This is a genomic window from Mesorhizobium sp. P2_E6 (genome assembly GCF_056403835.1).
In genome coordinates, this window is the sequence record NZ_JBFUEQ010000021.1 from 1 (window position 1) to 50,502 (window position 50,502).

The 50,502-nt window shown below is 63.0% G+C and carries 43 protein-coding genes; 25 read left to right on the top strand and 18 right to left on the bottom strand.

Annotated elements, in window-relative coordinates; all coding sequences use genetic code 11:
- The 4 genes from AC1D08_RS32305 to AC1D08_RS32320 form a co-directional block, all read left to right on the top strand.
- A partial coding sequence (locus AC1D08_RS32305) for a cobalamin-dependent protein (RefSeq protein ID WP_477425046.1) occupies window positions 1–321 on the top strand: 321 nt, incomplete at its 5' end.
- A 99-nt stretch (window positions 322–420) separates the two neighbouring features.
- On the top strand, window positions 421–1,530 hold the full coding sequence (locus AC1D08_RS32310) for a mandelate racemase/muconate lactonizing enzyme family protein (protein WP_457152003.1): 1,110 nt from the start codon (window positions 421–423) through the stop codon (window positions 1,528–1,530).
- A 197-nt stretch (window positions 1,531–1,727) separates the two neighbouring features.
- A complete protein-coding gene (locus AC1D08_RS32315; RefSeq protein WP_457152002.1) occupies window positions 1,728–2,207 on the top strand; it encodes a DUF3828 domain-containing protein in 480 nt (159 codons plus the stop codon).
- A 5-nt stretch (window positions 2,208–2,212) separates the two neighbouring features.
- Window positions 2,213–2,821: a hypothetical protein gene (locus tag AC1D08_RS32320; RefSeq protein ID WP_457152001.1), complete on the top strand. Its 609-nt coding sequence runs from the start codon at window positions 2,213–2,215 to the stop codon at window positions 2,819–2,821.
- A 110-nt stretch (window positions 2,822–2,931) separates the two neighbouring features.
- Here AC1D08_RS32320 and queF read toward each other — a convergent pair whose 3' ends face one another.
- Entirely contained in the window at window positions 2,932–3,393 is a 462-nt protein-coding gene (gene queF / locus AC1D08_RS32325) for a preQ(1) synthase (protein WP_095086672.1), read from the bottom strand.
- A gap of 238 nt (window positions 3,394–3,631) precedes the next feature.
- Window positions 3,632–4,039, bottom strand: coding sequence for a hypothetical protein (locus AC1D08_RS32330; protein WP_095085906.1), 408 nt, complete (start codon window positions 4,037–4,039; stop codon window positions 3,632–3,634).
- Between the two features lie 117 nt (window positions 4,040–4,156).
- On the opposite strand from AC1D08_RS32330, the gene AC1D08_RS32335 reads away from it, so the two are divergent.
- Window positions 4,157–4,585 (top strand): MarR family winged helix-turn-helix transcriptional regulator, encoded by a 429-nt coding sequence (locus AC1D08_RS32335; protein WP_457151999.1) that lies wholly within the window; start codon window positions 4,157–4,159, stop codon window positions 4,583–4,585.
- Between the two features lie 7 nt (window positions 4,586–4,592).
- Here AC1D08_RS32335 and AC1D08_RS32340 read toward each other — a convergent pair whose 3' ends face one another.
- Window positions 4,593–5,333 carry a polysaccharide deacetylase family protein gene (locus AC1D08_RS32340; protein WP_457151998.1) on the bottom strand — a complete coding sequence of 247 codons (741 nt, stop codon included), beginning with the start codon at window positions 5,331–5,333 and terminating at the stop codon, window positions 4,593–4,595.
- A 170-nt stretch (window positions 5,334–5,503) separates the two neighbouring features.
- The gene (locus AC1D08_RS32345; RefSeq protein WP_477398236.1) at window positions 5,504–7,573 is read right to left on the bottom strand and encodes a putative bifunctional diguanylate cyclase/phosphodiesterase; all 2,070 of its coding nucleotides are present in this window, start codon (window positions 7,571–7,573) and stop codon (window positions 5,504–5,506) included.
- Window positions 7,574–7,883: 310 nt separating this feature from the next.
- Between AC1D08_RS32345 and AC1D08_RS32350 the strand changes: the two genes are divergently transcribed.
- On the top strand, window positions 7,884–9,071 hold the full coding sequence (locus tag AC1D08_RS32350; RefSeq protein ID WP_457151996.1) for a glycine C-acetyltransferase: 1,188 nt from the start codon (window positions 7,884–7,886) through the stop codon (window positions 9,069–9,071).
- A 52-nt stretch (window positions 9,072–9,123) separates the two neighbouring features.
- Window positions 9,124–10,158 (top strand): L-threonine 3-dehydrogenase, encoded by a 1,035-nt coding sequence (gene tdh, locus AC1D08_RS32355; RefSeq protein ID WP_040584004.1) that lies wholly within the window; start codon window positions 9,124–9,126, stop codon window positions 10,156–10,158.
- 205 nt (window positions 10,159–10,363) lie between these two features.
- Here tdh and AC1D08_RS32360 read toward each other — a convergent pair whose 3' ends face one another.
- Window positions 10,364–10,813: a MarR family winged helix-turn-helix transcriptional regulator gene (locus AC1D08_RS32360; RefSeq protein ID WP_457151995.1), complete on the bottom strand. Its 450-nt coding sequence runs from the start codon at window positions 10,811–10,813 to the stop codon at window positions 10,364–10,366.
- 90 nt (window positions 10,814–10,903) lie between these two features.
- Here AC1D08_RS32360 and hmgA point away from each other — a divergent pair, with 90 nt between their 5' ends.
- The 5 genes from hmgA to AC1D08_RS32385 all read left to right on the top strand — a co-directional run bounded on the left by hmgA (window position 10,904) and on the right by AC1D08_RS32385 (window position 15,296).
- On the top strand, window positions 10,904–12,217 hold the full coding sequence (hmgA, locus tag AC1D08_RS32365; RefSeq protein ID WP_457151994.1) for a homogentisate 1,2-dioxygenase: 1,314 nt from the start codon (window positions 10,904–10,906) through the stop codon (window positions 12,215–12,217).
- Window positions 12,214–13,083, top strand: coding sequence for an MBL fold metallo-hydrolase (locus AC1D08_RS32370; RefSeq protein WP_457151993.1), 870 nt, complete (start codon window positions 12,214–12,216; stop codon window positions 13,081–13,083). The genes hmgA and AC1D08_RS32370 overlap by 4 nt, the downstream gene beginning before the upstream one ends.
- A 91-nt stretch (window positions 13,084–13,174) precedes the next feature.
- Window positions 13,175–14,188, top strand: a complete 1,014-nt coding sequence (locus AC1D08_RS32375; protein WP_477425049.1) for a fumarylacetoacetate hydrolase family protein — start codon at window positions 13,175–13,177, stop codon at window positions 14,186–14,188.
- Window positions 14,189–14,463: 275 nt separating this feature from the next.
- A complete protein-coding gene (locus AC1D08_RS32380; protein WP_457154146.1) occupies window positions 14,464–14,757 on the top strand; it encodes a hypothetical protein in 294 nt (97 codons plus the stop codon).
- A complete protein-coding gene (locus tag AC1D08_RS32385; RefSeq protein ID WP_457154147.1) occupies window positions 14,754–15,296 on the top strand; it encodes a DinB family protein in 543 nt (180 codons plus the stop codon). The genes AC1D08_RS32380 and AC1D08_RS32385 overlap by 4 nt, the downstream gene beginning before the upstream one ends.
- 52 nt (window positions 15,297–15,348) lie before the next feature.
- Here AC1D08_RS32385 and hppD read toward each other — a convergent pair whose 3' ends face one another.
- Window positions 15,349–16,461, bottom strand: coding sequence for a 4-hydroxyphenylpyruvate dioxygenase (hppD, locus tag AC1D08_RS32390; RefSeq protein WP_477425051.1), 1,113 nt, complete (start codon window positions 16,459–16,461; stop codon window positions 15,349–15,351).
- Window positions 16,462–16,598: 137 nt separating this feature from the next.
- Between hppD and AC1D08_RS32395 the strand changes: the two genes are divergently transcribed.
- On the top strand, window positions 16,599–17,066 hold the full coding sequence (locus AC1D08_RS32395) for an Lrp/AsnC family transcriptional regulator (RefSeq protein WP_095085868.1): 468 nt from the start codon (window positions 16,599–16,601) through the stop codon (window positions 17,064–17,066).
- A 13-nt stretch (window positions 17,067–17,079) separates the two neighbouring features.
- On the opposite strand, the gene AC1D08_RS32400 is transcribed toward AC1D08_RS32395, so the two are convergent.
- From AC1D08_RS32400 to aztA, 6 genes are all read right to left on the bottom strand, one after another.
- Window positions 17,080–17,418 carry a protein tyrosine phosphatase family protein gene (locus AC1D08_RS32400; protein WP_457154149.1) on the bottom strand — a complete coding sequence of 113 codons (339 nt, stop codon included), beginning with the start codon at window positions 17,416–17,418 and terminating at the stop codon, window positions 17,080–17,082.
- Window positions 17,419–17,486: 68 nt separating this feature from the next.
- Window positions 17,487–17,924 carry a DUF6691 family protein gene (locus AC1D08_RS32405; protein WP_457154150.1) on the bottom strand — a complete coding sequence of 146 codons (438 nt, stop codon included), beginning with the start codon at window positions 17,922–17,924 and terminating at the stop codon, window positions 17,487–17,489.
- A 3-nt stretch (window positions 17,925–17,927) separates the two neighbouring features.
- Window positions 17,928–18,350, bottom strand: a complete 423-nt coding sequence (locus AC1D08_RS32410) for a YeeE/YedE family protein (protein ID WP_457154151.1) — start codon at window positions 18,348–18,350, stop codon at window positions 17,928–17,930.
- Between the two features lie 153 nt (window positions 18,351–18,503).
- Window positions 18,504–19,445: a zinc ABC transporter substrate-binding protein AztC gene (gene aztC / locus AC1D08_RS32415; protein ID WP_477419058.1), complete on the bottom strand. Its 942-nt coding sequence runs from the start codon at window positions 19,443–19,445 to the stop codon at window positions 18,504–18,506.
- Between the two features lie 27 nt (window positions 19,446–19,472).
- A complete protein-coding gene (gene aztB / locus AC1D08_RS32420; RefSeq protein ID WP_095085859.1) occupies window positions 19,473–20,348 on the bottom strand; it encodes a zinc ABC transporter permease AztB in 876 nt (291 codons plus the stop codon).
- Window positions 20,348–21,166, bottom strand: coding sequence for a zinc ABC transporter ATP-binding protein AztA (aztA, locus tag AC1D08_RS32425; RefSeq protein WP_477425053.1), 819 nt, complete (start codon window positions 21,164–21,166; stop codon window positions 20,348–20,350). The genes aztB and aztA overlap by 1 nt, the downstream gene beginning before the upstream one ends.
- 248 nt (window positions 21,167–21,414) lie before the next feature.
- Here aztA and AC1D08_RS32430 point away from each other — a divergent pair, with 248 nt between their 5' ends.
- Window positions 21,415–21,759: a RidA family protein gene (locus AC1D08_RS32430; RefSeq protein ID WP_095085854.1), complete on the top strand. Its 345-nt coding sequence runs from the start codon at window positions 21,415–21,417 to the stop codon at window positions 21,757–21,759.
- A gap of 178 nt (window positions 21,760–21,937) precedes the next feature.
- Here AC1D08_RS32430 and hutC read toward each other — a convergent pair whose 3' ends face one another.
- Together hutC and AC1D08_RS32440 are read right to left on the bottom strand one after the other, a co-directional pair.
- Window positions 21,938–22,678, bottom strand: a complete 741-nt coding sequence (hutC, locus tag AC1D08_RS32435) for a histidine utilization repressor (protein ID WP_457152810.1) — start codon at window positions 22,676–22,678, stop codon at window positions 21,938–21,940.
- Window positions 22,675–24,027 carry a formimidoylglutamate deiminase gene (locus tag AC1D08_RS32440; RefSeq protein WP_457152811.1) on the bottom strand — a complete coding sequence of 451 codons (1,353 nt, stop codon included), beginning with the start codon at window positions 24,025–24,027 and terminating at the stop codon, window positions 22,675–22,677. Before AC1D08_RS32440 ends, hutC begins: the two co-directional genes overlap by 4 nt.
- A gap of 98 nt (window positions 24,028–24,125) precedes the next feature.
- Between AC1D08_RS32440 and hutI the strand changes: the two genes are divergently transcribed.
- From hutI to AC1D08_RS32485, 9 genes are all read left to right on the top strand, one after another.
- A complete protein-coding gene (gene hutI / locus AC1D08_RS32445; protein ID WP_457152812.1) occupies window positions 24,126–25,361 on the top strand; it encodes an imidazolonepropionase in 1,236 nt (411 codons plus the stop codon).
- Window positions 25,358–26,896 carry a histidine ammonia-lyase gene (gene hutH, locus AC1D08_RS32450; RefSeq protein ID WP_457152813.1) on the top strand — a complete coding sequence of 513 codons (1,539 nt, stop codon included), beginning with the start codon at window positions 25,358–25,360 and terminating at the stop codon, window positions 26,894–26,896. Before hutI ends, hutH begins: the two co-directional genes overlap by 4 nt.
- 1 nt (window position 26,897) lies before the next feature.
- Complete coding sequence (hutG, locus tag AC1D08_RS32455; protein ID WP_477228894.1) at window positions 26,898–27,710, top strand: N-formylglutamate deformylase; 813 nt, start codon at window positions 26,898–26,900, stop codon at window positions 27,708–27,710.
- A gap of 23 nt (window positions 27,711–27,733) precedes the next feature.
- The gene (locus tag AC1D08_RS32460; RefSeq protein ID WP_095085839.1) at window positions 27,734–28,108 is read left to right on the top strand and encodes a hypothetical protein; all 375 of its coding nucleotides are present in this window, start codon (window positions 27,734–27,736) and stop codon (window positions 28,106–28,108) included.
- Window positions 28,105–29,778, top strand: coding sequence for a urocanate hydratase (hutU, locus tag AC1D08_RS32465; protein ID WP_457152815.1), 1,674 nt, complete (start codon window positions 28,105–28,107; stop codon window positions 29,776–29,778). Before AC1D08_RS32460 ends, hutU begins: the two co-directional genes overlap by 4 nt.
- Before the next feature lie 11 nt (window positions 29,779–29,789).
- A complete protein-coding gene (locus tag AC1D08_RS32470; protein WP_457152816.1) occupies window positions 29,790–30,377 on the top strand; it encodes a HutD/Ves family protein in 588 nt (195 codons plus the stop codon).
- 267 nt (window positions 30,378–30,644) lie between these two features.
- Window positions 30,645–39,227 (top strand): glycoside hydrolase family 94 protein, encoded by an 8,583-nt coding sequence (locus AC1D08_RS32475; RefSeq protein ID WP_477425056.1) that lies wholly within the window; start codon window positions 30,645–30,647, stop codon window positions 39,225–39,227.
- Window positions 39,228–39,740: 513 nt separating this feature from the next.
- A complete protein-coding gene (locus AC1D08_RS32480; RefSeq protein ID WP_095085827.1) occupies window positions 39,741–41,522 on the top strand; it encodes a glucan ABC transporter ATP-binding protein/ permease in 1,782 nt (593 codons plus the stop codon).
- Window positions 41,523–41,675: 153 nt separating this feature from the next.
- A complete protein-coding gene (locus AC1D08_RS32485) occupies window positions 41,676–42,428 on the top strand; it encodes a heme ABC transporter permease (RefSeq protein WP_457153745.1) in 753 nt (250 codons plus the stop codon).
- A 57-nt stretch (window positions 42,429–42,485) separates the two neighbouring features.
- Here the strand turns inward: AC1D08_RS32485 and AC1D08_RS32490 are convergent, their stop codons facing one another.
- Window positions 42,486–43,544: a D-TA family PLP-dependent enzyme gene (locus tag AC1D08_RS32490; RefSeq protein WP_457153746.1), complete on the bottom strand. Its 1,059-nt coding sequence runs from the start codon at window positions 43,542–43,544 to the stop codon at window positions 42,486–42,488.
- 189 nt (window positions 43,545–43,733) lie between these two features.
- Between AC1D08_RS32490 and AC1D08_RS32495 the strand changes: the two genes are divergently transcribed.
- Window positions 43,734–44,420, top strand: coding sequence for a D-lyxose/D-mannose family sugar isomerase (locus tag AC1D08_RS32495; protein ID WP_095086666.1), 687 nt, complete (start codon window positions 43,734–43,736; stop codon window positions 44,418–44,420).
- A 9-nt stretch (window positions 44,421–44,429) separates the two neighbouring features.
- Here the strand turns inward: AC1D08_RS32495 and AC1D08_RS32500 are convergent, their stop codons facing one another.
- Together AC1D08_RS32500 and AC1D08_RS32505 are read right to left on the bottom strand one after the other, a co-directional pair.
- The gene (locus tag AC1D08_RS32500) at window positions 44,430–46,115 is read right to left on the bottom strand and encodes a hypothetical protein (protein WP_457153747.1); all 1,686 of its coding nucleotides are present in this window, start codon (window positions 46,113–46,115) and stop codon (window positions 44,430–44,432) included.
- Window positions 46,116–46,190: 75 nt separating this feature from the next.
- Entirely contained in the window at window positions 46,191–46,661 is a 471-nt protein-coding gene (locus AC1D08_RS32505; protein WP_457153748.1) for a nucleoside deaminase, read from the bottom strand.
- Window positions 46,662–47,157: 496 nt separating this feature from the next.
- Here AC1D08_RS32505 and AC1D08_RS32510 point away from each other — a divergent pair, with 496 nt between their 5' ends.
- On the top strand, window positions 47,158–48,942 hold the full coding sequence (locus tag AC1D08_RS32510) for a B12-binding domain-containing radical SAM protein (RefSeq protein WP_477228899.1): 1,785 nt from the start codon (window positions 47,158–47,160) through the stop codon (window positions 48,940–48,942).
- Between the two features lie 500 nt (window positions 48,943–49,442).
- On the opposite strand, the gene AC1D08_RS32515 is transcribed toward AC1D08_RS32510, so the two are convergent.
- Entirely contained in the window at window positions 49,443–49,973 is a 531-nt protein-coding gene (locus AC1D08_RS32515; RefSeq protein ID WP_477228900.1) for a BA14K family protein, read from the bottom strand.
- Window positions 49,974–50,502: the final 529 nt, after the last annotated feature.

The following is a 50,502-nucleotide window of genomic DNA, read 5'->3' on the forward strand; positions in this document are numbered from 1 at the left end:
GCTTCGACGTCATGCTTCGACGTCATCGACCTCGGCATCAACAATGCGGTCGAAAAATATCTCGACGCGATCGAGCAGCACCAGCCCGACATCATCGGCATGTCGGCACTGCTGACCACGACCATGCCCTACATGAAGGTCGTCATCGACACGATGAAGGAAAAGGGCATCCGCGACGATTATGTCGTGCTGGTCGGCGGTGCGCCGCTGAACGAGGAATTCGGCAAAGCCGTCGGCGCCGACGCCTATTGCCGCGACGCCGCAGTGGCGGTCGAGACCGCCAAGGACTTCATGAAGCGCAAGCACAACGTGCGGACTTGAGCACAACAGTTCGATCCATGTTTGTGACCGAGAACGCCGCCATGCACCCGGATGGCAAGATGGCCTGAATCGCTTGGCACGAAGGGGGCTGAGGTCCGTATGCGCATCGAGTCGATCAAAGTCTATCAGGTCCTTCTGCCTGTCAAAGGCGGCGCCTACCGGATGGCTAGCGATACCGTGCAGAATCTGGATAGCACACTCGTTGAAGTGACCACCGAAGACGGACTGTCAGGCTGGGGTGAGACGTGCCCGGTCGGCCCTGTTTATCAGCCCCAACATGCCCTGGGTGCGAGAGCGGCAATTGCCGAAATAGCGCCTGGACTCATTGGTGAGGACACTGCGTCCATGCGCCGCCTCGCGAAAAGAATGGACGAGCGGTTGAACGGTCACAACTATGCCAAGGCGGCCTTGGACATAGCCCTCCTCGACCTCGCCGGCCTGCGGCTGGGTGTTCCGGTTTCAACACTTCTGGGCGGGGCGCTCACCGATCGTGTACCGTCTTACTACTCGACTATTGTCGGTGCACCGGACGAGACGGCGCGTATTGCCGTCGACAAGGTCAAGGCCGGATACCCACGACTTCAGATCAAGATAGGCGGACAGGATCTCGAGCAAGACGTCGCCACCGTGCACAAGGTATGGGAAGTGGTTGGCTTCAAGGCCCGGATAGCCGTCGACGCCAATCGTGGCCTCACCGCCGCGGCGGCGTTGCACATCGATCGGCTTTGCCAGGCAATCCCGTTCGTGTTCGAACAGCCTTGCAACACAATGGAGGAAGTCGCGAGTCTCAAGGGACGCGTGACCCATCCGGTCTACCTTGATGAGAATACCGAGGATTTGAATGCCGTCCTGCGGGCAGTTTCTTCAGGTATCGCGGACGGATTCGGATTGAAGGTCACCCGCCTTGGTGGCCTTACCAAGATGGTCACGGTCCGCGACCTGTGTGCGATACGATCGCTCCCGCACAGCTGCGACGATGCCTGGGGTGGGGACGTCATCGCCGCGGCCTGCGTGCACCTCGCCGCTACCGTCGAGCCGAGCCGTTTTGAGGGCGCCTGGATCGCGCAGGAATACATCGAAGGGCATACCGACCCGGTAAACCCCGTCGTCATCGAAAACGGGCATATACGCGTCCCGCAGATGCCAGGGCTCGGTGTCAAGCCTGAGCGCTCCCGGCTCAAAGCGCCTGTCGCGACTTTCGGAGGCTGAGGATCCTCTGATGTTCGCGGCGATTGTATCTGCCAGTATCGTCGGCAGCTAACCGCGGAAGTGCTTTTGCGAACCTCCGGAATGTCTCGCGGGGCGCCTGGGGGCTGGCGCTCCAGGACTTCATCAGCCGCAAAAAAGTCGATATGCAGGATGTGTGGTATTGATAGCGTCAAGCCATCAAAAGCCGGAGATCCTGCATGCGACTGACAGTGCTCGTTGCCGCCCTTTCGATAGCCTTGCCCGCGGCTGCCTTCGCCGGACCAGCGTCCGATGCGGTGAAGTTCTTCTATGTGCCGGCGGTCAAATTCGAGGCTGACGAGCAATACCGGGATCGGTTTACCGAGCCGGTGACGAACTTGTTCAACCTGAACGACCAGGCAACGAAAAAGAACCCTGACGAGGTCGCCTGCATCGATTTCGATCCCGGTCTGGACGCGCAGGACTTCGATCAGAAGACTGTCTCGAAAACGCTGAAACTGTCCGAGAAGCTGGATGGTGACACCGCCGAGGTTACAGCGTCCTTCAGCCTCTTTGCGGAAGGCGATGACTCCAAGCGTGACATGGTCTGGTCGCTCAAGAAGATCGAGGGCAAGTGGAAGATATCGGACATTGCCTCCAAGACCAGCGACTGGAAGCTCAGCGCGCTGGAATGCGTGGCCGGCCAGACGCCGGAGTGAAGGCGATGGTCCGTCGCCGGATCCTGGCACTGTCGGCCATGTGCCTGCTGGCAGCGGGTCCGAGCGGCGCCGCCGCGCAAGGGCTGTTCGGTGCGCCGCCGGCAAACGCGCCGGCTGACAGCGCCCCGGGCGACAGCGGGGCGCCAGCTGCAAATGCGCCCGGCGGTGCGGTGGAACCCGCAACGCCACCAGTGGCATGGCCGCCCAGCGAGCCCGCCGCACCCATCCAGCCGGGATCGCCGACGGCGGTGGTGCGGCCATTTTACGATCAGGTCGGGCTCGAACTCGATCCGGCGCAGCGCAGCCATTTCATCGATCCGGCGAAAACCGTTCTCGACAAGAGCGACGCCTTGCGCAAATCCGGACAGGGCGAATGCCTCGACCCCAACATGGCGCTCGACAACGCGAACTATGACAAAGCCGAGATCGACAAGAGCCTGAAGACGCTGGAAGCGATCAATGGCGACAAGGCCAAGGTCATTGTCGCCTTCGTTGTCGCCGGCAACCCGCACCGGCTGGAATGGAAGTTCAGCAAGGTCGACGGCGACTGGAAGATATCGGACCTGTTGTCGGTGACCGGCGAATGGGCGCTCAGCCAATATCAGTGCGAATGAGAGGGAGACCAAAAGCGCGTTGTTGAAACGGATTCAGGCGACGCGCTTTAAGTCTTTGTTCCTATATATGCCGTTGCCTCAAAACCGGCGTCAATTTTGGGTGACATGCATCAGCCGCGCCCGCGATAGGGCGCCACTCCGGTATCCGGCAACCAGGCGCCTTCCGGCGGCGCGCCGGTCTGCCAGAACACGTCGATCGGAATGCCGCCGCGCGGGAACCAGTAGCCGCCGATGCGCAGCCACAGCGGCTTGGTTGCCGCCACGATGCGGCGGCCGATCATGACGGTGCATTCTTCATGGAAGGCGCCGTGGTTGCGAAATGAGGTCATGAACAGTTTCAGCGACTTCGATTCCACCAGCAGCGCATCGGGGGCGTAGTCGATGACGATATGGGCGAAGTCCGGCTGGCCGGTGACCGGGCACAGCGAGGTGAATTCCGGGCAGGTGAAGCGCACGATTGCGGGCGGGCCGTCGCCGCGCGTAAACGGCACGGTCTCCAGCACCGCCTGATCGGGGCTCTGGGGGGTCTCGACGTGTGCGCCGAGCTGGGTAAGGTTCTTGGTGACGGTCATGGGCAGCATTCCTTCGAATTTGCCGCTCATTAGCACCGGACCGAAAAGCGCGCAGCGGTTTTCGGACGAATCCGATCATTAAATAGGATCTGAACCATCGGACCGAAAAGTGCCCCGGCATCGTTGGTGGCGCGCGGTCGGCCCTGCGTACGAGAGCCCGTGTACGTCGGTCAGGCCGCGCGCCCGCACGTCATCGGCTTGTCGCCAGACAACGTACGATTCTGTGAGTTGCTGCGTCTCAGACCATTCTGGCGACGGCCATGCAGAGCACGGTGACGACCAGCAGCCGCGCGGCGATGCGCTCGCCCGTCGCCATTCTGGCGCGCAGTTGCGTTTCGGTTTCCGCATTTGCGCCGGCAAGCCGCCGGCTGGGCGCCCTGACCATGGCGCCGAGCACGCCCGCGGCGGCGAAAGCGGTCAGGATGCCAAGCGCCAGCACCATTTCCATCGAGCCGAAATAGGCGCCGTGGAAGAAATACCAGAGCAGCGCTCCGGTCAGGAAAACCATGCCGGCCGCACCCATTTGCGGCTGGATGAAGCGCTCGGCACGGATATCGGGATCGCGCGCCAGCGTGATCGTCGTGCCTGCCCAGAATACGCCCGCCATGACGTGAAGGCCGATAACGACGATGTAGACGTACTGCATGACCGGATTCTCCTGTTTCGTGCGTCAATATGATATAGTTAGATATCTAACGGTTAGGTGTCAATGTATAAACCACGGCCAGTTCCATCGGCCTTTCCCTTGTTCTAGTGTCTTGTGATGACGCCCTTTGAACGCCCGCCAGTCGGCATGAATCTCGGCCGTACCGCCAAGCTGGTTGCCCAGGCTTTTGACGCTGCCCTGGTCGAGGCTGGCGGCACGCTGCCTGTCTGGCTCACGCTGCTTTCGGTCAAATCAAGCAAGCTTGCCAACCAGCGCGAGCTTGCCGGCATGATCGGCATCCAGGGCGCGACGCTGACACACCATCTCAACGCGATGGAGACGCAGGGCCTGCTGACGCGCCGCCGCGATCCCGTCAACCGCCGGGTTCACCTGGTCGAACTGACCGATGCCGGAGAAGCTTTGTTCGAGACCTTGCGCAAGGCAGCTCTTGTTTTCGACAAGCGGCTGCGGGTGGGTCTTTCCGACGAGCGCTTGGCTGAGTTCGCACAGGTGCTGGCGGCCTTGCGGGCCAATGTGGAAAGCTAGGGCAGGCTCAGTCGTCGTAGCTCTGGATTGCGCCAAAGGTGTAGTGGCGCAGCTTCAGTGCGGTGATCAGGTTGGTCAGTTTGGTCTTGCCGTCGAAACTGTCCTGGAACATCTCGTCATGCATCAGCAGGATCAGCTTGTGCGGCTTCACGAAGCGGCCGTAGCCGAACAGGTGATCGATCTCGCTGACCAGATGGTCGACGCTCTGCACCGGCTCGCCGCTGTCCTTGTGCACCCATTCATGGTCCCAGCCGTAGAGATAAAAGCCTGAGGCCGCGACAAACTCATAGTCGGGCTCCTCGCGGCCCTCCTGGGCCAGGCCAAGCGAAGTGTCGTTCTTCGACATCGAGGGCAGCCTGAACACGTCGCGCCCCGGCAGCCGGGCGTGCACCACCGGCTTGAGGCCGAGCACCGCGTTTGCCCGCATCATGTCGGCGACGACGCCTTCGGTGTCGGCGTAGTAATGCTGGTAGCGGTTGTTGGCGTGGCTGTAGCTGTGGTTGCCGAGCGTAACCAGCGGAAGCTGTTTGGCGCGCTGGACGAGCGCCCTGTTGGCGGTGCTTGCTTGCGCATGCATGCCGACCATGAACATGGTCGCCGGAACCTGTTCGGCTTCCAGCACGTCGAGGATGTTGCTGGTGCCGTTCAGCGGGCCATCGTCAAAGGTGAGATAGATTGTGCGATCCGCCCCATGGGCGGGGAACGCAAAAATCAACAGTGCCGCCAGGACAATCCGAAACGGTGTCATCACCCGCACTATCAGGTTGCGATGACGACAGGCCGCCATGTCCACAACGGCTTGTCAAGGCGGGCGGTGCATGTCGCCCAAAGGTGCGCAGCGGTTCTGGGGCAACGACATGGAGAAAACGGAGAGACAAATCGCGTCGGATGTCTCCGCTCGAGCGCGACGCGCTTTGCCTACGCCAGGCTTCCCTGCAGCACCGTCAGCCTGGCCTTCTTCGGCATGCGGGCCGTCAGCCATTCCAGCGCCTTATCCTGCGGCATCGGGAAGGCGATGGAATAGCCCTGCACCTGATCGCAGCCGATTGCCATCAGCGAATCGAGCTCGGCCTCGGTTTCAGCGCCTTCGGCAACGATCGAGATGCCAAGGCCACGCGCCAGCTCGGTGATGGCACGCACGATCTTCGAGTTGTCGCCATTCTCATGGATGTTCTGAACGAAGCGGCGGTCGATCTTCAGCCGGTCGATCTCGTTGGGGTTTACGTGGCTGAGCGAGGCATAGCCGGTGCCGAAATCATCGAGTTCGAGATGGACGCCGGCTGCCCTGATATGGCGCAGCTTGGCGGCGATGCCGGTCTTCTCGTCGTCGAGAATGACGGACTCGACGATTTCCAGCGACAGTTTCTGCGGCGGCAGCCCAGCCTTCTCCAGCGTCTCGAACAGGAACGCATCGAAGTCGTGCTCGCGCAGTTCGGTGCCTGAAACATTGACGGCAAGCCGCCCAAAGGCAATGCCGGCGCGGTTCCATTCGGCGGCTTCGTTGATCGCCTTCGAGATGACGATGCGGCCGATCTCCGGCATGAAGCCGCATTTCTCGGCGACCGGAATGAATTCGCCGGGCGAGATCATGCCGCGCTCGGCATGGTTCCAGCGCACCAGCGCCTCGATGCCGCTGATCGTGCCGTCGGTCAACGAGACCTGCGGCTGGAAATAGACCTGGAACGCCCGGTCCGCGATGGCGATCTTGATGTCGTGCTCGAGCTGCTTGCGATAGTCGAGCTCGCGGCGCAACTCTTCGGAGAAGAACGAGAAGTTGCTGCCTCCCAGCTTCTTGGCGGAGTAGAGTGCCAGGTCGGCGTGGACCAGCAGGTCCTGCGCATTGTCGGCGTCGACCGGGTAGACGGCGATGCCGGCGCTGGCGCCCGGAAGAATGGTCGTGCCCTGGAAGATGATCGGCTCGTTGATGTGGGCCAGGATACGCCGCGCCAGCATGTTGATGTCTTCGGTGCCGCCGGCGCCGCCGAGGATCATGACGAACTCGTCGCCGCCCAGGCGTACGCACAGGTCCGATGCCCGGCAGGAATCGCGCATGCGCTGCGCCGTGACGACCAGCACATAGTCGCCGGCGGCGTGGCCGAGCGTATCGTTGATCTGCTTGAACCGGTCGAGGTCGAGCTGGACGACGGCAAGCCGCTCACGACGCCGTTGCGAGCCCTTGATCAGCGTATCGAAATGATCGGTCAGGAACGTGCGGTTGTGCAGGCCGGTGAGGCCGTCATGCACCGCGATGAAGGCCATGGAATTGCGCGCGTCGATCAGCTCATGCGTCTTGCGCAGGATGGCGTTCGACATCGGCCGGAAGATGAAGAGCGCCACCAGCACGATCACCCCGAGGGTGGCGTAGAACAGCGTGCGGTGAAGCGCGAGCAGCTTCTCGGCGCGCTCGTCGGCATCGGCGCTGATGCGCTGGCCAAGCGCTGCGTAGCCCGACAAGGTCGCGTTGGCGACAGAGGCATCGAGATTGACGCGCTCGCCGCTGCCCTTGTAGCCGTCACTGGCGCCCGTCAGCTGGGATTCAAAGGATGAAATCAGCCGCTTGCCATTGGCGACGAGGCCTACCGAGAAATAATCGAGATGGAACGGCTTGGCGAACAGCACGCTCTCGGTCGATTTCGGGTCCAAACGGGCAGGCGACATCGGGTCGGCATTGGTCTGCTCGAGCAGCAGATCGTAGTTCGTCTCGAACTCCGCCGTCGCCTGCTTGAGAGCGCTGACCAGTGCCGGCTGCTTGTCACGCGAACCGGAACTCGTTGCGCCGGCAAGGAAGACGATGCGCTGCGACAGCGTCTTTTGCGTGCTGACGATGTCGAGCAAGGTGTTGTTGTGCTGCTGGGTGGCCATCATCTGCTGCAGCAGGATGAAGGAGGCTATCACCATGGCGGCGATGATCAGCAGGGCCAGCCAGTAGCCAGCCTTGATCAGCAGTATGAGCTTGCCTGAAACGGTTTGCACCGGCTGCTGCGACATGTTGTGGGGCGGCCCTCTCGCCAACGGATTCTTGTTGCGAGGACCATTGGCTTGCAAACGTTAACAGGTCTGGAAATCGACAGCCGGACGGCGAGGGGGAAACGCTTAAAGATCGCGAAATGGTTATCGGCTGGTTTCGTGCTGTGTCGGCATTTGAGAGGTCGTCGGCCAGCACTGTTGTCGTGACGTCGCTTCCGCGGCCGCATGACGATGCATATCGGGGCCGCCTGCCCACCGATCCGGTCGTTTTTGCGATGGATTTTTCGCGCGGGCCGGACGACAGTCGGCCCACATCAAACGAGGCCCGATCATGACCGCAGCATTTCTCTCTCACATCGACAGCGAACTCGCGGGGCTCAAGTCGGCCGGCCTCTATAAATCCGAGCGGGTGATCTCTTCGACCCAGTCGGCGCAGATCGAGGTCGGCGGCCAGAAGGTGCTTAATTTCTGCGCCAATAACTATCTCGGCCTCGCCGATAGCGCCGACCTGCGTGCGGCGGCCAGCCAGGCGCTCGACCGCTATGGCTACGGCATGGCCTCGGTGCGCTTCATCTGCGGCACGCAGGAGGAACACAAGCAGCTCGAGGCGACGATTTCATCCTTCCTCGGCCTGGAGGACACCATCCTCTACGGCTCCTGCTTCGACGCCAATGGCGGCCTGTTCGAGACACTCCTCGGCGAGAACGATGCGATCATTTCCGATGCGCTGAACCACGCCTCGATCATCGACGGCGTGCGGCTGTCGAAGGCAAAACGCTTCCGCTACGCCAACAACGACATGGCCGACCTCGAAGCGCGGCTGAAGGAGGCGAAGGATTGCCGCTTCCGGCTGATCGCCACCGACGGTGTGTTTTCCATGGATGGCATCATCGCCAATCTAAGGGGTGTCTGCGACCTCGCCGACAAATACGATGCCATGGTGATGGTCGATGACAGCCATGCGGTCGGCTTCGTCGGCCAGAATGGCCACGGCTCGGCCGAGCATTGCGGCGTCGAGGGCAGGGTCGACATCATCACCGGCACGCTCGGCAAGGCGCTCGGCGGTGCATCCGGCGGTTACACATCGGGCAAAAGCCAAGTGGTCGACTGGCTGCGCCAGCGCTCGCGGCCCTATCTCTTCTCCAACACGCTGATGCCGGCGATCGCCGGCGCCTCGATCAAGGTGTTCGACCTGATCCGCAATGGCGACGCCTTGCGCGAACGCCTATATGCGAATGCGGCACGGTTCAGGTCGCAGATGGGCAAACTGGGCTTCACGCTGGCCGGGGCCGATCATCCAATCATTCCGGTGATGCTGGGCGACGCGACGCTGGCGCAGGAGATGGCGGCGCGCATGCTGAAGCGTGGCATCTATGTCATCGGCTTTTCCTTCCCGGTGGTGCCGAAGGGCCAGGCACGCATTCGCACGCAGATGTCGGCGGCGCACTCCAGTGCCGACATCGACCGCGCGGTCGAGGCGTTCGGCGCCGTCGGGCGCGAACTCGGGGTGATTTCCTGAAAGGCCGAAGTCGCAAAGCGATTCCGGAACAAGAGATTCAAGGGATAAAAGCATGTCGAACATGATGAAGGCGCTGGTGAAGGCCAAGGCCGAGCCGGGCATCTGGATGGAAGAGGTGCCGGTGCCGGAGATCGGCCCCAACGACGTGCTGATCAAGGTCAGGAAGACGGCGATCTGCGGCACCGACGTCCACATCTACAATTGGGACCAGTGGGCGCAAAAGACCGTGCCGGTGCCGATGGTGACGGGCCATGAATTCGTCGGCACGGTTGCCGATTTCGGCGCCGCGGTCACCGAATACAAGGTCGGCCAGCGCGTGTCGGGCGAAGGCCACATCGTCTGCGGCCACTGCCGCAACTGCCGGGCGGGCAGGGGACATCTGTGCCGCAACACGCTCGGCGTCGGCGTCAACCGCCCCGGCGCCTTCGGCGAGTATCTGGCGATCCCGCAGCACAACGTCGTGCCGATCCCCGACGACGTGCCAGACGAGATCGCCGCGATTTTCGATCCGCTCGGCAATGCGGTCCATACCGCCCTGTCCTTCGATCTGGTCGGGGAGGATGTGCTGGTCACCGGGGCCGGGCCGATCGGCATCATGGGCGCGCTGGTGGCGCAATGTGTCGGCGCGCGAAAGGTGGTCATCACCGACATCAACCCGGTGCGGCTGGCGCTGGCGAAAAAGCTCGGCGTGCAGCATGTCGTCGACGCCTCGAAGGAAAAGCTGCGCGACGTCATGCCGGTGCTCGGCATGACCGAGGGTTTCGACGTCGGTCTCGAAATGTCGGGGGCGGCGCCGGCCTTCCGCGACATGATCGACACGATGAACAATGGCGGCAAGATCGCCATTTTAGGCATTGCGCCCACCGGCTTCGAGATCGACTGGAACAAGGTCATCTTCAAGATGCTGCATCTCAAGGGCATCTACGGCCGCGAAATGTTCGAGACCTGGTACAAGATGATCGCGCTGGTGCAGGGCCCGCTCGATGTTTCCGGGTTGATCACGCACCGCATCGGCATCGACGACTTCCAGACCGGCTTCGATGCAATGCGCAGCGGCAGTTCCGGCAAGGTGGTGATGGACTGGTAGGCAACTAGAAAAGTCGGCGGGGCAGTACCCCCCTCTGGCCTGCCGGCCATCTCCCCCGCAAGGAGGGAGATCGGATGTCGCGGATGCCTTCGCCAACTACCTGCGCTGTAGGGATCGGCGGAGCGCCGAAGCTGCCAATCTCCCCCCTTGCGGGGGAGATGTCCGGCAGGACGGGGGGGGTGGGAAGGATCACCACTGAACGGCGTCATTGCTTTTCCACGGGTCTGTACAGCGCCACCTCCAGCGCCGCCACTCCATTGATAATCCCCGCGCACTCGCCGGCGCTCAGCTTGTCCAGCAATCCCCGCTCGAACGCCTTCGCCAGCGGCACCATTTCGCGATAGGCGGCAAGCCCCGCCTTGGTCAGGGTCAGATGCTCGACGCGGCGGTCGTTTTCATCTGAAGTGCGCGTCAGCCAGCGCCGCCGTTCGAGTTCGGCGACAGCGCGCGACACCTTGGTCTTGTGCATGGCCGATTGCTCGCCGAGCGCTGTCGCGGTCATCGTGCCGTGCTGGCCGAGCCCCGAAAGGGTGCGCCATTCAGGCCGGGTCAGGCCATGACTGTCCTTGTATATCCCCGCGAATTCGCGGCTGACGGCGTCGGCCAGGCGATAGAGCCGGTAGGGAAGGAAGTTTTCCAGGTCGAGGATTTCCATGGTTGCACATCCGGCAGAAGCATTGGCATTGATAGTTACATTTTCGATGGTTACAAATGAAACAAGTTTGGTCAATTCCGGGAGGAAGCGATGGCCTTTTCCTACATGCCGGGCTTCGGCAACGACTTCGAAACCGAAACCTTGCCCGGCTCGCTGCCGCAGGGACGGAATTCGCCGCAGCGGCCGGCCTATGGCCTCTATGCCGAGCAGCTTTCCGGTTCGCCGTTCACCGCTCCGCGCGGCACAAATGAGCGCTCCTGGCTCTATCGGATCCGGCCGAGCGTGAAGCACACCGGCCGTTTCAAACCGGCGAGCTATCCATTGTGGAAGAGCGCTCCCAATGTCGGCGACCACGAGTTGGCGCTCGGCCAGTACCGCTGGAACCCGGTGCCGATGCCGAAGGAGCCGACCGATTTCATCACCGGCATGCGCAGCATCACCACCGCCGGCGACGTGCTCGGGCAAACCGGCATGGCGGCCCACGTCTATGTCGCCAACCGCTCGATGGTCGACGACCATTTTTTCAACGCCGATGGCGAGTTGCTCATCGTGCCTCAGGTCGGCGCCTTGCGCTTCGTCACCGAGATGGGCGTCATCGAGCTTCGGCCCGGCGAGATCGCCGTGCTGCCCCGCGGGCTTGTGTTCAAGGTCGAGCTGGTCGATGCCGAAGTGCGCGGCTATGTCTGCGAGAACTATGGCGCCAAGCTGACCCTGCCGGACCGTGGCCCGATCGGCGCCAATTGCCTGGCCAATCCGCGCGATTTCAAGACGCCTTGCGCCTGGTTCGAGGAGAAGGAGACACCGTGCCGGCTGACGGTGAAATGGTGCGGCAACTTCCATGTCACCGAGATCGGCCACTCGCCGCTGGACGTCGTTGCCTGGCACGGCAACTACGCACCCTATAAATATGATCTGGCCACCTTTTCGCCGGTCGGCGCCATCCTGTTCGATCATCCCGATCCGTCGATCTTCACCGTGCTGACGGCGCCGAGCGGCGAGGAAGGCACCGCCAACATCGACTTCGTCATCTTCCCGCCGCGCTGGCTGGTGGCGGAGGATACGTTCCGGCCGCCCTGGTATCACCGCAACATCATGAGCGAGTTCATGGGGCTGATCCACGGTCAGTACGATGCCAAGGAGGAAGGCTTCGTTCCCGGCGGCATCAGCCTGCACAATCTGATGCTGGCCCACGGCCCGGATGCGCCTGGCTTCGAAAAGGCCTCGCGCGCGGACCTGAAACCGGTCAAGCTCGACAACACCTTGGCCTTCATGTTCGAGACCCGTTTTCCGCAGATGCTGACCCGCTACGGCGCCGAACTGGAAACCCGGCAGGACAACTACATCGACTGCTGGGCCGATCTGAAGAAGCGCTTCAACGGCACGCCCGAGGGCGACTGGTCTTGAGCGGCGAGCCGATACCGGACCGGCTGGTGCTTTTGGGCTCGAAGGGCGGCCCGGCGCTGCGGCCGGGTGGCCCATGGCCGAGTTCGTCGCTGCTGCAGATGGGCGGTCGCAGCATTGTCATCGACTGCGGGCTTGGCGTAACGCGGGGTCTCGTCGACGCCGGCATTGGGCTGAAGGCGCTCGACCTGATCTTCATCACGCATCTGCATTCCGACCATGTGCTGGAACTCGGGCCGCTGGTCCACACCGCCTGGACGGCCGGTCTGGCCTCGCCCGTCAGCGTGTACGGTCCGCCCGGAACCGGCCATTACTGGCGGCGCTTTTGTCAGGCTATGGAATTCGACATCGAAATCCGCATCGTCGACGAAGGCCGGCCGGATATTCGCGAGCTGGTTTCGATCAACGAATTCACCGAAGGCTTGATTGTCGAGCAACACGGCCTCGAGGTTTCAGCGCTGCGCGTCGACCATCCGCCGGTGACCGACTGCTTTGCGCTGCGCTTCGAGCGTGGCGGGAAAAGCGTGGTGTTCTCCACCGATACGGCCTTCTTTCCGCCGCTCGCTGATTTTGCCCAAGGCGCCGACATCCTCGTCCACGAAGCTATGCTGGAGGAAGGCATAGAGCGGCTGGTGGCCAAAACCGGCAATGGCGCGCGGCTGCGGGAACATCTGCTCGCCAGCCACAGCTTTGCCGAGGAGGCCGGGCGCATCGCCAGCGATGCGGGCGTGAAGAGGCTGGTGCTTAACCACCTCATTCCGGCCGACGATCCCGGGATCGTCGAGGCCGACTGGATCGCCGCTGTCAGGAAAACATGGGCCGGCGACTTGACGATCGCCCGCGACGGCCTTGTTGTGGAGTTCGCATGACCCTGAAAAGTGGAAACCGCTTTTCGCTGGAGATAATGCGTAAAACAAAAATCCAAAGCGGCGCCAAAGCCGTAACAGGAGAGGAAACCGCATGAAGCTTGCCACACTGAAGGATGGGACGCGTGACGGAAAACTCGTCGTCGTCTCGCGCGACCTGACACGCTTCACCGACGCCTCGTTCCTGGTGCGCACCCTGCAGGCAGCGCTCGACGACTGGCGGCGCATCGCCCCGCACCTCGCGACAATAGCGGAATCGCTGGAGAACAACGCGGTGCCGTCGGAGCGCTTCCACGAGCATGACGCGCACTCACCGCTGCCGCGCGCCTATCAATGGGCCGATGGCTCGGCCTATGTGAACCATGTCGAACTGGTGCGGAAAGCGCGCGGCGTCGAAATGCCGGCAAGTTTCTGGACCGACCCGCTGATCTACCAGGGCGGCTCGGATTCCTTCATCGCGCCGCGTGATCCGATCCGCATGGCCGACGAGGCCTTCGGCATCGACATGGAGGGGGAAGTCGCTGTCATTGTCGACGATGTACCTATGGGCGCCAGCCTCGATGAGGCACGCGCCGCGATCCGGCTGGTGATGCTGGTCAACGACGTGACGCTGCGTGCGCTCACCGGGCCGGAACTCGCCAAGGGTTTCGGCTTCTTCCAATCAAAGCCGTCCTCGGCGTTTTCACCTGCCGCGGTGACGCCTGATGAATTGGGCGATGCCTGGGATGGCGGCAAGGTCAGCCTGCCGCTGCTCGCCGACCTCAACGGCAAGCCGTTCGGCCGCGCCAATGCGGGCGTCGACATGACCTTCGATTTTCCGGCCCTGATCGTCCACGCCGCGAAAACGCGTCCACTTGCCGCCGGCACCATCATCGGTTCCGGCACCGTCTCCAACAAGCTCGACGGCGGACCAGGCAAGCCTGTCTCGGCCGGCGGCGCCGGCTATTCCTGCGTCGCCGAACTGCGCATGATCGAGACCATTGTATCAGGCGCGCCCAAAACGCCGTTCCTGCGCTTCGGCGACACGGTGCGCATCGAGATGAAGGACAGGACCGGGCATTCGATCTTCGGCGCCATCGAGCAGAAGGTCGAGAAATACGAGAGGTGAGGGACGCGGATGAGTAATTTGCCAACGTTCGGATTGGTCCTGATTCTTGGCGGGGTCGTTTCGTGGACTATCGGTGGGATGATCAGCTTCAGGACCGATTACGACGTTCACAACAGGGACATGCTCGGGCAGAGTGCACGACCTAACGAGCTATGGCGCGCGTTTTTCAGCAATCCGAAATCACGGTGGTGGTGCATGATTGGGCTTTCTCTGACTTTAGTCGGGGTGGGATTGTTGATGTTTTCGGGCGAAAAGCTGAGCTTGTAGATAAGAGTATGACAGGCGAGATATTCTACCTTCTCAGTAGCGTCTGGGCGCTTGCCATACTGGCCGTGTTCATCCTGGCGATCCGGTTGAGCTACCGCATCGAGGCGCGCTCGCCGGACCTGACCAACCGCAGTGGCTTTCCGCGCAAGGCGATGATGTTCCACACCATCACCAACATGAAAGTCGCGCGGGACGCCGAAACGCAAGGCTTGCGGCGGCGCATGAACAGGCTGCTGCTGATCGTTCTCGCCGGATTTGCGGTTATGTGGGCGGGTCTGTATCTGGTGCGGTCCGCCGGATGAACCTGCTGGATCATCTGCGCCGCATGGCGGGCAACAATCTCTGGTCGAACGATCGGCTGTACCGTGCTGTTCTGCAGCTCAAGCCCGGCGAATTCGCAGCCGAACGCACCAGCTTCTTCCCGTCGATCGAGGCGACGCTCAACCATATCCTTGCGGTCGATCTTCTCTATCTTGATTTTCTCGAAGAGGGTGGCGTCGGTGCTGCCGCCCATGACGATTTTGTGCCAATCGACGAGCCGCAGGCGTTGTTTGCCGCACAGGTCGCCGCGGACCGTCGCCTGGTCGCTTTTTGCGACCGGCTCTCGGCAGCCGATCTCGATCGTCAGGTCGTCACCGACCGGCGCAAGGACGGCATGATCCCAGAGCGCATCGGCGACATCCTCGCTCACGTCTTCCTGCATGACATCCACCATCGCGGCCAGGTGCACGCGATGCTCTCCGGCACGTCGGTCGCGCCGCCACAGCTCGATGAATTCCTGCTCGACTACGATAAGAAGCTGAGGAAAGAAGAGGTCGAGCGGCTGGGCCTCAAGATCTGATTTGGCGCATGACCCGAAACCAGGGTCATGCACAGTCCGCTCGACCTGAAGCCTACTCCGCCGCCTGAACCTTGATCACGCCGCGCTTGATCTGGTCCTGCTCGATCGATTCGAACAGGGCGCGGAAATTGCCCTCGCCAAAGCCTTCGTCGCCTTTTCGCTGGATGAACTCGAAGAAGATCGGCCCGATAACGGTTTTCGAAAAGATCTGCAGCAGGATCTTGGTCATGCCGCCGTCGACCACGCCTTCGCCGTCGATCAGGATGCCGTGCTTCTTCATGCGTTCGATCGGCTCGTCGTGGCCGTTCACGCGGTCATAGGACATGTCATAGTAGGTTTCCGGCGGGCCGGGCATGAACTTCAGCCCGTTCTCGGCCAGCCTGTCGGTGGCGGCGTAGATCTCGTCGGTGCCAACCGCAATGTGCTGGATGCCTTCGCCATTGTACTTCTTCAGATACTCGGCGATCTGGCTGGTCTCGTCCTTGGACTCGTTGAGCGGGATGCGGATCTTGCCGCAGGGCGAGGTGATGGCGCGGCTGACCAGACCGGTGATCTTGCCGTCGATATCGAAGAAATGGATCTGCTTGAAGCCGAACAAATTGCGGTAGAAATCCCACCATTTGTCCATCTGGCCGCGATAGACATTGTGGGTGAGGTGGTCGAGAAAATAGAAGCCGACGCCTTGCGGCCGCGGATCGCGCGCGCCGAGCCACTCGAACTCGGCATCGTAGGCCGAGCCCTTCTTGCCATAGGTGTCGATGAAATACAGCAGCGAGCCGCCAATGCCGACGATGGCCGGCACGTCGAGCGCCTTGTCTGTGCCTTCATAAGGCGTGGCGCCCCTGGCAACGGCGTGGTCGAAAGCGTGCTTGGCATCGACCACCCGCCAGGCCATCGATGCAGCACAAGGGCCGTGCTTGTCGGCGAACTTCATAGCATGCGAGCCCGGCTCGGCATTGACGACATAGTTGATGTCGCCCTGGCGCCAGACGGTGAAGTCTTTCGTGCGGTGCTTGGCCACCGCGACATAGCCCATGCGGGTGAACAGTTCGGCGAGCTTTTCGGGCTCCGGATGCGCGAACTCGACAAACTCGAACCCATCCGTGCCGGCGGGGTTGTCCTTGCTGATCTTGGCGGGCGGGGCGTCGTGGGGGAAGGGGCCCATGATAGTTCTCCGGATATGGCTTGGCCTGAAACGGCCACCTGACGCCATCATAGCGCGGAGCCGGCGCATGGTGCTTGCATTCAAACGCTTGAAATGATCAGTTCATGCGTAAAGCGTGCACGAAAGGGCATAAATCCATGGATGAGACGCGCATTGATCAATTTGACCGCAAGATAATGGCGCTCTTGCAGGGCGATGCGGGGCTGACCAACAACGATTTGTCGGAGCGGGTGAACCTGTCGGCGTCACAATGCTCGCGCCGCCGCCAGCGGCTGGAGGAGGACGGCTATATCAAGGGCTATCACGCCGTGCTCGACCGCGACAAACTCGGCTTTTCCCTGGTCAACGTCATCTCGGTGACGCTCGCCACCCACAATCGCGACAATGCCAGGCGGTTCGGCGAACTGGTGGCGCGGCTGCCCGAGGTGCAGGAAGCGCACGCGTTGACCGGCGAGATGGACTACATCCTGAAAGTGGTGACACCCGACCTGAAGTCGCTATCGGAATTCGTCAACGGCGTGCTGCTGCCGCACGAATCCGTGCAGCATGTGAAGACGGCGATCGTGCTCGAGACGCTGAAGGAAACCGGCGCGCTGCCGATTTGAACCTTGGGTCGATTTAACTCTTCGACTGCTGGATCAGTCCGTAGAGGTTGGTGCAGCGGGCGCCGGAGCGGCAATAGGCGAACACCGGGCCTTGGAGCTCGTCGAGCGCCTCGGCTTGATCCTCTACATTCTCGGCCGTGATCTGGCCGCTGATGACCGGGATGTAGCGGAAGGCCATGCCGGCGGCCTCGACCGCGGCTTTGAGCGTGTCGGCCGAAGGCTGGCCGGGCTGCTCGTCATCGGGCCGGTTGCAGATGACGCTCTTGAAGCCGGCCTCCTTGATGGCGGTGACGTCTTCGGGCTGGATCTGGCCCGAGACCGAATAGGTCTCGCTGATCTCGCGGTATTCCATGGCTGTATCCTCGCAGTCTGATTTGGCGAGAAGTCTTGCCACTCTCCGGCGGAACCGGCAACTACTTCCTATGCCGCAGCCAGCTGAGCAAGCCGTGACCTCGCGAAACGCGCCACGACGATGCCGACGATCACCGCCGTGACAAAGATCGCCGTCGCGGAGGAGCCGAGACCAAGCGCGGGAATGGCGCCGCCGGGACAGAAGCCGGCGATGCCCCAGCCGATGCCGAAGACAGCGGCGCCGCCGGCCAGCTCCGCGTCGATGGTGCGCGTCGTCGGCAGGGCGAACGCGGTTTCGAACACCGGTGACTTACGGCGCCGGAATATCAGGCGGTAGCCGGCGAAGGCGACCGCAAGGCCACCACCCATGACGAAGATCAGGCTCGGGTCCCAGCTGCCGGCGATGTCGAAGAAGTTCAGCACCTTGGCAGGATTTATCATCCCGGACACGGCGATGCCGAGGCCGAAAATCCCACCGATCAGAAATGCCGAGACGAGCTTGTTCACGGCTCAGCCTCCGATCACGTGGCGGATGATGAAGACGGTGACGAAGGCTGTAACCATGAAGATCGCGACGGCGACGATCGAGCGTGGCGATAGCCGCGCTATGCCGCAAATGCCGTGTCCGCTCGGGCAGCCGCCACCGAAATGCACGCCGATGCCGACCAGGAAGCCGCCACCGACAAGTGCCAGCGTCGACACGGGCACGCTGAAGGCGATGTGTCCGCCGACCGTCTGATAGACAAGCGGCGCCGCCACGGCGCCGGCGAGAAAGGCGGCGCGCCAGCGCCATTCAGGCGAAAGCGGCGGGATGACGCCGGTCAGAATGCCGGTCATCCCGGCAATCCGCCCATGCAGTGCCATCAAGAGCACTGCCGACAGGCCAATAAGAGCGCCGCCAAGCAGCGACTGGAAAGGCGTAAAGTCTGTCATGTGATGCCGGCTTTTGATCCACGGTCGATCCGCGTCTTTGCGCAACTCGACACCGTAGCGCAGATAGGCATTTCCGGCGCGGAATCCAGCTCAAACTGCCAGAGTGCAAACGGAAAGGCGGAGACCGGCTCCGCCTTTCCGGGGAGGGGCGCGTCAGCTGCCGAGGATGGCGCCTTTGATCTGACGGATGTTGTTGTGCATCATGTCGATATAGGTCGAGGCCGGGCCGTCGGGCTGCGACAGCGCATCCGAATAGAGAGTGCCGCCGACCTTGATGCCGGTCTCGCTGGCGATCTGCTCGATCAGGCGCGGGTTGGTGATGTTCTCGACGAAGATCGCCGCCGCCTTGTCCTGCTTCACCTGGTCGACCAGCCTGGCGACATCGGCGGCGGACGGTTCGGAGTCGGTCGAGATGCCTTGCGGGGCGAGGAAGGTCAGGCCGTATTCGTGCTCGAAATAGCCGAAGGCGTCATGCGAGGTGATGACGACGCGCTTCGCTTCGGGGATCGAGGCGATCGCGGCCTTCACTTCGCCTTCTACCGCGTCGAGCTTCTTGGTATAGGCGGCGGCATTGGTCTGGTAGCTGACGCAGCCGTCGGAGTCGGCGGCGCAGAAGGCTTCGGCGATGTTCGCCACGTAGATCTTGGCATTGGCGATCGACTGGAAGGCGTGCGGATCGGTAACCGTCTTGCCGCCGCCGGTTCCGGCCCCTTCGGCGGCGTCGGCGTCGGCGAATTCAGGCTTGAAATCGATCGGCGTTACGCCCTTGGTCAAGGTGACGATCGAGGCCTTGGTGGCGCTGGCATCGACCAGCCGCTGCAGAAAACCCTCGAAATGCAGGCCGTTGACCAGCACGATGTCGGCCTTGGCCATCGCCACCGCGTCAGCCGGGCTCGGCTCGTAGACATGGGCATCGCCGTCCGGTCCGACGATGGTGGTGACATCGATGCGGTCGCCACCGACATTTTTGGCAAAATCGGCAATGACGGTGAAGCTGGCGACCACTTTCAGCGGTGCCGCGAAAGCCGGCGAGGCGCCAATGGCAGTTAATGTTATAACGCTCATCGCCAGGGCGGCGCGGATCGATTTCAGCATGGAAAGGTCTCCTTTTGGGGCGGGGGATCAGGCCGTTCTGTGACGGTGATGGACAATGCGGGCGCGCAGGATGCCGCGCGTGCCGAACAGGATCGAGGCGAAATAGACCACGCCGGCCGACAGGATGATGGCCGGGCCGGACGGCAGCGACGCGTGATAGGACAGAAGCAGCCCGGCGATGCAGGATGCAAAGCCGATCAGCACCGCCAGCACGCACATCGGCTCGACGCGCACGGTCCAGAAACGGGCGGCTGCCGCCGGCAGCATCATCAGCCCGACCGATAGAAGCGTACCGAGCGCCTGGAAGCCGCCGACAAGGTTGAGCACGACGAGGCCAAGGAAGATGAAATGCACCGGGCTGCCGAGCCGGCTGACCGAGCGCAGGAACAGCGGATCGAGGCATTCGGCGACCAGCGCCCGCCAGAAGATGGCGAGGCTGACCAGCGTCACCGCCACAATGCCGCCGATCAGCGTCAGCGCTTCGTTGTTGAGCGCCAGCACGGTGCCGAACAGCACATGCATGAGATCAACGCTGGAGCCGCGGATCGACACCATCAAGACGCCGATGGCGAGCGAAATCAGATAGAAGGCTGCCATCGAGGCGTCTTCGCGCTGGATGGTGAAGCGCGAGACAGCGCCAGCGCCGAGCGCCACGATGACGCCGGCGATCAACCCGCCAATGGTCATCGGCAGGATTTCCAGGCCGTAGAGCAGAAAACCGGCGGCGGCACCCGGCAAGATGGCATGCGCCATGGCGTCGCCGGACAGGCTCATGCGCCGCAGCATCAGGAACACGCCAACCGGGCAGGCGCCGAGCGACAGCATCAGCGAACCGATCAGCGCCCGCTGCATGAAGCCGAAATCGGCGAAGGGCGCGATGAAGAGACCGTAAAGCGTGTCCATCAGGCAGCCCTCGGTCCGGCACCGTGGTGATGGTCATGCCCGTGAGCGTGGCCATGATGGTCGTGATCGTGGTCATGAGCATGCCCGTCCGGCTCGCACCAGGGCGCATTCTCTTCCCAGGCTTCGTGGAAGCGGCGGGCGCGCAACAGGTTCTCCGGCTTCAGCGTTTCCCTGGTTTCCCCCCAGGCAACCGGCTGGCGGGCCAACAGCAGCGTTTCGGGGAAATTCTGGCGCACCAGGTCCAGATCGTGGACGACGACCAGGATAGTGCGCTCTTCGCCATGCCAATGCTTGATCAGCGCGATCAGGTCGCCGACCGTCTTGGCGTCGACCGCGTTGAACGGCTCGTCGAGCAGTATGAGGTCGGCGTCCTGCAGCAGCACTCGCGCAAACAACGTGCGTTGCAACTGGCCGCCTGACAGCGTGTCGATCGGCCGCTTTTCGAAGCCGCCGAGACCGACGGCCATCAGCGCCCGGCTGACGGAATCGCGATCTTCCCTAGTATGGCGGCCGAGCAGGCCACGCCGCGGCCACAGGCCGAGCGAGACCAGGTCAACCACCCGCGCCGGGAAGGAGCGGTCGAGTTCCGATTGCTGCGGCAGATAGGCGGCACGCACGCCAGGCGCGCGGATGACTTCGCCGGCCATCGGTTTCAGGACGCCGACAATGCCTTTCATCAGCGTCGATTTGCCGGAGCCGTTGGCGCCGACCACGGCAGTCAGCGAGCCTTTGCGTATCTTGCCGTCAAGATGATGGATCGCCGGGTGGCTGCCGTAGCCAAGCGTCAGGTCGCGGAAGGTCAGGCAGGTATTTGTCATTCTGCGATCCGTGAGGGCAGCGAAAACGGGCTGCTGGTAGTGGCCGATTGGATATGTGATGTTATTACATTAGTCAACAAGCCAATCGGGCGGAATTGCGACTGCCGGGTCAACTTGGGTCAACTTGCCGTGTGTGGACATCACACGCCCTTGGCCCAAAGGGATTTGCCAAGGGATTTGACTGGGCGACCTTGCCCGAAGCCGGCCGCAACTTTAAAGAAGCGCGACCACAAAGGAAGGAACCTCCCATGAGCATTCGTCGCATCGATGTTGGCCCGCGCATGAGCCCGATCGTCATCCACGGCAATACCGTCTATCTGGCCGGCCAGGTTGGTCAGCCGGGCGGCAACGTCGCGTCGCAGACCAGGGATGTCCTGGCGACCATCGACGGACTGCTGGCCAAGGCCGGCTCGGACAAGACCAAGATCCTGCAGGCGATCATCTGGCTGGCCGACATGAGCACCTTTGCCGAGATGAACGCGGAATGGGACAAGTGGGTGCCGCAAGGCAATACGCCCGCCCGTGCCACCGGCGAAGCAAAGCTCGCCGGACCGGAATATCTGGTCGAGATCATTATTACCGCAGCGGTTTGAGGCGCAGCGCTGGCGAATTCAGCGCGCCAGTGGCGCGCTGAAAGGCCGGCGAACGCCGGGAGGCTGCCGTAGGCAGCGGGGATCCGGGCTTGCTCGACTGCCTCCGCTATGGCTCCAGGCGTTCGGCGTTCGAAATGCCAAATCGTTGGCTTTTCGCCGGCCTTCAACTGGACACACCTCACCCCTGCGACGGCCTGAATCGCGCCACCAGCGTGTGGCTGTCGGCGGGGTAGGTGAAGCGCACATAAGTGACCGGGTGTTCGGCGCTCCATGTCCGCCGCTCGACCACCAGGCAGGGCGCGCCGGCCGCGATGTCGAGTGCCGCCGCGACCTGCTTGTCGGCGCCGACCGCACGAATGCGGTGCTCGGCTTCGCTCCACGGCACGCGGCCGATCAGCCACGGGCTGGGTGCGATGGCCAGGAATTCCTCGTCGGCCGCTTCCGGCACGGCGGTGAGGTTAATCAGCCGCTGCTCGTGCGCGAACGGCCGCTTGCCGGCGAAATGCCGGCATTCCAATGCCAGCACCGGCCCGGCGGCACCAAGCTCCAGCAAGGCGCGATCCTCGGCGTCGCTGCGCCTTTTGTGCCGTGTCACGCGCTCGTAGCGATAAAGCAGGCCGAGCGCTTCGACCTCGACCCGGATGTCATTGATCTCCAGCACCGCAGCTTGCGACTGCGGTTGGCGGACAAAGCTGCCTGAGCGGCGCCGCCGCTCGATCAGCCCCGCCTTGGCAAGCTGCGACAGCGCCTTGTTCACTGTCATGCGCGAGCAATTGTATTGCGCGCTCAGTTCATGCTCGAACGGGATGCGATGGCCGGGCGCCCAGGCGCCGGACAGGATCTTTTCGCTGATGTCGGACAGGATGCGCTGGTGCAGCGAGACGCCGCCTTCCGCATCCGCCGTCTCGATCATGCTCATGCCGAAAGCGCCGTCATCACGCTGCGAAACCGCTCGGCGATGGTCTCGCGCCTTGCATGACGGCCGCCGCTGACCTGCTTGTTGCCATGCACCCAGACGCAGTCGACCTTGCTGCCATTGGCGAAGATCCAAGCGTCGAGGATCGCGTCACCGGTCTTGCCGGCCAGCGAGGGGTGATTGCCGTCGAGCGAGACGAGATCGGCGGATGCGCCCGTGGCGATCTCCGAGGCGCCGGCCCCAAGGGCAACGCTGCCGCCGTCGAGCGCGGCATCGAACAGCGCGCGTCCGGTCGAGCCGCCGGCCACGGCCAGCACATTGCGGGCGCGGTGCGCAAGGCGCTGCGAATATTCGAGCTGCCGCAGCTCGTCGGGCAGGCCGATCAGCACATTGGAATCGGAGCCGACGCCGAAGCGGCCGCCATGCTCCCCGAACAGCGGCGCTGCAAAAGTGCCGTCACCGAGATTGGCCTCGGTGATCGGGCAAAGGCCGGCGATCGCGCCGCTCCTGGCCATCGCGACTGTTTCCGCATCGGTCATGTGCGTGGCGTGGATGAGACACCAGCGTTGGTCTACTTTCGCGTTGGCCAGCAGGAATTCGACCGGTCGCGCGCCCGACCAGGCAAGGCAGTCCTCGACTTCCTTCACCTGCTCGGCGACGTGGATATGGATCGGCCCATCCGGCGCCATGGCGGCCACCTCAGTTAGTTCCTCAGCTGTCGCGGCGCGCAGACTGTGCGGAGCGACGCCGACAACAGCTTGATTCAAAGTGCGAACGCATTCCAGGCTTTTCTCAACAAGCCTGGAGAAGCGATTCACATCGTTGATGAAACGCCGTTGGCCTTGGTTTGGCGCGGCCCCGCCGAAAGAAGAGTGCGCGTAGAACACCGGCAGCAGCGTCAGGCCGATGCCCGTTTCGCCGGCCGCCGCCGCGATGCGCTCGGCCATCTCGGCAGGGTTGGCATAGGGCTTTCCATCGCGGTCGTGATGCAGATAGTGAAATTCGCCGACGCGTGAAAAGCCGGCCTCCAGCATCTCGACATAGAGCTGCGCGGCAACCGCCTCGACCTGGTCGGGCGTCATCGACAGGGCGAAGTGGTACATCACCTCGCGCCAGCTCCAGAAACTGTCGGCGGAAGGCCCGCGAAGCTCGGCCAATCCGGCCATGCCGCGCTGGAATGCATGGCTGTGCAAATTGGGCATACCGGGCAGCAGGATCGCGTAGCGTTCGTCGCCTGCCACGGCGGTCGCACCCGGCTCGACAGTTGTTATGCGTCCCTTGGCCAAGGTGATCCGCACATTGCGGTGCCAGCCATTGGGAAGGAGCGCCTGTTCCGCGAAGATGTCAGTCACTTTTCTCTCCGGTTCCCTGTCTCATATGCGATGATGGCACTTGCAGTGCGTTTCAATATGTATATACATAATCGCCACCGATTGAAACGGAAAAGATGATGGCTGCAGAGAGCAAAAGCCGGGCAGGGGGTCTTCGTCTATGGCGCAATGCGCGCCTGGCGACCATGGCCGAGGGAGCCGCCGGACTTGGCGTCGTCGAACACGGCGCGGTCGCGGTTCGTGATGGCCGCATTGTCTATGCCGGCCCTGAATCGGGCATGCCCACAGCGCTTGCCCAAAATGTCGAGACGATCGATTGCGAGCAGCGCTGGATCACGCCCGGCCTGATCGACTGCCATACCCATCTGGTCCATGCCGGCAATCGCGCCAATGAATTTGAGATGAGGCTCGCCGGCGCCACATATGAAGAGGTCGCCAGGGCCGGCGGCGGCATTGTCTCTTCGGTCAAATCCTTGCGTGCCGCCGGCGAAGACGATCTGGTCGCGCAATCGCTGCCGCGCCTCGATGCGCTGATCGCCGAGGGCGTGACGACGGTAGAAGTAAAGTCGGGCTATGGGCTCGATCTGGAAAACGAAATGAAGTCGCTGCGCGCCGCGCGGCGGTTGGGCGGTGAGCGGCCGGTGACGATCCGCACGACCTTCCTTGGCGCCCATGCGTTGCCGCCGGAAGCCAAAGGCGACAAGGACGCCTTTATCGATCTGGTCGCAAGAGAAATTCTCCCGGCGGTCGCCGCCGAGGGGCTGGCCGATGCCGTCGACGGGTTTTGCGAAGGCATTGCCTTTTCTCCGGAGCAGATGGCGCTCGTGTTCGATGCCGCCAAGGCGGCAGGCTTGCCGGTCAAGCTCCACGCAGACCAGCTCTCCAACCTGCATGGCGCCGAACTCGCCGCCCGCTATGGTGCGCTGTCGGCCGATCATCTCGAATACACAGACGAGGCAGGCGCCGTGGCCATGGCGAAGGCGGGAACCGTGGCGACGATCCTGCCCGGTGCCTACTATTTCATTCGCGAGACCAAGAAGCCGCCGGTGAGCCTGTTCCGCCAGCACGGCGTCAGAATGGCGGTCGCCACCGACAACAATCCCGGCACCTCGCCGCTGACCTCGCTGCTTTTGACTATGAACATGGCGGCGACCCTGTTCGGCCTGACGGTCGATGAATGCCTGGCCGGCGTTACCCGCGAGGCCGCCCGCGCGCTCGGCCTGCTGGGAGAGACCGGCACGCTCGAAACCGGCAAATCCGCCGATCTGGCGATCTGGAACATCGAGCGCCCCGCTGAACTCGTCTACCGCATGGGCTTCAACCCGCTGCATGCCCGCATCTGGAGAGGACAATGACCGAACTGACCCTGAAGCCCGGCAATGCGACGCTGGCCGACTGGCGCGCCATCTACCGTGGCGCCGTGCCCAAGCTTGACGATGCCTGCCAGCCAAAAATCAAGGCGAGCGCCGAGGCGGTCGCCAGGATCGTCGCCAAGGGCGAGCCGGTCTATGGCATCAACACCGGCTTCGGCAAACTGGCCAGCGTCCGCATCCCCGCCGCGGACCTCGAGACCTTGCAGCGCAACATCGTGCTGTCGCATGCCGCCGGCGTCGGCGAGCCGATGCCGGTCGCTGTTTGCCGGCTGATGATGGCGCTGAAGTTGGCCAGCCTGGCGCAGGGCGCCTCCGGCGTGCGGCCGCAGACCATCGAGTTGCTTGAAGCGATGCTTGCCAACGACGTCATCCCGGTGGTGCCGGCGCAAGGCTCCGTCGGCGCCTCCGGCGACCTTGCCCCCCTGTCGCACATGACGGCGGTGATGATCGGCGTCGGCGAATGCTTTACCCCGCATGGCCGTTTCCCGGCCAAGGTCGCCTTCGTCTCGCACGGGTTGGAGCCAGTGACATTGGGCGCCAAGGAAGGCCTGGCACTGCTCAACGGCACGCAATTCTCGACGGCCTATGCGCTGGCTGCATTGTTCGAGGCCGAAGTGCTCTACCAGTCGGCGCTGGTCGCCGGCGCCTTGTCGACCGATGCGGCAAAGGGCTCCGACGCGCCCTTCGATCCGCGCATCCATCAACTGAGAAAGCATCGCGGCCAGATCGAGACGGCGGATGCGCTGCGCAATCTGATGGCCGGCAGTGCCATCCGTGAATCACACCGCGTGGGCGACGAGCGCGTGCAGGATCCCTATTGCCTGCGCTGCCAGCCGCAGGTGATGGGTGCGGCACTCACCGTCCTGCGTCAGGCGGCGGACACGCTGGGCACCGAGGCCAATGGCGTCACCGACAATCCGCTGATTTTCGCCGAGGACGATACCGCACTTTCCGGCGGTAATTTTCATGCTGAGCCGGTGGCCTTTGCCGCCGACATGATCGCGCTGGCCGTCTGCGAGATCGGCTCGCTGTCGGAGCGGCGCATCGCCATGCTGGTCGACCCCGCGCTGTCGGGCATGCCGGCGTTCCTGACGCCCAAGCCCGGCTTGAATTCCGGTTTCATGATCCCGCAGGTGACGGCGGCGGCGCTCGTTTCCGAGAACAAGCAGAAAGCCTATCCGGCCAGCGTCGATTCCATCCCGACCTCGGCCAACCAGGAAGACCACGTTTCGATGGCAGCGCATGGCGCGCGCCGGCTGATCGGCATGGTCGAGAATGCGACGGCGGTGATCGGCATCGAGTTGCTGGCCGCAGCGCAAGGCTGCGATTTCCATGCGCCACTGGCATCGAGCAATGCCCTGGAAGCGGTGCGCAAGCTGGTCCGGGCCGAGGTGCCGCATCTCGACAATGACCGCCACTTCCATCCTGATATGGAAAAAGCCATCGCCATGGTGCGCAGCGGCGCGACCGTCAAGGCGGCCGGCGCGGTAACACTGCCTTCGATCTCGGGAGCCTGAGATGACCGACTGGCTTACAGTGACGGAAGGCACGGCACCTCTGCTGGTGTCGATCCCGCATACCGGCATCGATCTCGTCGGCATCGACAACCGGCTGGTCTCGCCCTGGCTCGGTCGCCGCGACTGCGACTGGTGGATCGACCAGCTCTACGATTTCGCCGCCGGCCTTGGCGCGACAGTCGTGCATACGTCGATCTCGCGCACCGTCATCGACGTCAACCGCGATCCCTCCGGCGCCTCGCTCTATCCCGGGCAGACGACGACGACGCTTTGCCCGACAGAGACTTTCGACGGCGATCCGCTTTACCTGCCCGGCGAGGAACCGACGCCGGCGGAAATCAGCCAGCGCTATCAGTCATATTTCGCGCCCTACCATGAAATGCTCGGGTTTCAGGCGACCAGGCTGCGCGGCCTGCATCCGAAGGTTGTCATCTATGATTGCCACTCGATCCGCTCGGTTCTCCCGCGTCTGTTCTATGGCACGCTGCCGGTGTTCAATCTCGGCACCAATGACGGCCAGACCGCCGATCCGGTGCTGCAGGGCCTGGTCGGCCAGATCATGGCCGAAAGCGGCGACAGCTACGTCATCAACGGCCGTTTCAAGGGTGGCTGGATCACGCGCTACTTCGGCAATCCGCAAGGCGGCTTCCATGCGCTGCAGATGGAACTTGCCGATCGCGGCTACTTGCATGAGCCCGAGGGCAAAGGTGAACCGGACAATTGGCCGGTGCCCTATGATGCCGCGTTCGCCGCACCCATGGCTGCGAAGCTGAAGAAGATTCTCGAGACCGCGATCACCTGGGCGCAGAGCTGACATCGAAACATCGGGAGGATGTCATGAACCGCCATGCCAGGATCGGCTTTCTCGCCATTCTGTTCGCAGCGACGCTGGTTTTCGGCGCGTCAGCCGATGAGGTGAAGATGAAGGGCGCCAATATCCTCGCCACCTTGAAAGGCGCGCATGTCGAAGGGCCGGACTGGACACAGAGTTTCGACGACGGCGGAGCCACCATCTACACAAAAGGCGGCACCCAGTCTCCCGGGCGTTGGGATGTTCGTGGCGACCAGTACTGCTCGCTATGGCCGCCTTCGGATGTCTGGGCCTGCTACGCCATGACCATCGATACTTCCGACCCTGCCCATGAGCAGGTCACCTGGATCAGTGCTGACGGCCACCGCAACGCCGCGCACCTCATTCGAAAGGGACAATGATGAACAATCCTCGCCACAACATCCGCGAAGTCCGCAGCCCGCGCGGCACGGAAATCAGCGCCCGCTCCTGGTTGACGGAGGCGCCGCTGCGCATGCTGATGAACAATCTCGACCCGGACGTCGCCGAAAACCCCAACGAGTTGGTTGTCTATGGCGGCATCGGCCGGGCGGCGCGCACCTGGAACGACTTTGACCGCATCGTCGCCTCGTTGAGGACGTTGGCCGATGACGAGACCTTGCTTGTGCAGTCGGGCAAGCCGGTCGGCGTCTTCCGCACCCATCCCGACGCGCCGCGCGTGCTGATCGCCAACTCCAACCTGGTGCCGCACTGGGCGACATGGGAAAAGTTCAACGAGCTCGATAAGAAGGGTCTGATGATGTACGGCCAGATGACGGCCGGCTCGTGGATCTACATCGGCACGCAAGGCATCGTGCAGGGCACCTACGAGACCTTCGTCGAGGCCGGCCGCCAGCACTATGGCGGCAATCTCAAGGGCAAGTGGATCCTGACCGGCGGCCTCGGCGGCATGGGCGGCGCCCAGCCGCTCGCCGCAGTTATGGCCGGCGCCTGCTGCCTGGCCATCGAATGCAACCCGGATTCGATCGATTTCCGCCTGCGCACCCGCTATGTCGACGAGAAGGCCGAGACGCTCGACGAGGCGATGGCAATGATCGAGCGCTGGACCAAGGCAGGCGAGGCGAAGTCGGTAGGCCTGCTCGGCAATACAGCCGAGATCGTTCCAGAAATGTTCAGGCGCGGCATTCGCCCTGATATGGTCACCGACCAGACCTCGGCCCACGACCCCATCAACGGCTACCTGCCCAAGGGCTGGACGATGGCTGAGTGGCGTGAGAAGCGCGTCAGCGACCCGAAGGCAGTTGAAAAAGCCGCCCGCGCCTCGATGCGCGAACATGTCGAGGCGATGGTGGCGTTCTGGAACGCCGGCGTGCCGACGCTCGACTACGGCAACAACATCCGCCAGGTGGCCAAGGAGGAGGGGTTCGAGAACGCCTTTGCCTTCCCCGGCTTCGTGCCGGCCTATATCCGTCCGCTGTTTTGCCGCGGCATCGGCCCGTTCCGCTGGGCGGCCCTGTCGGGCGATCCCGAGGATATCTACAAGACCGACGCAAAGGTTCGCGAACTGACGCCCGGCAACACCCATCTGCACAACTGGCTCGACATGGCGCGCGAGCGCATCGCCTTCCAGGGCCTGCCGGCGCGCATCTGCTGGGTTGGTCTTGGCGACCGGCACAGGCTCGGCCTCGCCTTCAACGAGATGGTGGCCAAGGGCGAGCTCAAGGCGCCTGTCGTCATCGGCCGCGACCATCTCGATTCCGGCTCAGTCGCCTCGCCGAACCGCGAGACGGAATCAATGAAGGACGGCTCGGACGCGGTGTCCGACTGGCCGCTGCTCAACGCGCTGCTCAACACCGCATCTGGCGCCACCTGGGTATCGTTGCACCATGGCGGTGGTGTCGGCATGGGCTTCTCACAGCACGCCGGCATGGTCATCGTCGCCGACGGTACGCGTGAGGCGGCTAGGCGCCTCGAGCGGGTGTTGTGGAACGACCCGGCGACCGGCGTCATGCGCCACGCCGATGCCGGCTACGACATCGCAGTCGAATGCGCGAGGGAGCACCAGCTCAACCTGCCCGGCATTCTCGGGTGATGGACTGACTGATGCGCGTCCTGCGGGCAGCCGGATACAAGTCCATGCCGTGGAAGAACGGCGGCGGGGTGACTACCGAGGTCGCCGTCTCGCCTGCCGACGCCGGGCTAAATGACTTCGACTGGCGCGTCTCGATGGCGCGCGTCGAAGGCAGCGGTCCGTTCTCGCAATTTGCCGGTATCGATCGCACGCTTGCAGTGCTCGAAGGCGAGGGCATCGTGCTGGATGTTGCTGGCCGCCCGCCGATATCAGTCACTGGGGCGACCGCCCCACTTTCCTTTCCGGCTGACGTGGCGACCGCGGCCGCGCTGATCGGCGGGCCGATCACCGATCTCAATGTCATGACCCGCCGCAGCCGGATGACGCATTCGGTCGAACGCCTTATGGTTTCGAACCCTGTGGAAATCAGGACCGGGACCGGGACGACCCTCGTCCTGTGTTTGAACGGCGAAGTCACCGTGCCCGGCACCGAGCCGGTCCACCTCGGGCCGCTCGACACGCTGCTGCCCGGCCCGGACACCGCCAGCCTCTTTATCCAGCCCGTCCAGGAGACGACGCTGTTCGTGATCCGGATCGGCGGCATCTCCGGCAACGATTAACGCTTGTTTCCAAACATGATCGCGATGCCGGCGAAATATAGCGTAAGCTATCGGCGGCATCACGAAAAAGCCTGAATCCTCCCCGTCGATCGAGCTTGACGGGAGAAGGGGCGCTCGTCTTGGAATTTTTGCTGAGAGATAACGCCCTGTCGTGGTGCGGAAACAAACTTTCAGCAAGTGGGATTATGCAACCAATTGCATTTGAATCGGTTTTAGGGCCATTGCCGTGGCGGTGACGCCGCTCAGTGTCCGCATACGGAATTTTCAATGAATATTCAGACGACCCCTGCCCAGATCGAGAAGACGAGCGCGAGCTTCCCAGCCATCACGGAAGAGCCGATCCGATCCAATTTCCTGCCCGAAGAGCGCCTTCGCCTGCTTGGGGAAAGCCTGGCAAAAGGCGATCTCACCGATCTGTTCGGCCTGACGCCGTTCGACTTTCAGGCCCGCATCCGCGACAGCGCCAAGAAGATCTTGGAAGTCTACCGCTCGACCAATGCCGCGCAGGCGAGGGGCGAGACGATCACGCCGGCGGCGCAGTGGCTGCTCGACAACAATTATCTGGTCGAAGAAACCATTTTCCAGGTCAAGCGCGATCTGCCGCGCCGCTTCTACCGCCAACTGCCCAGTCTGAAACTGCCCGAGGGCGGCAGCGTGCCGCGCGCGCTGGCGCTGGCTTGGACCTATGTGGCGCATTCGGACAGTTCCGTCTCGGCGACGATGTTCAAGTCCATCGTCCAGGGCTTCCAGTCGCTCGAGCCGCTGAAGATCGGCGAACTCTGGGCGCTGCCGTCGCTTCTGCGCTTCGTCCTGATCGAAAATCTGCGCCGGCTGGCGGTCAGGGTCAACCGCACCCGCCAGATGCGCCAGATCGCCAACGATGTCGCCGACAAGGTTCTGTCGACCGACGACAGCCCGGACCGGCAGGCGATCCTGTCCAAATTCAGCGCTCATGCGCAGGACACCACCTTCGCCACCCAGCTGCTCTATCGCTTGCGCGATGGATCGCAGAATGCCGGCAAGGCCCTGGAATGGCTCGAAGGCGAGCTCGAAAAGACCGGCTCCGACGCCGAGGAGATCATCATTTCCGAACATCACACGCTGTCCAGCGGCAATGTGACGACCGGAAACATCATCCGTGGCCTGCGCCTTATCAACGACGTCGACTGGACGGTGTGGTTCGAAGGCGTCAGCCGCATCGACACCGTGCTGCGCGAGCGCACCGATTTCGCCGCGCTCGACTTCTTCTCGCGTGACCAGTACCGGACCGCGATCGAGGAACTGGCGCGCCGCTCGGACCTTTCGGAATATCGCGTCGCCGAGAAGGCCATCGAACTGGCCGATCACGCCGCCACCGAGACCCTATCGGGCGATGATGAAGGCGCTGCCACCCAAGTTGCATCCGCCCACACCGATGTCGGTTTCTTCCTCGTCGGTCCGCGCCGGCTGGAACTGGAGAAAACGATCGGCTATCGGCCGACCATCAGCCAGACGGTCAAGCGCACCTTCCGCAAGACCGGATGGCTTGGCATCGTCGTACCGGTATTTGCGCTGACGGCCCTGCTTCTCGTGCTCACCGGCAACGCGCTGGCCAATCTCGGCCTGTCGGTGCCGTCAATCGTCGTGATGCTGGCGCTGTTTGCCGTACCGGCCAGCGAGGGCGCGCTCGCCTTCTTCAACACCGTCGTATCGCTGTTCCTAAAACCGACGCGCCTCGTTGGCTATGATTACAGGCACGGCGTGCCGCCTGAGGCGCGCACCCTGGTGGTGGTGCCGTCGCTGATCGGCTCACGCGACGACGTCGAGGAAAACATCCGCAACATCGAGGTGCATCATCTCGCCAACACGGCGGATGAAATCTATTTCGCGCTGCTTTCGGACTGGCCCGACAGCAAGACCGAAATCGATGCGGCCGATACCGAAATCCTCGAATTCGCCCGCGCCGAGATCGCTCGTCTCAACGCCCGCTATCCCTCAGAAGGCGCGCCACGTTTCTACATCCTGCACCGGCGGCGCCTCTTCAATGCGGCGCAGGGTTCCTGGATGGGCTGGGAGCGCAAGCGCGGCAAGCTGCATGAACTCGACCTTCTGCTGCGCGGCGACAGCGACACCACATTCCTGCCGCTCGACGTGCCGCTGCCCGAGAACGTCGTCCATGTGATGACGCTCGATGCCGACACGCGCACCACCCGCGACGCGGTCGCGACCCTGGTCGGCAAGCTCTGCCATCCGCTCAACCGTCCGCATTTCGATGCTACCAAGCGTGTTGTCACGGCCGGCTATGCCATCCTGCAGCCGCGCATCACCGCGTCGCTGACCAGTGGCGACGATGCGTCGTTTTTCCAGCGGGTGTTCTCGGCCAATCGCGGCCTCGACCCTTATGTCTTTGCCGTCTCCGATCTCTATCAGGATGTCTTCGGCGACGGGTCCTTCACCGGCAAGGGCCTTTATCACGTCGATGCTTTCGAGGCCGCACTACAGGGCCGCATCGAGGAAAACACCATCCTAAGCCACGATCTGCTGGAAGGCGCGCTGGCGCGCTCGGCGCTGGTCACCGACGTCGAACTGGTCGAGGACTATCCGATCCGTTATTCAGTCGACGCATCGCGCCACCATCGCTGGGCACGCGGCGACTGGCAGCTTCTCGGCTTCATGCTCGATCCGCGCTCCGGCGTGCCGGCTCTGTCGCGCTGGAAGATGGTCGACAATCTGCGCCGCTCGCTGACGCCGATCTTCTGGGTCATGGCCGCGATCGCCGGCTGGACGCTGCTGCCCTTCACGCAGGCCGCCCAATGGCAGGCCCTGCTGATCCTCAGCCTGTTCATGGCGCCGACGTTCGACATCGTCAACGCCATCCTGCCCAAGAGCGGCGACCAGACGCCGCGCGGCCATTTCTCGGCCCTGGCGCGCGACGTCGCCTTCGGTACCGCCATGGTGGCGCTGAAAATCGTGCTGATGGCGCACAACGCCTGGATGATGGGCGACGCCATAATCCGCACGATTTACCGGCTCTTCGTCAGCCGCCAGAACCTGCTGGAATGGCGCACCGCCTCGCAGGCGCACAAGGCCGGCGACAACGATGTCGGCTCCTATTACGGCATGATGTATGGCGCCGTGATTATCGGCTTCGTCGGCCTTGCCATCCCGGTGCTGGCCGATTCCACCGGCGCCTTCGTTGCTTTCTTCTTCGCCCTGTTCTGGATCGCTTCGCCGGCCATCGCCAGCTGGATCAGCCGCTCGGCCGAAACCGAGGATCGCTTGCGCATATCGCAAGCCGATATCCACGCACTGCGTACGGTGGCGCGGCGCACCTGGCATTATTTCGAAAGCTTCGTGACGGCCGAGCACCACAATCTGCCGCCGGACAATTTCCAGGAAAGCCCGGCGCCGGTGGTGGCGCCGCGCACCTCGCCGACCAATATCGGCGTCTACCTGCTGTCGGTCGTCTCTGCCCGCGATTTCGGCTGGATCAGCCTGTCCGACGCCATCACCCGCATCGACGCCACCATGACGACGATCGAGGGCATGCCGCGCGACCGTGGCCATCTCTTCAACTGGTATGACACGACGACGCTGAAGCCGCTCTACCCGCTCTACATCTCGGCGGTCGACAGCGGCAATCTTGCCGGTCATCTGGTGGCGGTGGCCGCGGCATGCGCCGAATGGGCGGAAGCGCCCTCCGTCCATCTCCAGGGCGATTTCGAAGGCATTCTCGACACTGTGACCATCCTCAGCGAGAGCCTCGACGAACTGCCCGACGACCGCCGCCAGCTGCGACCCCTGCGCCAGCGCCTCGTCGACCGTCTCGACGGCATGCGGCGCGCGGTCGACACCATCAAGGCGCAGCCGGAAATGGCGTCGATCCGCACCATCAATCTGGCCGTGCTGGCCGGCGAGATCCGCAAGCTCGCCACCGCCATCCACACCGAGGCGGCGTCGGCCCAGAGCGACGTCATCGTCGACTGGGCGGCCAGGCTCGAGGCCACCTGCGAGGCGCATGTCCATGACGCGCACAGCGACGACAATGCCGTCGAGGCGCTGCGCGCCAAGCTGCTCACCTTGCGCGAGCGCACGCGGCGCTTCGCCTTCGAGATGGATTTTTCCTTCCTGATGCGGCCCGAACGCAAGCTGCTGTCGATCGGCTACCGTGTCGAGGAGCACCAGCTCGATGAAAGCTGCTACGACCTTATGGCCTCCGAGGCGCGGCTGACCAGCCTGTTCGCCATCGCCAAGGGCGACCTGCCGACCGAGCACTGGTTCCGGCTTGGCCGGCCGATCGTCGAGATCGGTTTCAAGGGCGCGCTGATGTCCTGGTCCGGCTCGATGTTCGAATACCTGATGCCGCCGCTGGTGATGAAGGAGCCGCAAGGCAGCATTCTCAACCAGACCAGCAAGCTGATCATCAAGCGCCAGATCCAGTATGGCCGCCAGAAGAACGTGCCGTGGGGCATTTCGGAAGCGGCCTACAACGCCCGCGACCGCGAACTGACTTACCAGTACACCAATTTCGGCGTGCCCGGGCTCGGCCTTAAGCGCGGCCTTGGCCAGAACACGGTGATCGCGCCTTACGCCACCGTGCTCGCGGCACAGTTCAACCCGCGCGAAGCCGTGCAGAATCTCGCCCGGCTGCGGGAGATCGGCGCGCTTGGCCGCCACGGTTACTACGACGCTGTCGACTTCACGCCGCAGCGCGTGCCGGAAGGCACCGATCATGTCGTCGTGCAGAACTACATGGCCCACCATTCGGGCATGTCGATCGTGGCCGTCGCCGACGCCATCTTTGAAGGCCGCATGCGCGACCGCTTCCACAGTGACCCGGTCATCGAATCGGCTGAACTGCTGCTGCAGGAGAGGGCACCGCGCGACATCCCGACCGCGACCGTCAGGACCGAGGCCGACGAGCGCTCCAAGGACGAGACGGAAGTCGAGAGCCCCGACACCCGCATCGTGCTCGATCCGTTGCGGTCGCTGCGGTCGACCAGTGTGATGTCGAACGGCCGCTATTCGGTGATGGTCACCGCGACCGGCTCGGGCTACAGCCGCTGGGGCGATCTCTCCATCACCCGCTGGCAGCCGGATCCAACCGAGGACCGGCTCGGCTCCTACATCTTCCTGCGGGACGCAGGCACCGGCGATTGGTGGTCGGCTACGGCCGAGCCGAAGCGTGCGGCCGAGGAAAAGGCGCAGACCTTGTTCTCCGACGACAAGGCAAGCTTCGTCAAATCGGTGGGCACGTTGCGCTCCGAAGTCGAATGCATTGTCATCTCGGAAGGCAATGGCGAGGGCCGTCGGGTCACGCTCTACAATGACGGGCCGACCGACCGTCACATTGAAGTCACCTCCTTTGCCGAACTGGTGCTCGGCCTGGAGGCGTCGGACAACGCGCATCCGGCTTTCTCGAAGATGTTCGTCGAAACCGAAATCGCATCGAACAATGCGCAGATCTTTGCGACGCGGCGCAAGCGGGAGACCAGCGAGCCCGATATCGCCATGGTGCATTTCGTCACCGATCCGTCCGGATCGGCGCGCGATGCCGAAGCCGAGACCGACCGGCGTGCCTTCATCGGCCGCGGCCGCACCATCGTCGACGCGGCCGCCTTCGACCCCGGCGCCAGGCTTGGCGGCCATTCGGGCTTTACGCTCGATCCGGTCGCAGCGCTGCGCCGCCAGGTGCGTGTCCCTGCCAACAAGAAGATATCGCTGACCTTCTGGACGGTGGTCGGCGCCAGCCGCGCCGAACTGGAAGAGGCCCTTGCACGGCTTGACCATCCGGAGAGTTTTGCCCGCCAGGCCATGCTCGCCTGGACGCGAAGCCAGGTGCAGACCCGCCATATGGGCCTCAGCCTGACCGATGCCGCCAATGTGCAGAAACTGGCGCGCTATCTGATCTATCCGGATCCGTTCCTGCGTCTTCCGGCCGAATCCATCGCCACGGGGCTGGGCAAGCAATCGAGCCTGTGGCCGACCAGCATTTCGGGCGATTTCCCGATCTTCCTGGTCAGGATTGGCGACGTCGCCGATCTCGAAATCGTCGCCCAGGCGCTGCGTTTCCAGGAGTACATGCGCACCCGCGGCATGATGATCGACTTCGTCGTCGTCAACGAGCAGGCGTCCTCCTATGTTCAGGATCTGCAGCGGGCGGTCGAGACGCTGTGCGAAAACAGCCGCCTGCGCGGCAAGGAACTCGGACCCCGCCAGCACATTTTCGCGGTTCGCCGTGACCTGATGGACGAGACCACCTACAAGACGCTGCTCGCTGTCGCCCGCGTCGTCCTGCACACGCGCAACGGCACCATCTTCGACCAGATCGAGCGGGCGGAGGCGGCCGCCCTGCAGGCGCGCGACGCCCTGCAGCCGGCAGCATTGGCGGTCGCGCGCGAATTGCCGTCGCCGGTGCCCGTGATGCACGCTTCGCAGGCCGTGGCGGATGTCAGCGCCGATGGAAGCGGCCTCGGCCAATGGAATGGCTTCGGTGGTTTCGATGGCGACGGGCGGCACTATGTCGTGCGCCTGGCTGGCCGGCGCACGACGCCGCAGCCATGGATCAACGTCGTCTCCAACGCTTCGTTCGGCTTCCACACCTCCGCCGAGGGTGCCGCCTTCACCTGGAGCCGCAACAGCCGTGACTACCAGCTGACGCCGTGGTCGAACGATCCGGTCTCGAACCGGCCGGGCGAGGGCGTCTACATCTACGATCAGGCCAGCGGCAAGGCGTTCTCGCCGCTCGCCGCCGTGGTACGCGACCCCTCGATGACCTACGAGGCCTGGCACGGCCAGGGTTTCTCGACGTTCCGTTCGAGGCGCGGGCCGCTGTCGATGGACCTCACCCATGTCGTCGACCCGATCGACCCGGTGAAGATCTCGCGGCTGCGTATCCAGAATTCGGGCTCGGTGCCGGCGCGGCTGCGTGTCTACGCTTATGCCGAATGGGTGCTCGGCGGGCATCGGTCGCGCACGGCGGCAACCATCGTCCCGTCGCGCGACGCTGCTACCGGTGCGTTGCTGGCGCAAAACCCCTACGGGCTCGATTTCAGCGAGCGGGTGGCTTTCCTTGCCGCCGACGGGGGCGTCCATTCGGTGACGACCGACCGTTCGGAGTTCCTCGGCCGGCATGGCTCCAGCGAACTCCCACAGGCGGTGCTGAGCGGCGCGGCGTTGTCGGGTCGTGTCGAGGCCGGAGACGATCCTTGCGCTGCGATTGCCCGCGACATCGAAATCCCGGCCGGCGGCGACGTGACGCTGCTCTGGCTGCTCGGCGATGCCGAGACCGTCGAGGAGGCCAGCGCCCTGGTGCAGGAGCATCGGGTCAAGGATTTCGACCGGCGGCTGGCCGACAATGAGCGCGAATGGCGCGGCTTCCTCGACACCATCCAGGTCGAGACGCCGGACAAGGCGCTCGACGCCATGGTCAACCACTGGCTGCCCTACCAGAGCCTCGCCTGCCGCATCCGCGCCCGCTCCGCCTTCTACCAGGCAAGCGGTGCGTTCGGCTTCCGCGACCAGTTGCAGGACACGCTGGCATTGCTGGCGCATGATCCGCAACTGGCGCGCGACCAGATCCTCAATGCGGCGCGGCGGCAGTTCCCCGAAGGCGACGTGCAGCACTGGTGGCTGCCGCGCACTGGGGCCGGCGTGCGCACCATGATCTCAGACGACGTGGTCTGGCTGGCCCACGCCACGGCGCGCTATTTGCTGGTCACCGGCGATGCCACCATCCTGAAGCAGCAACTGCCGTTCATCGATGGACAGGCGCTGGGCGAGGGCGAGCACGATGCCTTCTTCACCCCGGAAATTTTGAAGAAGACGGCGTCGCTCTACGACCATTGCGCCCGGGCGCTCGATCTTGCCATCAAGCGCAGCAGTCCCGCCGGGCTGCCGCTGATCCTCGGCGGCGACTGGAACGACGGGATGAACCGCGTCGGCGAACACGGCAAGGGCGAGAGCGTCTGGCTCGGCTGGTTCCTGCTGAAGACGCTGGGCGACTTCGCCGCAATTGCCAAGACCGAAGGCGATGCCAAGCACGCGCAAGCCTGGGCAAAGCATGCCGATGCGTTGAAGCGGGCGCTTGAAAGCACGGCATGGGATGGCGAATGGTACAGGCGCGGCAGCTTCGACGACGGCACGCCGCTCGGGTCGCGGTCCTCGCAGGAGTGCAAGATCGACTCGATCGCCCAGTCCTGGAGCGTGCTTTCGGGAGAGGGCGATCCGGCCCGATCGACGACGGCGATGGAGCAGGCGACCAAACTGCTCGTCGATGACAAGCTCAAGATCGTCAAGCTGTTCACGCCGCCGTTCTCGAAGACGGACAAGGAACCGGGTTACATCAAGAGCTATCCGCCCGGTGTTCGCGAAAATGGCGGCCAGTACACCCACGCCGCCACGTGGTTCGTCATCGCGCTTGCCGAGATGGGCCGGACCGACGAGGCCTATCGTTGTTTCTCGATGCTGAACCCGGTCAACCATGCGACCGACGAGGCCTCGGCCGAGCACTATCGCGTCGAGCCCTATGTGGTGGCGGCTGACATCTACGCCGGGGACGACAAGGGCGGCCGTGGCGGCTGGACCTGGTACACCGGCTCGGCCGGCTGGCTCTACAGGGCTGCAGTCGAAGGGATCCTCGGCATCGAACGGCGCGGCAAGCGTGTTCAGTTCAAGCCAAAACTCCCCGGCCATTGGGACGGATACTCGGCAACCCTCAAGATGCTGGGGGCCGAACTCAAGGTTCGCGTCGTCCGCGACAATAAGGCCAAGGCGGTTTCGCTGGAGCTGAATGGGGCCAAGACCAAGGTTTCGGCAGTCGAACTGAAGGATGGCGAAGTTACCGACGTCGTCATCAGGATCCCGGCCTGAGGCATTTTGCCCAGAAAGCGTGCTCTCGGGCTCAAGAGCCCGGGGGCGGTTTCGGGACCACAACAGGATGTAAGGCGCCATGCCACCCTGCGTTGCCATCGCCTTGGGTGAAGGGCGCGCCGATTAAAAGCACATAAAATCAAAGGCTTGATGCAAAGTGCATACGCCGCCCAGGCTGGCTGGGCTTGGCATCTCGTCGCCTTTGGCGGGCGCGAGGCCGCATTTGTTTGGCGCTATACTGTGTAGAAGGCGATTTCGGCATTGGTCATCCGCCAGACATCGTTGTTGATTAAATTTGTGGCAGCACCTGCCAGCTGCCATGATTTCGCCGCATGCCTGACATTTTACCTGTCTTCTCAAACCGTTAGGTGATCACGGCAGATTTCGGAACGTCGCCATCTTTTGTTCGCGAATTGGGAACTGAAGAGGTACACGGCCATTGTTTTGCGACGTATCAACCGGTACGAGTCAAATGATGCAGTGCACAATAAACAGGATGGCGGAGTAACTGGGGTGACCCTTCTGCAAATCTACTGGCGAGCGCTCGGTTATCTGGCCGCAGACAGGAAACGCGTCGCGTTGATCTGTTCGGCCAACGTCGCTCTCGCGATCATCGCCATTCTTGAGCCGATCATGTTCGGACGGGTGATCGATGCGATTTCCGAACGCGGTTCGGTTTTTGCCACGCTTGCCCTGTGGGCGGGACTGGGCGCCTTCAACATCGTGGCCTTCGTCCTGGTGGCGCGCGGTGCCGATCGCTTTGCCCACAAGCGGCGCAGCGAGGTGCTTTGCCAGTCGTTCGAGCGCGTGATCACCATGCCGCTTGCCTGGCATCACCAGCGCGGCACCTCCAATGCCCTGCACACCCTGTTGCGCGCGGTCGAGACCCTGTTCAGCCTGTGGCTTGAATTCATGCGCCAGCACCTGTCGACGGCGGTCGCACTGTTCCTGCTGATCCCGACCGCGATCAGCATGGACCTGCGTATGTCGATGGTGCTGCTGGCGCTCGGCGTGCTCTATGTTGGCATCGGCCGGCTGGTGATGAAGCGGACCAAGGAAGGTCAGGCCGCGGTTGAGCGCCATTACCACAAGGTTTTCGCGCATGTGACCGACTCGGTCTCCAACGTCGCCGTCCTGCAGAGCTACAACCGCCTCGGCCACGAGGCGGACACGCTGCGCCGCTACGTCAAGAACCTGCTCGACGCGCAGAACCCGGTGCTCGACTGGTGGGCGATGGCCAATGCGCTGCACCGTCTGTCGTCGACGATTTCGATGATGGTGGTGCTGCTGATCGGCGCCTATCTGGTCACCCATGGCCAGCTGCGTATCGGCGACGTCATCGCCTTCACCGGCTTTGCCACGCTGCTGATCGCCAGGCTCGACCAGATGTCGGCTTTCGCCAACCAGATTTCGGAGGCCCGTGCCAAGCTCGAGGACTTCTACCACCTCGAGGATTCCGCGGCCGACGCCGCCGAGCCGGACGGGTTGCGCGATCTCACCAACGTCACCGGCCATGTTCGCTTCGAGAATGTCGGCTTCGAATTCGCCAATTCGGGCCAGGGCATCGACGACGTGTCGTTCGAGGTCCAGGCCGGTCAGACGGTCGCCATCGTCGGCCCGACGGGGGCCGGCAAGACCACGCTCATCAATCTGCTGCAGCGCGTCTTCTCGCCGTCCCATGGCCGTATCCTGGTCGACGGCATCGACACCCGCAGCGTGACCCGCAAGTCGCTGCGTCATTCGATCGCCACCGTGTTCCAGGATGCGGGCCTGCTCAACCGCTCGATCGAGGACAACATCCGCGTCGGCCGGGCTGACGCGACCAATGACGAGGTCCATGCAGCCGCCACCGCGGCTGCCGCGCAGGACTTCATCCTGTCCAAGAGCAATGGCTATGACACGCTGGTTGGCGAACGTGGCGGCCAGCTGTCAGGTGGCGAGCGCCAGCGCATCGCTATTGCCCGCGCCGTGCTGAAGGATGCCCCTATCCTGGTGCTCGACGAGGCGACCAGCGCCCTCGACGTCGAGACCGAGGATCGGGTCAAGGAAGCGATCGACGAATTGCGGCGCGACCGCACCACCTTCATCATCGCCCACCGCCTGACCACCGTTCGCGACGCCGATCTGGTCGTGTTCATGGACAAGGGCAGGGTGGTCGAGATGGGCGGCTTCGCCGAACTGTCGATGCGCAATGGCCGCTTTGCCAGCCTGCTGCGCGCCGGCGGCCTGCTCAACGACGAGGAGGTTCGCCGCCTCAGCCGCACCGTGCAGCAACAGCAGGAAGCCGCCGCCTGATTTCGTTCTTACCTCCCCCTTGTGGGGGAGGTCGGACCGAAGGTCCGGGTGGGGCCTCCTCCGCTGCTTCGCAGTGACCTCCATGCAAGGGAGGCAGCCTGCGACACCACCGCTCGATTGCCCCAAGCGCACGAGCGGTCTATGTAGATCCGCATGAGCGACACGACTTCACGCCTGACCGGCTGGATGGATCTTGCCAACCCGACGCGCTTTGTCGGGCTGGCCGACAGGGTCGTGCCATGGCTGGCGTCCATCGCCGCACTGGTCCTTGCCGTCGGGCTCTATATGAGTTTCGCCGCGCCTGAGGATTTCCAGCAAGGCATTACCGTTCGCATCATGTACATCCACGTGCCTTTCGCCTGGCTCGCCATGATGTGCTACACGCTGATGGCGGTCTCCGCACTTGGCACTCTGGTCTGGCGGCATCCGCTGGCCGATGTGGCGCTGAAATCGGCGGCCCCCATAGGCGCGGTCTTTACGGCGCTGGCGCTGATCACCGGCTCGATCTGGGGCAAGCCGATGTGGGGCACCTGGTGGGTCTGGGATGCGCGGCTGACCTCGGTCTTCGTGCTGTTCCTGATGTATCTCGGCATCATCGCGCTGACCCGCGCGCTCGACGATGCCGGACGCGCCGCCTGGGCCGCCGCCATCATCACGCTGGTCGGCTTCATCAACATCCCGATCATCAAATTCTCGGTCGACTGGTGGAACACGCTGCACCAGCCGGCTTCGGTGTTCAGGCTCGGCGGGCCGACCATCGACCCCAGCCTGCTGTGGCCGCTGCTGGTGATGGCCGTCGGCTTCACGGTGCTGTTCTTCGCGCTGCACCTGATGGCGATGCGCACGGAAATTCGCCGCCGCCGGGTTATTGCCATGCGGCGTGTGGCGGCACGACAGGCTAGCTGACGACCGGCGAGTTCTCAAAAAATCTTGCTGCGCGCGGCAGCACTCGCTGGCGTGGGGTTAGCCCATCCGTCCGCGCGCTGCCACCGGCAATGTTTCCAGCACCTTGTCGCCGTCGATCAGGTTGACCTCGTTGAACAGGTTGGTGACGACGCAGCAATGGTCGGGCACGACGCGGACGCGTTCGCCGATGCGCAGCTTGGCATGGTCTGAAAGCGTGACGGTGCCGTGCTCCTCGCTCAAGCCCGTCACCCGCGCTCCCGCAACGCCAAGCAGTTCGCCAAAATCGGCAAGCCCCAGCGTGTCGCTGGACAGCGCCTTGCTGCCGGCATCGAGGATAGCGCGCGTTGCTGTGGGATGGCTGACCACCGTCGACAGCACCGTCAGCGCGCAATCGTCGAGAGTGCCGACGCCTTTGGCGACCTGGTAGCGGTCGAGATAGATGTAGGTGCCGGGGCGATACTCGGTGACGACCGATGCCTCGTTGGAGCGCCACATATCCGGCGTGCCGCCGCTGGAGATGCGGTCACAGGCGAGGCCCGAAGCGGCCAAGGCCTGCCTGACGTCGGCAAGCCACGCTTCGGCCTCCGCCGCGCGGCCGGCGGCCGGGTAGGTCATCAGCCCGCCGAAAGCAAGGCCGCCGGCCTTGTCGATCTGCCTTGCCAGCGCAACGGCTTCATCCGACGTCTGCACGCCGCAGCGGCCCATGCCGGTGTCGAACTCGACCAGCACCGGCAGAGGATGGCCGGCATCGGTGAAGGTGGCCGCCAGCCCCTCGAGCGTCTCGACGCTGTCAGCCGTCACCGACAGGGTGACACGGCCATGCAGCGCCAGAAGCCGTTCCAGCTTGGCCCGCCCAAGAATGTTGTAGGGGAGAAAAATATCGGTCAGGCCAGCGTCGGCCATCACCTCGGCCTCGCCGATCTTCTGGCAGGTGATGCCGACGGCGCCGGCCGCGACCTGCTTCTTCGCCCAATAGGGCAATTTGTGCGTCTTGATATGCGGCCTAAGCTTCAACCCGTTCTTGTCGGCATGGGCCTGGGCGCGGGCAATGTTGGCTTCGGCGCGCACGGCGTCGATCAGGATCGATGGCGTATCGAGGTCGTGGATGGTCGGCATCGTCTGTCACCCCATGGAAATCCGCAGGGTTTATGATCCTGAAAGCGCGTGATGTCACGCGGCCAGCGCAGCGGATCTGTGGTCCATGCGCTCACGCCGCAAGGCCGGGCAGGGCGGCAAGATGGATCGACACCGGATCGGGCTTCGGCTATGCGAATGTCGGAAAAGTCGACACGAAGGACCATGATCATGAAACGCTCCGCCATCAACGACATCATCCGCGACGCCGACGCTTTCATCCGCTCGTTCGGCTACATCATGCCGCCCTTCGCCTATTGGTCGCCGCAGGAGGCAAAGGCGCGCCAGGTCGATTCCTCGGCCGTTTTCACCTCACGGCTTGGCTGGGACATCACCGACTATGGGCAGGAGAAGTTCGATGAACTCGGTCTGTTCCTGTTCACGGTTCGCAACGGCCGCTACGAAGACATGAAGAAGGGCATGGGCATGCTCTATGCCGAGAAGATCATGATCTCGCGCAAGGACCAGCTGTCGCCGATGCACCGCCACAACATCAAGGCCGAGGACATCATCAACCGCGGCGGTGGCAAGCTGGTGCTGGAACTGTTCATGCACGATCGCGACGGGGGTATCGATCCCAAGGCCGAGGTGTCGGTGCCTGTCGATGGAACCATCCACAGGCTGCCGGCGGGCGGGCTCCTGAAGCTCGACCCGGGCCAGAGCGTCACGCTGCTGCCCGGCGTCTGGCACGCCTTCTGGGCCGAGGGCAAGGATGTGCTGATCGGCGAGGTGTCGACCGTCAATGACGATCTCACCGACAATGTGTTCCGCGAGCAGATCGGCCGTTTCTCCAACATCGACGAGGACGTCCCCCCGGTGCACCTGCTGGTGTCCGACTATGAGAAGTGGCTGGGGTAGCTTCGGGGCTCAGTGACAGCAACTGGGCGCTGACCGTACGCTCGTCCTGCAGAGGCAGGACGAGGTGATCGGCACGTCTGCCTTGGCCAGCGCCGTGGCAAGGCTTGCCTGCAGCGCCGGCAGTTCTTCGGTCTCGTCGTGCCGCTTCAGGCATTCCACCAGCCCGTGCAGTGCCCAGACATTGTTCGGGTGCTGGGCGCAGCGCTGCACCTTGCTGCTCAGACCCAGATCGTCGCGATAGACCTGTTCGGCTTCCTCGGCGTGGCCCTGGTCGAGAAGCAGCGCCGCCAGCGCATGGCGCGGCGGGTGCATCCACGCCCACGGCTCGGTGTAGGACAGATTGTCGTCAAGCTCGACCGCTTGCCGCAGATGGCCATACGCCACCTCATGCCGGCCCTGGTGATAGGCAAGCTCGCCATCGAGGAGAGCCGCGCCGACAGCCAGCGAGGCGCGGGTCGGGTTGCTGAGGAAGCGCCGTTCCATAGGAATGCCTTCCAGATGCCGGTGGAATTTCTCGCGTTCGCGCTCGCCTTCGGCAAAGTTCCTCAGCGTCGCGTGCGCCACACCCTTGGCGTAGTGCTGCATGGCCGCCGTCAGCACATAGACGCCGGGCTCCCGGGTCACCGGTTCGTCGATGATTTCCTGCCAGCGGCCGAAGCGCACCTCAACATGCGATTTCATCGCGTGGTAGCCTTCCACCGTCTGCGTGAGTTTTGGCCGGTCGGGAAGGCTGACCACGTCGCGCGTCACCAGGCTGCGCACTCTTTCGGCGGCCCACAGGGCCGGTCTGGACTGGCCGAGCAACATGCAGGTGAACATCATCAGATGCAGGTCGTGGCAGCAGCCGAGCAGGTAGTAGGTCGGCTCGTCCGCATAGGCGAGATAGAGGTCGTTGGCGCGAACCGCCTTCTCGCTGGCGAGCTTGGCCTTCTCGTACGCGCCGCACAGCACATAGATGTGACCCGGCATGTGGTTCATGTGCCCGGCATCGGGGCACATTTCGCCGAGCAGGTCCGCCGATCGCATGCCGCGTTCCGGCATGGTCGACATTTCCAGGAGATGGATGTGCAGATGGACGATCGCCGGATGCTGTGAAATGCCGGCCTCGTCGGCAAGCCGGATCGACCGCTCGCAAACCGCGAGCGCCTCGAGCACGTCGGAGTTCGGCGCCGGCGCACCGGTCTTGAGGTTCCACAACCGCCGCACCGTACGCATCATCAGCGCCTCGACCAGCAGCGCCATCACGTCATGGTCGTCAGGAAAGATTTGATACACCAGCCGCATCGCGGCGGCGTAGGCGTCATCCCACTGCTCGAATTCCGGCGGCGTCACCCGATGCGGTTTTTGGAAGCGGCAGGCCAGCGCCTCGATCAATCGCCTTTCGACCTCGCTGGCGGAAGCCGCATTGGCGCGTGCGAGTTGAACATGCTCGAAGCAGCGCTTCGTCGCGCTGTTCGCCTCGGCCTCGCCATGCTCCTTCCAGGTCAGATTGTAGAAAGGCCCGGCGGCATAGGCGATGCCCCAATGCACCATCGGGCAATCAGGGTCCGTTGCGAGTGCCTTCTCAAAACACTTGATGCCTTCCTCATGGTTGAAGCCGTAGCACCAGTTCAGGCCGATATCGAACCAGCGCTGGGTTTCCGCCGAGTGGGTGGAGATGGGGCGGCGGTAGCTGCCGAGGTTGAAGCGATCCATTAAGCCCCCGAGTTCTCCGAGCGCTTTGGTCAGAGTGCGCTTACGGAGCGCCCCGGCGGAGGGCCGGACACGGTGTCAGCGCTTCCAGAAATCGCGGTGTGGTGCGATCAGCTCGTCCGCGATCTCGGGGAAGGGGCCAAAGACCTCGATCTTTTTTTGGCCGGAGTCGAGTACGGTGCGCGAAGAGAGGCTCATCGTCGGGTTGTCCGCATGATTCCCGGTGAGCGCCAGAAGCTTACTCTCCTCGAAGCCGTAGACCAGCCGGCCGATATTCGCCCAGTAGAGCGTTCCGGTGCACATCGCGCAGGGCTCACCGGTCGAGACCAGCGTGCATTGCCACAGGAACTCCGGCTCGTAGGTCGCCGCGGCGCGCCGGGCGAGCTCGGTCTCGGCATGGCGCACCGTGTCGAGATTGCCCTGCCGCATCAGCACGTGATCGTCCGGCCCGACCAGCACGCAACCGAACGGATGATGCCCATGCGCCGCCGCCTCGCGCGCGACCGCGTCTGCGGATCGGAGGTGGGCGAGCATCTGATCTCGGGTCATGGCAAAATCCCCATCACGCCGACATCCGATGAGCGGCTCTTCGCGCCGAGATTGCGGCCAAAGCGACGCGATTGGCAAGAGCTAACCCCGCTTGAGGGTCCACCTACTCCAAGGTCGGTGGCGCGGAGGCGAGCGCCGATCGGCTCGGACCTGGACAACGAGCTGATCTAACTTGGCAAATTGCGTGGCTGTGCTGGCAGTCTCAAGCGAACCCGTCTCTGGTCTCGGTTCCCTGAAGCACAGGGAAAAAACAGGGATTTTGGTGAAGGCATAGGCTTCCTTCGTGGTGAAGAGCGCCTCGCAGGCGATCAGATAACGGCTGGCGAAGTCGGTAATCGTCAGCGGATTATGAAAGTAACGACCGACCTTCGAGCCGTTGAGGAAGGGCCTACCCGCCTTTCCTCAATCTTCGCCCGCTACTTTAATTATGACCCCGCAGGGCGACAGGCGTAGTCCTGCGTGCTATCTTTGGCTTTTGAAACGAGGGGTGCGTGTATTGTCCGCTTCTTCTCAAAAAGCCGCGGGGCGACGTTTCCAGCTCGTCCTGATAAAGCCATCGCACTACGACGATGACGGATACGTTATTCGCTGGTGGCGAGCGATGATCCCGTCGAATTCGCTCGCCGCTGTCTATGGCATCGCTACCGATTGTGCGGATCGCGAAATCCTCGGTTCAGACGTAGCCATCGACATCATGGCGATCGACGAGACCAACACGCGGGTCGATATTCCGGCGCTGTTGGCGAAGCTCCGGCAGCACGACAATTTCGGAATGATCGCTCTGATTGGCGTCCAGTCCAATCAATATCCCCGCGCGCTCGATATTGCTCGACCCTTCCGCGACGCGAAAGTGGCCGTCGCGATGGGCGGCTTCCATGTCTCGGGATGCCTGGCCATGCTGGACGGGAGCGCGGTCGAACTCGACGCTTGTCGCGAAATGGGCATTTCCATGTTTGCAGGCGAGGCCGAAGGCAGATTCGAAGCGGTACTGCGCGACGCTGCATCAGGCCAGCTCGCGCCGCTATACGATTTCCTGAAGGATATGCCCGGCATTGAGGGTTCGCCGGTACCGTTCCTTCCTAAACAGTACGTCGAACACACTATGGGCCTCAGCACGAGTTTCGATGCGGGTCGCGGCTGCCCCTATCAATGCTCGTTCTGCACCATCATCAATGTGCAAGGTCGAAAATCACGGTTCCGCTCCGCAGATGACGTGGAGAAGCTGGTGCGGATGAACTGGACGCACGGGGTCCACAAGTTCTTCATCACTGACGACAATTTCGCGCGCAACAGGGAATGGGAAGCGATTTTCGACCGCCTTATCTCGTTGCGTGAGAAGGACGGCATCCCTCTCGGCCTGATGATCCAGGTGGACACGCTGTGCCACAAGATCGAGAACTTCGTGGAGAAGGCGAAACGAGCTGGTGTTACGCGCGTCTTCATTGGCTTGGAGAACGTCAATCCGGACAATCTTGCTGCGGCCAAAAAGCGGCAGAACAAGATTACCGAATACCGTAAGATGCTACTCGCCTGGAAGGCACAGGGCATCATGACTTTGGCGGGCTATATTCTCGGCTTTCCGTCGGACACGCCCGAGACGATCAGACGCGATATCGCGATCATACAGGAAGAGCTCCCTCTCGACATAATAGAGTTTTTTAACCTGACGCCGCTGCCGGGGTCGGAGGACCACCAGGGCCTTTGGAGGAAGCGGGTCGAGATGGACTCCGATCTCAACGTCTACGACCTTGAGCATGTCTGCACAGCACATCCGAGAATGACCAGCCAGGAATGGGAGAGCATCTACCAGGAAGCATGGTCGCTCTACTACACGCCCAAGCATATGCGTACGCTGTTGCGCCGTGCGGTCGCGACTGGCGTTCCACTCGGCAGTCTGGTCAAGCTCCTCGTGACGTTCTCAACCGTAGTCCCTCTTGAGAAGGTGCATCCGTTGCAGACTGGTCTTCTGCGCCTCAAGCGGCCGTCGGAGCGGCGCCCCGGCATGCCCCGCGAAAACCCTTGGTACTTCTGGCCTCGATTCGTATGGGAAACTCTTCGGAAACACGCCGTCCTCGCCAGCACAATTGTGCGTCTTATGGTAGCGGCACGTGCGATCTCGCGAAATTCTGCATCAAAGGATTACATGGATCAGGCGCTCATGCCGGTCGGTGATGACGGCGACGAGACACTCGATCTTTTCACAAAGACCGCTGGCGGCGACGCGGCGGTAACGCACATCAAGAAGGTCGCGGGATTGACGAGGGGCATTAAAGCCGCCTGACAGCGAGGCTTGGAGAAGCCCGCTTTGCCGAAGCCGAGGGCATCGCGATCGTCGGCGAGTTCGCCGAGATCGAGACCGGCAAGGGCGCGGATGCGCTCGATCGGAGGCCACAGCTCGCCGCAGCGCCAACAGTCTGTCCAGAAGCGTCTCAATGACCACCTGGACCGCTAGGCTTTGTTGAGTGAAGATGGTGAGAAGTCTAGCCCGCACCGCCACCGTGATTGCATCGATAGCTGCCGCTATCGTGCTGACATTCATGGCAGCTAAAAGATTTGAGCTATCGACGCCAAATCCGATCGAGGCTCATATCGAGAGGAACATCTGATGCGCAACGCTAGGGGCACTGATTTCCTCAGCATCAGCCTGCCAGGGCGCGCTCGACTGAGAACATCGTGCCAAGCGGAGCGTAAGAACTCCCGTATCTCAACAGGCGAACCGAAAAGCCCGCCACCCCCCCCCCCCGTGAGGCAGCGGGCTAGATGCGGGCAGCGTGCGCTATTTCAGTAGCGGTAGTAGTGCCTACGATGGTAATACCTGTGGTGGTAGTAGTGCCCATAGTTATAGTAGTACCTGTGATGATAGTACCTGTGATGATAGTACCTGTAGTGATAGTGCCTGTGGTGATAATAATGCCTATGGTAGTAGTGCCTGTGATAATACACCGGTCGGTAATAGCCACCGCCGTAATACGGGTCGGGATAATACCCGCCATCGTAGTAGCCGCCACCGTAGTAGCCGTTGTTGAACATGCTTCCGATCAGGGCTCCTGCGACAAGTCCTCCCGGAAAGAAGTCATTGTAGCCGTCATATCCACGCCGATAGTAGCGGTGGCCATAGTAGCCACCTCTGTATCGCCCATAATTGCCGCCTCCCCAATGATTGTTGCGCCATCTGGCGCCCCGAACTTGGAAAACGTGGGGCTGCGCGCTTTGCGCCTGAGGAACGAAAATTGGTGCGGCATCAACTGGAACAGCGCTCGTTAGCGCTAACGCTGATATCAAGGCGGCGGCCATGCCGGTCAGGAACTTCATGATCAAGTCCTCGCTGATTGGGCACTATTTCTGGCTATCCACCAAACGTCGTCGTTGCGAAATAGTTCCAGACTGATGAGCCGCGCCAGGCTGCTCGTCACAAGCTGCTGACAAGCCTAAACCTCGGACGGATTTCAGCAGGGCGTCACGTCAGCCCGCCAGCGCCAGCCCGATGGGACACCAAGGCCGAACACGATGCCCGCGGCGCCTCCAAGGCTGATGGTGAGAGCCAGGGTGTTGTGCTGCCAATTTGGACCGAGTCGCAAAACTGCTACCGACAGAAGGTCCGCTTCGGCGGGCTTCTCTTTTGGGGCTGGGTTTGTCAAGCAAAGGGATCCTCACCGTGGCATACCATGCGCGGCGTTGGTCGTGGTGTTGACGGCTGATGCGTAAACGGCTTCGATGCGCCGGAGATGATGAGTGCCCGCCAGGGGTCTGGCTTCTCTTCGAAGTCGGCGCGCGACCGCTCCATGATCGGGTCGGATGGAGAGGCATCTCAATCTTTTTACCGAAACTGTCAGTCTGACCT

Excerpts from the sequence above, each read along its gene's own strand:
- AC1D08_RS32310 (WP_457152003.1), top strand. The coding sequence starts at position 421 with ATGCGCATCGAGTCGATCAAAGTCTATCAGGTCCTTCTGCCTGTCAAA.
- AC1D08_RS32315 (WP_457152002.1), top strand. The coding sequence starts at position 1,728 with ATGCGACTGACAGTGCTCGTTGCCGCCCTTTCGATAGCCTTGCCCGCG.
- AC1D08_RS32320 (WP_457152001.1), top strand. The coding sequence starts at position 2,213 with ATGGTCCGTCGCCGGATCCTGGCACTGTCGGCCATGTGCCTGCTGGCA.
- queF (WP_095086672.1), bottom strand. The coding sequence starts at position 3,393 with ATGACCGTCACCAAGAACCTTACCCAGCTCGGCGCACACGTCGAGACC.
- AC1D08_RS32330 (WP_095085906.1), bottom strand. The coding sequence starts at position 4,039 with ATGCAGTACGTCTACATCGTCGTTATCGGCCTTCACGTCATGGCGGGC.
- AC1D08_RS32335 (WP_457151999.1), top strand. The coding sequence starts at position 4,157 with ATGACGCCCTTTGAACGCCCGCCAGTCGGCATGAATCTCGGCCGTACC.
- AC1D08_RS32340 (WP_457151998.1), bottom strand. The coding sequence starts at position 5,333 with ATGACACCGTTTCGGATTGTCCTGGCGGCACTGTTGATTTTTGCGTTC.
- AC1D08_RS32345 (WP_477398236.1), bottom strand. The coding sequence starts at position 7,573 with ATGTCGCAGCAGCCGGTGCAAACCGTTTCAGGCAAGCTCATACTGCTG.
- AC1D08_RS32350 (WP_457151996.1), top strand. The coding sequence starts at position 7,884 with ATGACCGCAGCATTTCTCTCTCACATCGACAGCGAACTCGCGGGGCTC.
- tdh (WP_040584004.1), top strand. The coding sequence starts at position 9,124 with ATGTCGAACATGATGAAGGCGCTGGTGAAGGCCAAGGCCGAGCCGGGC.
- AC1D08_RS32360 (WP_457151995.1), bottom strand. The coding sequence starts at position 10,813 with ATGGAAATCCTCGACCTGGAAAACTTCCTTCCCTACCGGCTCTATCGC.
- hmgA (WP_457151994.1), top strand. The coding sequence starts at position 10,904 with ATGGCCTTTTCCTACATGCCGGGCTTCGGCAACGACTTCGAAACCGAA.
- AC1D08_RS32375 (WP_477425049.1), top strand. The coding sequence starts at position 13,175 with ATGAAGCTTGCCACACTGAAGGATGGGACGCGTGACGGAAAACTCGTC.
- AC1D08_RS32380 (WP_457154146.1), top strand. The coding sequence starts at position 14,464 with ATGACAGGCGAGATATTCTACCTTCTCAGTAGCGTCTGGGCGCTTGCC.
- AC1D08_RS32385 (WP_457154147.1), top strand. The coding sequence starts at position 14,754 with ATGAACCTGCTGGATCATCTGCGCCGCATGGCGGGCAACAATCTCTGG.
- hppD (WP_477425051.1), bottom strand. The coding sequence starts at position 16,461 with ATGGGCCCCTTCCCCCACGACGCCCCGCCCGCCAAGATCAGCAAGGAC.
- AC1D08_RS32395 (WP_095085868.1), top strand. The coding sequence starts at position 16,599 with ATGGATGAGACGCGCATTGATCAATTTGACCGCAAGATAATGGCGCTC.
- AC1D08_RS32400 (WP_457154149.1), bottom strand. The coding sequence starts at position 17,418 with ATGGAATACCGCGAGATCAGCGAGACCTATTCGGTCTCGGGCCAGATC.
- AC1D08_RS32410 (WP_457154151.1), bottom strand. The coding sequence starts at position 18,350 with ATGACAGACTTTACGCCTTTCCAGTCGCTGCTTGGCGGCGCTCTTATT.
- aztC (WP_477419058.1), bottom strand. The coding sequence starts at position 19,445 with ATGCTGAAATCGATCCGCGCCGCCCTGGCGATGAGCGTTATAACATTA.
- aztB (WP_095085859.1), bottom strand. The coding sequence starts at position 20,348 with ATGGACACGCTTTACGGTCTCTTCATCGCGCCCTTCGCCGATTTCGGC.
- aztA (WP_477425053.1), bottom strand. The coding sequence starts at position 21,166 with ATGACAAATACCTGCCTGACCTTCCGCGACCTGACGCTTGGCTACGGC.
- AC1D08_RS32430 (WP_095085854.1), top strand. The coding sequence starts at position 21,415 with ATGAGCATTCGTCGCATCGATGTTGGCCCGCGCATGAGCCCGATCGTC.
- hutC (WP_457152810.1), bottom strand. The coding sequence starts at position 22,678 with ATGAGCATGATCGAGACGGCGGATGCGGAAGGCGGCGTCTCGCTGCAC.
- hutI (WP_457152812.1), top strand. The coding sequence starts at position 24,126 with ATGGCTGCAGAGAGCAAAAGCCGGGCAGGGGGTCTTCGTCTATGGCGC.
- hutH (WP_457152813.1), top strand. The coding sequence starts at position 25,358 with ATGACCGAACTGACCCTGAAGCCCGGCAATGCGACGCTGGCCGACTGG.
- hutG (WP_477228894.1), top strand. The coding sequence starts at position 26,898 with ATGACCGACTGGCTTACAGTGACGGAAGGCACGGCACCTCTGCTGGTG.
- AC1D08_RS32460 (WP_095085839.1), top strand. The coding sequence starts at position 27,734 with ATGAACCGCCATGCCAGGATCGGCTTTCTCGCCATTCTGTTCGCAGCG.
- hutU (WP_457152815.1), top strand. The coding sequence starts at position 28,105 with ATGATGAACAATCCTCGCCACAACATCCGCGAAGTCCGCAGCCCGCGC.
- AC1D08_RS32470 (WP_457152816.1), top strand. The coding sequence starts at position 29,790 with ATGCGCGTCCTGCGGGCAGCCGGATACAAGTCCATGCCGTGGAAGAAC.
- AC1D08_RS32475 (WP_477425056.1), top strand. The coding sequence starts at position 30,645 with ATGAATATTCAGACGACCCCTGCCCAGATCGAGAAGACGAGCGCGAGC.
- AC1D08_RS32485 (WP_457153745.1), top strand. The coding sequence starts at position 41,676 with ATGAGCGACACGACTTCACGCCTGACCGGCTGGATGGATCTTGCCAAC.
- AC1D08_RS32490 (WP_457153746.1), bottom strand. The coding sequence starts at position 43,544 with ATGCCGACCATCCACGACCTCGATACGCCATCGATCCTGATCGACGCC.
- AC1D08_RS32495 (WP_095086666.1), top strand. The coding sequence starts at position 43,734 with ATGAAACGCTCCGCCATCAACGACATCATCCGCGACGCCGACGCTTTC.
- AC1D08_RS32500 (WP_457153747.1), bottom strand. The coding sequence starts at position 46,115 with ATGGATCGCTTCAACCTCGGCAGCTACCGCCGCCCCATCTCCACCCAC.
- AC1D08_RS32505 (WP_457153748.1), bottom strand. The coding sequence starts at position 46,661 with ATGACCCGAGATCAGATGCTCGCCCACCTCCGATCCGCAGACGCGGTC.
- AC1D08_RS32515 (WP_477228900.1), bottom strand. The coding sequence starts at position 49,973 with ATGAAGTTCCTGACCGGCATGGCCGCCGCCTTGATATCAGCGTTAGCG.